This is a genomic window from Ruegeria sp. BA12 (assembly GCF_056539625.1).
This window is the reverse complement of record NZ_JBQFVF010000005.1, coordinates 225,505-273,513: the sequence shown is the minus strand read 5'-3', so window position 1 is coordinate 273,513 and position 48,009 is coordinate 225,505. Positions and strand designations below refer to the sequence as shown.

Below are 48,009 nucleotides of genomic sequence, written 5' to 3'. Positions count from 1 at the left end.
CTGCGGTCAGCGTGGTTTTACCGTGGTCAACGTGCCCAATCGTGCCGATGTTGACGTGCGGTTTTGTACGCTCAAACTTTTCCTTTGCCATTCCTCAGGCGCCCTTTTGCGATTTGGGGGACCCTTGGTCCCGTGGTTACATCTGCGCGCGCGAGATATTTGGTTCAAAGGGGAAAATCAAGCACATCCTGCGTAAAAAGCAGGTTAAGATGCCGGATTTTGCGTAACAACACCGGATTCGAGCGGTTGGATCAGGTCTGGACGACGATCAAACCAGCCATTGTCTTTGTGTTCCTCGGCCAACCATTCCTCGACACGGTCCGCGACCTTCAATGCAAGCCCGCTCATCTGCTCTTCTTTGGTCCGTTCGTGGCCAGAGCCCTTCAAAGCACTGCCGCCGGTCGTGTCCTCGAGAACCTGGAACTGCTTGCCCTTGGCAAGGAACTCTTTTTTGTTCACGTCATAGACGTTGACCAGGACAATGGCCGTGCTTTTCGGATTATAGATGACCGGGATACCCGGAGGCGCAAGCATATAGCCTTCGAGGCTGATACCGATGTCGTATTCCTGTACGCCTTCATAGCGACCCAGCCGAATATCAACTGCGTTCTGAATAGCAGCGGTCCATTCATCCGGTGTGGCATCGCGGCTGACCGGCCCCTGCACCGCCTTGTCAGCAAAGGCATAATTGACCCGCAACTTGAATTCGCCCAGCGATTCCGGCTCTTCATAAAGCTGCGTTTGCGTGCAGGCGCCCATAAGGGCCAATCCGGTGATCAAAGTCAGAATGCGCAGCATAGGTTCATCTCGATAGGCCTGTTTTTCTTTGGTCTAGCGCACCGATACGGCCTGTGCCAAGCCGTATCAGCGAAATTCTACCTGCGCCCAGCGCATATTCACGAGAATTTATAGTCACGCGGGAAACCATAGGGTGGCTTTTTCCCAACACTGGCGCGCTTGGCGAGCCATTGGGACATATCCGCCTCGTGCCGGGTTTTATCCCCACCCATCGACCACTTGAGACCCTCTTCCCAGTTGAAGGTGGTCAGGTCGGACAAGCCGCCATCCAACTCAAGTGTGCCCTGCCGTCCACGCGCCATGTTGTATTTCTGCAGACGCACGCCTTTGCCGCGGGTCATCTCGGGCAATTCATCGGTTGGGAAGACCAGGAACTTACCGTTCTGAGACACCACCGCCACGTGATCGCCATCGATGGGCTTACAGATCATTGCGGTTTCTTCGCCTTTGACGTTCAGCACCTGTTTACCGTTGCGGGTCTGGGCCAGCACCTCATCCTCGGGCACCATGAACCCGTTACCCGCATCCGAGGCCACAAGCAGCTTGCGCCCGGGTTTATGGATCAGGATGTCGATGATCTGCGCCTCGTTCGGTAGATCGACCATCAGACGCAGCGGCTCGCCCATGCCTCGCCCGCCGGGCAGGTTGGCGGCGCTGACCGTGTAAAACCGCCCGTTCGAGGCAAACACCAGCAGCCTATCCGTCGTTTCCGCGTGGAAGATGAAACGCGGGCCGTCGCCATCCTTGAATTTCAACTCTCGCTTCAGGTCGATATGCCCGGTCATGGCGCGAATCCAGCCCATCTGAGAGCAGACGACCGTGATCGGTTCCTTATCGATCATCGCCTCAAGGGGAACCTCTTCAACCTGTCCGGCTTCGGCAAACTGGGTACGGCGCGCGCCGCCTTCGTAATCTTTGCCAAAGGTCTTTCTGGTCTCTCTCAACTGCTCGGCGATCTTGGCCCATTGCAAGGCCGGATCGGCCAGCAAGTCCTCAAGATTGGCGCGCTCCATCATCAACGCGTCGCGCTCGCGCACCAGTTCCATCTCTTCCAGACGGCGCAAGCTGCGCAGGCGCATGTTGAGGATCGCGTCGACCTGAACCTCGGACAGCTCGCCCTCACCCGGTTTGGGTGAGACATAGTCGGCCTCACTTGTGGCACGGACATGATCGATCCCCCAGTCCTCGCGCATCAGCGCGGCTTTGGGGTCGTCGTCGTAGCGGATAATGTCGATCACACGGTCGAGGTTCAGGAAGGCGACGATAAAGCCTTCCAACACCTCAAGGCGGTGGTCGATCTTGGCCATACGGTGACGCGAACGTCGCAGCAGCACCTCTTGCCGATGATCGAGGAAGGCGCGCAGGACTTCCTTCATCGAGCAGACCTTGGGCGTGACCCCGTCGATCAGCACGTTCATGTTCAGGCTGAACCGCACCTCAAGGTCCGAGTTGCGATAGAGCATGCCCATCAGCACCTCGGGGTCCACATTCTTGGAACGCGGCTCAAGTATCAGGCGGATGTCATCAGCAGATTCGTCGCGCACATCAGCGAGAATTGGAATTTTCTTGGTCTGGATAAGCTCGGCGATCTTTTCGATCAGCTTGGATTTCTGAACCTGATACGGAATCTCAGTGACAATGATCTGCCACTGGCCACGGCCCAGATCCTCAACCTCGAACTTACAGCGCAGACGGAAGGACCCGCGCCCGGTGCGATAGGCCTGCGCGATATTCTCGGGCGGCTCGACAATGACGCCACCGGTCGGGAAATCGGGGCCGGGCACATAGTTCAGCAGGGTGTCGTCACGCGCGTCTGGTGTTTTGATCAAATGCAGGCAGGCGTCACACAGCTCGGCGATGTTATGCGGCGGAATGTTTGTCGCCATACCGACCGCGATGCCGCTGGAGCCATTGGCCAGCAGGTTCGGAAACTGCGCGGGCAGCACGACCGGTTCGGTCAGCGTGCCGTCATAGTTATCGCGGAAATCGACGGCGTCCTCGTTCAGACCCTCAAGCAGCGCCTCGGCGACGATGGTCATCCGTGCCTCGGTGTATCGCGAGGCCGCCGGGTTATCACCATCGATATTGCCGAAGTTCCCCTGCCCGTCGACCAGCGGGTAACGGACGTTGAAGTCCTGCGCCAGACGCGCCATCGCATCGTAAATCGCGGCGTCGCCGTGCGGGTGATAGTTGCCCATCACGTCGCCGGAAATCTTCGCAGACTTCCGGAAACCACCCGTCGCACTGAGTCGCAACTCGCGCATCGCATACAGGATTCGCCGGTGAACCGGCTTCAGCCCGTCGCGCGCATCAGGCAGCGCCCGGTGCATGATGGTGGACAAAGCATAGGTCAGATAGCGTTCGCCAATCGCGCGGCGTAGCGGTTCGGCTATCTCGCCCCCGTTGTCGGGGGCCTCCATGTTGGGGTCGTCGATCGTATCGGTCATACATGATGTGATACGCCGCAACCGCGCGCTGGTAAAGCGAGCAGCACGCATTTTACTGGGGACAAGTGGCGCTTTTTGCAACAGGGGGAGGCAACCCCCCGATTTCCCCCGTCTTTCGACTTGGACCCTGAAATATGGTACGCTGACTAGATTAGACTGCTGCCTATTTCTTGTATCTTACGATTGACCCTGGGGGATGCGCCATGACGCGCCTTGTTGTTTTTACCTTCGCTGCACTTGGTTGGTGCTTTTACGTAATGAGCGGCGGGCCGGATTTCGAACCGCGTGGCCTGCGTGCCGAGCAACCCGCTCGCATTGCAACCGCCCCGACGCAAACCATTGCTCCTGCCCAGGCCGAAGAGCTTGTGACCAATGTCGCAGTTCGTGCGCCAACTGCACGTGTGCAACCCAAGCCCGCCGTGGAAGAGGTGGTTGAATTTGTGGCCGATGATGCCACGCTGGGGTCTTTCTCAACCATTACGGTTTTCGCGGACCAAGACGCCAACATCACGCTTGCTTCGCTTGAGGACGGTGTCGCCGGGCTGCGCCAGATCACGGATGACGTGCAGGAAGATGTGGCCGAAACACCCGCCATCCCCGAGCCCGAAAAAGACATTCGCGAGATTTCGGGAACCCGCGTGAACATGCGCGACGGGCCGGGTACGATCTATCCGATTGTCGGCAAGGCCACCATCGGTCAGAAGGTCGAAGTACTAAGCGAATCCGGAACCGGCTGGCTGCGCCTGCGCGTGTTGCCTCAGCAACAGGTCGGATGGATTTCGGCCTCGCTGGTGCGAAAAATCGCGAACTGACGCAGCCGTGTCATTGTCCTGACCTGAACCTCGCCATAGCTATAGATCAGGTTCAGATTCAGGAAGACCATGCAAAAGACCATTCTTATCACCGGCTGCTCCTCGGGCATTGGACTAGATGCGGCGCACGGCATGCGCGCCCGAGGTTGGCGGGTGTTTGCCTCCTGCCGTCAGCAGCGAGATTGCGACCGGCTGCGGGCTCAAGGGTTTGAAAGCCCGCATATTGATTACACCGACGCCGACAGCATCACCGCGGGGCTGGCTTCGGTGTTTGAGGCGACGGGTGGCACGCTGGATGCGTTGTTCAACAATGGCGCGCATGGCCTGCCCGGTGCGGTCGAGGATTTGCCGACGGATGGCTTGCGCGCAATTTTCGAGGCCAATTTCTTTGGCTGGCACGAGCTGACCCGGCAGGTGATTCCAGCCATGCGGGCGCAAGGACATGGGCGAATCGTTCAGAACTCGTCCGTGCTGGGCCTGGTTGCCTATCCCTGGCGCGGCGCCTATGTGGCCACAAAATACGCGGTCGAAGGTCTGACGGACACGCTGCGCCTGGAACTGGCAGATACCGACATCAAGGTTATCCTGATCGAGCCCGGCCCGATCACCTCGAAAATCCGCGAAAACTCGATCCCCTTCTTTGAAAAATTCATCAACTGGCAGAACTCGCCCCTGCGAGAGCGGTACGAATCTTCGTTGTTGAAAAGACTGTACGAATCCTCGGGGCCGGATCGGTTCGAACTACCCGCGTCGGCGGTAACCGACAAGCTGGCCCATGCGGTCGAATCAAAACGGCCACGCGCGCGATACTATGTGACGACGCCGACTTACATCGCCGGATACCTGCGCCGCTTTCTGCCGACCCGCACGATTGATCGCATTCTGTCGGACGTCTGAGGCAATATTACCCGTTCGCTTTTCACACCTACGGGGCTAGATGATAGCCCAAGGAAACAAAAAACGCGGACGGTGTACCCATGGACCTAATGATGGTCGTTTTGCTGTTGGCCATGGCGACTGTTGTCGTCGTGCTGGCGATTGGCATCTCAAACTTTGGCAAAAGCGGTAAAGAGGCCGCGATGAAAAGCAACAAGATGATGCGCCTGCGCATCCTGTTTCAGTTCATTGCCGTAGTGCTGATCGTGCTTTACGTCTGGTTGCGTGGACAAGGAGCCCAATAGATGGTCGTTCTCAACAAGATTTACACTCGCACTGGCGATGACGGCAAAACCGCTCTGGGTAATGGTGAGCGCGTTGCAAAGTATTCCGGCCGTGTTGCTGCCTATGGCACTGTTGACGAGTTGAACGCATTTGTTGGCGTGGCCCGCACCGAAGCCGAGGGCGATGTCGAAGCCGCCCTGTCCCGTATCCAGAACGATTTGTTCGACTTGGGCGCCGATTTCTGCCGTCCCGACATGGAAAAGGATGCCGAGGCCGACTATCCCCCGCTGCGCGTCGTGCCAGCCCAGATCAACCGGTTGGAAGCGGAAATCGACGCCATGAACGAAGCATTGGAGCCGCTGCGCAGCTTCATTCTGCCGGGTGGTTCGCGTCTGGCGGCACATCTTCACGTGTGCCGCACTGTTTCACGCCGGGCCGAACGGCTGGCGGTAGAGCTGACCAATATGGAACCGGTGAACACGGTTGCGGTGAAATACCTCAACCGTCTCAGCGACTGGTTCTTCGTCGCCGCACGTTGCGCCAATGAAAACGGCACGCGCGATGTGCTTTGGGTTCCGGGGGCGAACCGCTAAGTCGCGGACCATAACGTCAAAAAGCACGAAACGCGACGTCCCAAACCCATGACGTGACGATTTTGGTCTGTTGCAGGGCGAATTCAGACGTTATTCAGTCGTCCGAGAGCATTGGTGGAGTCGCAACGCGGCTTACCGTTTTTTGTGAGGAGCAAGCGCTAAAATGAAGGTACTCGTGCCTGTCAAACGCGTGATTGACTACAATGTGAAGGTTCGCGTGAAAGCGGACGGTAGCGGAGTTGATCTCGCCAATGTCAAAATGTCGATGAACCCGTTCGACGAGATTGCGGTGGAAGAGGCGATCCGCCTGAAAGAAGCCGGCAAGGCGGAAGAGGTTGTAGCCGTTTCGATTGGCGTCAAGCAGGCGCAAGAAACCCTGCGGACCGCGCTGGCCATGGGCGCCGACCGCGCCATTCTGGTTGTGGCCGCCGATGACGTGCATCAAGACATCGAGCCGCTGGCCGTCGCCAAGATCCTGGCCAAGGTGGTCGAAGAAGAGCAGCCGGGCATCGTGCTGTGCGGCAAGCAGGCGATCGATAATGACATGAACGCCACCGGCCAGATGCTGTCGGCCCTGCTGGGTTGGTCGCAAGGCACCTTCGCGTCCGAGCTGGACATCGAAGGCGACGCCGCCAAGATCACCCGCGAGGTGGACGGCGGCCTGCAGACCATCAGCGTCAAGATGCCGACCATCGTGACCGTTGATCTGCGCCTGAACGAGCCGCGCTATGCGTCGCTGCCCAACATCATGAAGGCGAAGAAGAAGCCGCTGGAGGAGAAGACCGCTGCCGATTACGGCGTAGACGTTTCCCCGCGCCTTGAGATCGTCAAGACCGAAGAGCCGCCGGCGCGTGCTGCGGGCATCATTGTTGGCTCGGTTGATGAGCTGGTTACGAAACTCAAAGATGCGGGGGCTGTGTAATGGCTGTTCTTCTTCTTGCCGAGGTTAACAATGGCGAGCTGGCGCTGGACGCCACCGCCAAGGCCGTCAATGCCGCCAAGGCTCTGGGCGACATTACCGTTCTGGCCGCTGGCGGTTCCGCCGCTGCTGCTGGAGAAGCCGCTGCCAAGATCGACGGTGTGTCCAAGGTTCTGGTTGCCGAAGACGACTCGCTGGGCCACCGCCTGGCGGAATCGACCGCCGCACTGATCGTGTCGCTGGCCGACGGGTATGAGCACATCGTTGCCCCTGCCACCACCGACGCCAAGAACGTGATGCCGCGCGTTGCCGCGCTGCTGGACGTGATGGTGATCTCGGACGCGTCGGGTGTGGTCGACGGCTCGACCTTCGAGCGCCCGATCTATGCGGGCAACGCCATCCAGACTGTGAAATCGAACGACGCCAAAAAGGTTGTCACTCTGCGGACCGCCAGCTTTGACGCGGCGGGCGAAGGCGGATCGGCCGCGGTCGAGACCGTTTCGGTTCCGGGCTCCGAAGGCCTGTCGTCCTGGGTCGAGGACAAGGTCGCCGAAAGCGACCGGCCGGAACTGACTTCGGCTGGGGTCGTTGTCTCGGGCGGACGTGGTGTCGGCTCGGAAGACGATTTCAAACTGATCGAAGGTCTGGCCGACAAGTTGGGCGCGGCGGTTGGTGCCTCGCGCGCGGCGGTCGATTCGGGCTATGCGCCGAACGACTGGCAGATTGGGCAGACCGGTAAGGTTGTTGCCCCGGACCTGTATGTCGCCGTCGGTATCTCGGGTGCGATCCAGCACCTGGCCGGTATGAAGGACAGCAAGGTCATCGTCGCGATCAACAAGGACGAAGAAGCACCGATCTTCCAGGTCGCAGACTTCGGACTGGTTGCCGACCTGTTCCAGGCCGTGCCAGAACTGACCGAAAAGCTTGGCTGATAGCAGGAAAAGATTTTTCGCCGAAAAATCTAGCAAGGCCCGCCACGTGGCGGGCCTTTTTCATTGCAGGTTCCGAATGGGTCCGACCAATGCCTCCGCGATTGACCGATGTGCCGCCGGGCCAATCATGTGCTCGGCCATCGGCTGTTGTAATGTACCGAACAACATATCCTCAAGCTCATCAGATTGCCCGGACACATAAGCCGTGCCTTCGACACAATCGGCGCAGAAAGGCCGCACGGCCTTTAGCATTTCAGGAGTGACTGTGATTGGTGCCCTCTCTTCCTGACTTTCATCATTTTTTTGCGGCAGCACCTTCAGCGCCAGCAGCAGGACCGGTACCTTCAACCTTTGCAGCAGATCGCTGATTTGCCGAACCCAGTTGCGACGCAGCTCTTCTGCCACAACCTCAAAGCGGGCATCCTGACAGTCTTGCAAACGCCGCATCAAGTGGCCCACAAAATGGACATCGGTAAAGTCAACCTCGGGGTAGAGGTCGATCAGATCCTGAGTTTGTGCCAAAACCCGGTCGTTGCGCCGGGGATGGACACGGTAAAAGTGGTTTGACTGGCTCAGAACCCCGGGCGCCTGTAACACACACAGTTCGGCCCCATTCAACAGCGTGAACAGGCCTGCATCGCCGCACAGCGCCTCGACCCCGCAATACAGGCTGCCCAAATTCAGACAGCGCCGGTCCAGCCTGTCCTCTAGAATCGCTGCATAAGGACGGTCAACAAATCGCCCATAGGTCTCATCCCCGCCGACACAGGTCATATAGGCCGTGTCCAAAGACCTCTCTGGTCCCCGAAACCAAAGACGTGATTGACCGTATTGGCATACGGAGTGCCCGGCACCTGCCGAGCCTGTTTGATGATAGCTCACAACACTCACCCATTTTTCACCCGGTTGCCATCTTGCAGCCGCATGTCTTGATAAATTCCTAATGCGCGCAATTTAGACAAATTCGATGGGTCCGATCCCCTTGCCGCCCCTACCGATCTGCCGGTACTGTCCCTTCAATCCCGAGATACAGAGGCATCAGAACATGGACGTAAAATCAGTCGGAGTGATTGGCGCAGGCCAGATGGGCAATGGTATCGCCCACGTCCTGGCCCTTGCGGAATATGACGTTCTGCTGAATGACGTGAACCAGGATGCACTGGAAGCTGCCGTCGCCGCAATCGAAGGCAACATGGCGCGTCAAGCCTCGCGCGGGAAAATTACCGATGAGGCGATGCAAGCCGCCCTTAAACGCGTAAAGACGACACTGGCATTGCCGGAACTGGGGCAAACGGACCTGGTGATCGAGGCCGCCACCGAGCGAGAATCAATCAAGCAGGCGATCTTCGAGGATTTGCAGCCGCACCTGCAACCGCACACGATTCTGACGTCGAACACGTCGTCAATTTCAATCACCCGCCTGGCCAGTCGTACAGACCGGCCTGAACGGTTTATGGGGTTTCACTTTATGAACCCGGTGCCAGTGATGCAGCTGGTCGAATTGATCCGCGGGATCGCTACGGACGAAGAAACCTTCAACACTTGCAAATCCGTGGTGGATCGTCTGGGTAAAACCGCCGCCAGCGCCGAGGATTTCCCCGCCTTCATCGTGAACCGCATTCTGATGCCGATGATCAACGAGGCGGTCTATACCTTGTACGAAGGCGTGGGCAATGTGCAATCCATCGACCAATCCATGAAATTGGGCGCCAATCACCCGATGGGGCCGTTGGAATTGGCCGATTTCATTGGCTTGGACACCTGTTTGGCTATCATGAATGTGCTGCACGAAGGATTAGCCGACACAAAATACCGCCCCTGCCCGTTGCTGACCAAATATGTCGAAGCCGGATGGCTGGGCCGCAAAACCGAACGTGGGTTTTATGACTATCGGGGCGAGGTTCCGATTCCGACCCGCTAAGGCAGAGGGGGTCAGCCCCCTCACCCCCGAGGTATTTTGGCCAGATTAAGAAACGGATCAGTTTTTTTTCGTTTCGGCCAGCGACATTGTGCGTTTTCTGAGCCAAGCCATGAAGCCACGCGGGTCGCGTTCCAGCAATTGCATGTCCTCGTCCGAGATCGGATCGCCGATAACCGGTGATTGCGGTTTGTTGCACGACCGCACGATCTCATGCAGCAGAAGGCCTTGTCGCAGGATCGGGGACAGCTTGTTGGCAATCTGATAGGCGCGAGAGTTTCTGCCCGGAAAGAAGATCGGAACCACTTTGGCACCGGACCGGCGGATCATCTTGGCGGTGAACACGTTCCACTCCCGCTCTTGCGCCGGGCCGAACCAGTCGTCCGAGGACATCACCACGCCTGACGGGAACAAGGCAACGACACCACCTTCTTTCAGGTGGTCCATCGACTTGCTGCGCATTTCCAGCATCTTGGTTTGCGCCTCGGGGTCATGGGGAAATGGCACCGGGATCATGAACGATGTCGCGGCTTCGTCCAGCCCCGTCAGAACAGAACGGGTCAGGATGCGGTAATCGCTGCGCACCTGGCCAATGAGTTCAGCCAAGATCATCCCGTCAACCATACCGTGGGGGTGGTTCGCCACCACAACAACGGGACCCTCTTTAGGTATACGGGCGATTTGTTCCTGAGGGGTGGTCAGGTCGATGCCCATCGTCTTGAGCGCACCACCCCAGAACCGTTGGCCGCGATAATACTCGTTCTTCTTTTCGAACTTGTTGACCATACGCAGAATGGTCAGCTTGCCAGTACACCATTCGATGGCGCGAATGGCCGTCGACGTCCAGACGTCATCAAACGAATTCGCATAGGTCAGGGTTCTACGATCGTAGATCTCACCCTGATCTGTGGTCCCATCCACCACTGGGCCGGTCTTCGTCTCGTGCGTTGTTTCCGCCAATTCCAGGTCTTCCCGTTCTTCGTTGCGCGGCGGATGAAATCAGAAACCTTCCCCGAACTTGTCGTTCACCAGGGTTTCCAAGGCATCAGCCAACGCCTCAGCATCCGGTCCGGACGTCTCGACGTCAATAGTCGTTCCGCGCGAGGCTGCCAACATCAAAAGGCCCATTATACTATCGCCGGATGCAGAAAATCCGTCTTTGGATACTTCGGCCTGTGCGTCAAAGCCCTCGACCACCTCAACCAACTTGGCCGAGGCGCGGGCATGCAAACCTTTTTCATTAATGATTTTCAGGCTTCGATTGGTCATTCTTAATCTGTCCGGTCTTCTTCTAATGTAATGTTTTGCGCATTGATATATTTGCGTCCAGCCTCCATCGCCTGCCGTACTGAATCTGCTATGGGCAGGTGGCGGGTTTTGGCCAGTTTGATCAACATAGGCAGATTTGCACCGTAAAGGATACGGCGATCCTGTGGCGCGCAGGCCCGCAAGCTCAGGTTCGACGGGCTGCCCCCGAACAGATCAGTTACAACAACAACCCCATCCCCGACATCGACGCTGTCAGCAGCCGCACAGATTTCAGCCTGTTTTGCGGCACGGTCGTGGTCAGCCTCGATCGAAATCGCGACTAGGCCGGGCTGCTTTCCGACCACATGTTGCATGGCGGCCAGATACTCTTTGGCCAACCCACCATGTGCTACGAGTACGATCCCGATCAATCCGGCCTCACATTCAACGATCGACGTTCTATTTCGCGGTGCCTAATTGCCACTTGCTGCCCCTCCTCTGCAAGGGCCTTTGCAACCGCTTCGGCCATGGCCACCGATCTGTGTTGCCCTCCGGTACACCCAAAGGCCACGGACAGGTGTGCTTTGCCTTCGGCACGGAAGGTCGGCAACAAGAGTTTTAGCAGATCCACCACCCGGTCGAAAAAAGGTGCGTAGTTCGTGTCCGATTGTACATAGCGCGCGACATCGGGGTTTCGACCATCTTTCGCCCGCAAGTCAGGGCGCCAGTACGGATTGTCCAGAAACCGACAGTCAAACACCATATCCAACCCGCGCGGCAAACCGCGCTTGTACGAGAAAGATTCAATCGAAACAGCCAGATGCCGTCCGCCTTTGGGAGCGAACCAGCGTTCGACCTCTTCGCGCAATTGGTGGACGTTCAGCGGGCTGGAGTCGATCAATGTGTCGGCGATTTCGCGGATCGGAGCCAACAGTTCCTTTTCCTGCCGCACACCGGTTTCCGGGCTGGCATCTGTGGCCACAGGGTGCCTACGCCGGGTTTCCGAGAAACGCCGCAGCAATACCTCGTCGCTGCAATCCAGATAGAGGGTAGTCAAGTCTACCTGCTCCATCCGCCGCAGCCGGACCGCCAGCTCAATAAACCCGATGGTCGAGAAATCGCGGTTGCGTGCGTCGATGCCCAGCGCCATAGGACGATCGCTTTGCGGACCGTCCAGCAGGCGCATCAAAAGACCCATCGGCAGGTTATCGATGGCTTCAAAACCCAGATCTTCAAGAACGCGAATCGCCGTCGAGCGCCCGGCGCCCGAGGGGCCGGTTACCAGAACGATGCGCCGTTGCGAAGTCATGTGCTGGGCCATTCCGGGTCCACGCGTCCCATTTTCAAAAGTTGCATGAGTGCTGCCGCCAAATTGGGGACGCCTGCCGCCCGTAGCAAGGGAACGGATTTCTTTAGAACTAGGGTCTTATCGGGATCGGGCAAGCGGGCGGGTTCGTTTTGATCAAGATCCACCACATAGCGGATCGGCGTTGTCCCCGCCGTGTGCGCCCGAAGCAAACCAATGCCCCGTGCCTCGATCAATCCACGTAGGTTTGGAGCAGTATCAGCCATAGCCGTATCGCCCACCATCGACAGGGCAACTCGGTCGTCAGCCACCAAAGTTGCGCCATGCGCCATCATCTGCAAGGCCAGCGCCGATTTGCCCGAACCCGACTGTCCCAGAATCAATGCGCCTTGCCCGTCGACGGCGACACATGTCGCATGGAGGATGGCCTTGTCTTGATGTTGGATGTCCAAGAGGGTCTTGCCGCTCATGCGCTTATACAGGCAGCCCCACGACAAAGCGCGCGCCTTGTGGGTCTGATGTAACATCTGCCTCGGTTGGGCGGATGTTCTCGGCCCAAATCACGCCGCCATGGGCCTCGACAATCTGTTTCGAGATCGCCAGTCCAAGGCCCGAGTTATTGCCGAAATGCTCGTCGGGACGCTGTGAATAGAACCGTTTGAAGATTTTGGTCAGCGCCTGTTCCGGGATGCCCGGGCCGGTATCCTCGACCACGATCAATACCCGGTTTTCGCGACGCCGCACCCAGACGCGAATGGCATCGCTGTCTTCGCAGAAAGAAATCGCATTGGTGATCAGATTGACGAATACCTGCGCCAGCCGCGCTTCGAGCCCGTTCACGATAATCGGCTGAGACGGCAGGTCAGTGATATAGTCGATGCCTTTGGTACGGGCCTCTTCGCCCAGATATTGACCGATATTGCCCAGCAATTTCAGCAGATCAAAGGGTTGTTCCTCTTCTTTGACCAGTTCGGCATCCAGACGCGATGCGTTCGAAATATCGCTGACCAGACGATCCAGCCGCCGCACATCATGTTCGATCACGCCCAGCAACTTGTCGCGTTGGTCGTCGCGTTTGACCACGCGCAGAGTTCCCACCGCGGATTGCAGGCTGGCCAACGGGTTCTTGATCTCATGCGCCACATCGGCGGCAAACTGTTCGTTCGCATCGATACGATTATAGAGCGCTGTTACCATCCCGCGCAGGGCGCGGCTGAGGCGTCCGATTTCATCCGGCCGCGCACTGAGGTCCGGGATGCGGATACGGCCGGGATTTACTCCGGCACCGCGATCCTTGCCCATCTCGGCCGCAGCGGCCAGATCGGCCAACGGGTTGGCGATGGTCGAGGCCAAAACAAGGCTGAGACCGATGGACACCAGCAATGCCACAACAAACATCTGCAAAATGCGTTCCTGCGCGCGCCGGGCCAGCGCGTCAATCTGTCCAGCAGGACCAGCCATTGCGACGGCGCCAACCGGCTCGCCGCTTTGCAGGATCGGAGCCGCTGCAACGATGACCGTCTGACCAGCGTCATCCTTTACCGCCTCAATCTGCTTCTGCCCCTGAATCGACAATGGAATGATTTCCTGCACGCGCTGCGCCAGCGTTGGTGCTTCGTCGGGGTCGGAACGGGTGAACACCCGGGACAGCCCGGTCCACACAGCGTTCAGTGCGTCACTGATCAGAGTACTTCCGGTCTGCACTTCGGCTTCGGTTTTCAGCAATGCATAGGTCTGCGTTGAGGTCGAAACCCCGCGCGTCCAGCCGATCAGCGTTCCATCCATGTCATAGACAAAGACCTCGCCGCCGTCAGGTAGGCTAAGCCCCGCCAGTGTATCCTTAACGTCCAACGCCGCCGCATCCTGTGCAGTTCCGGATTGGTTTTGACGCAGCTGGGCTTCGAACACATTGCTGACTAGCTGCGCGTCCCCGATCAGGTTGCGCGCAGTCTGCTGGACCTGCTCTTCGCGAGAATCGTCGAGATACAGCAACCCGGTGACCAGGATCACAAGGGCAATCAGATTGAAGGTAATAATCCGACGCGCAAGGGGCGACCCGCGCAGCGAGAACATGTTGCGACGTCGGCGCGAGGCCCGGAGTTCAGCCGAATCCGGGTCTTGTGGGATGACCCAATCATCCCCCAGAACGACGTCACCGTCGCGCAACTCGTTTGCTTGTTCCGTATCGCGCACGAGACCCGGTTACCCCTTCTCAGTGGCCACACTTATTCTTCGTTGTACCTGTATCCGATACCATACAGCGTTTCGATGGCCGAAAACTCAGGGTCTGCGGTGCGCATTTTCTTGCGCAGGCGCTTGATGTGGCTATCGATGGTCCGGTCGTCGACATAGACTTGGTCATCATATGCAACATCCATCAGCTGATCACGGCTTTTGACAAAGCCCGGTCGCTGCGCCAACGCTTGAAGCAGCAAGAACTCGGTCACCGTCAACGAGACATCCGCACCCTTCCAACTGACCGCATGGCGCAACGGGTCCATCCGCAGTTCACCACGTTCCATCACCTTGGTTTCGCCGGTATTGGCGTTGGTCGCATCACCCGCCGTCGCCTCTTGTCGACGCAGCAATGCGCGGATGCGTTCGACCAGCAAACGTTGGGAAAAGGGCTTTTTTACATAGTCGTCCGCGCCCATGCGCAGGCCCAAAACCTCATCGATCTCATCATCTTTCGAGGTCAGAAAGATCACCGGCATCTGGGTTTTCTGTCGCAGCCGTTGCAACAGATCCATACCGTCCATACGCGGCATCTTTATATCCAGCACGGCCATATCGGGCAGTTTCTTGTTGAAAGCATCCAGAGCCGCCTGCCCATCATTATAGGTTTCGACTTCGAATCCTTCAGCTTCGAGCGTCATGGACACGGACGTCAGAATGTTTCTGTCGTCGTCCACCAGTGCAATCTTTGACATCGGGTTCACCCCTATTCCTGCTCACCTACGCAATAATACGCTTTTTTGTAAGTCATTGTTGGCGGTTTTGACGCGCCGAATCAATCCGTAACTGCGAATCATGCCATTCTTGCGGCAGCTATGCGGCAAAAATGCCTTGCAGCCCGCAAAATACTGCCCAGATTTCCATCAGGAAATTCTTGGTGGCGCTAAACTTGAGCTTGGTGGCGCTAACTGCGCCAAACCGTCCTGTTCATGCCCTAAACGACCGTGATAAGAGGCGCTTGACCGCCGGGTTTTTCCGGCAAATGCCCCAAGAGCGCATCCAGGCCAATCGCCAATGCGCCGCCACAGGAGAAGACACACATGACATCTGGACGGGTTAACCCGCAATTCCGCCTCGAAGATCAGGGCATCGAGGGATTGGGCAATGTCTATTACAACTTCATGGAACCGGCGCTGATTGAAGAGGCGTTGAAGCGTGGCGAGGGTACACTTGGCAACGGCGGGGCATTTCTGGTCACTACCGGCAAGTTTACCGGTCGCTCACCCAAGGACAAACATGTTGTCAAAACTGAAAGCGTCCTTGACTCTATCTGGTGGGAAAACAACGCCGAGATGAGCCCCAAAGGCTTTGACGCGCTTTATGATGATATGCTGGCTCACATGAAGGGCCGGGATTACTTCGTGCAGGACCTCGTTGGCGGAGCAGACCCAGCCTATTCGATCAACGTTCGGATGGTCACCGAGCTGGCCTGGCACAACCTGTTCATCCGCCACCTGTTGCGCCGTCCGGATCGCGAGGATTTGGATGAATTCATCGCGGATTTCACCATCATCAACTGCCCCAGCTTCCAGGCCGACCCGAAAAAGCACGGCTGCCAGTCTGAGACGGTGATTGCACTGAACTTCGATCGCAAGCTGATCCTGATCGGCGGCACGGAATACGCAGGTGAAAACAAAAAGTCCGTATTCACCCTCTTGAACTACATGCTGCCGGAAAAAGGTGTGATGCCGATGCATTGCTCGGCCAACCACGCGGTTGGCAATCCAGTCGACACCGCTGTTTTCTTTGGCCTGTCCGGCACGGGTAAGACTACCCTGTCGGCCGACCCGTCGCGTACGTTGATCGGTGACGACGAGCATGGCTGGTCGGATCGCGGCACCTTCAACTTTGAAGGCGGCTGCTATGCCAAGACCATCAATCTGAATGCCGAGGCCGAGCCGGAAATCTATGCGACAACCAGCAAATTCGGCACGGTCATCGAAAACATGGTTTTCGACCCCGAAACCAAGGAATTGGATTTCGACGACGACTCGCTGACCGCAAACATGCGCTGCGCTTATCCGCTCGAGTATATCTCGAATGCGTCCAGCAGCGCACTGGGTGGTCACCCTAAGAACATCATCATGCTGACCTGCGATGCGTTCGGCGTTCTGCCTCCGATCGCGCGGCTAACCCCGGCGCAGGCGATGTATCACTTCCTGTCGGGCTTCACATCCAAAGTGGCCGGAACCGAGCGTGGCGTCACCGAACCCCAGCCGACCTTCTCGACTTGTTTCGGCGCGCCGTTCATGCCGCGCCGTCCGGAAGTTTACGGCAACCTGCTGCGTGAAAAAATCGCTCAGCACGGCGCGACCTGCTGGCTGGTGAATACCGGCTGGACCGGCGGTGCCTACGGCGTTGGCTCGCGGATGCCGATCAGAGCCACCCGTGCGCTGCTGACTGCGGCACTGGACGGTTCGCTGCGTGATGCCGAATTCCGCAAGGACGCAAATTTCGGCTTTGACGTGCCGGTGACCGTACCCGGCGTAGCCGAGGTTCTGCTGGACCCGCGCCGCACTTGGGACGATCAAGCGGCATTCGACAAACAAGCCGAGAAACTGGTGAAGATGTTCGCCGAGAACTTTGAGCAGTACCTGCCGTTCATCGACGACGACATCAAAGCCGTTGCAATCGGGTAATTGGACAAGGGGGCGCTGACGCCCCCTTTTTCCTTGGTGGGTATCGCAAAAGAGCTCTCGCTAAAGTTGCATAATACAGACTTCACGTACAAATGCGTTGCCCGGCATGCCTGCCTGAGGTAATTTCGACGCTATTGAAATGAATAAGCCCGGCGCTTACGCACCGGGCGGAAAGTGAAAAGACCTTTGGGTGGCTCGGGCGAACTCTCACATCAGCACGATGAGCAACCTGAAAACGTGACTAGTGTAAGCTAAAGGGGATGAGTGTCAATATGAGACTTACTGATATTGTTTAAGAAATCGGTAAATCGCATTTTGTCGCCGAGCAGCGGCATCGACACGAAGAGCGACAGGTAGAATATGACAGAAATCTCAAAACTGACCGAACTGCGTAAACTGATGCAGAGCATGGAACGGACGCTGGGCCTGGAACAGCTGTCTCCGGTTGAGCGTGACATTTATTACGCCGCCGAAGAGCTGTCCAAATCCGATGACGAAGTGCGCACATTCGGCTTGATTGAACACACGCTGGTTCAAAGCGTCTCGCGCCCGACATTCTTTCGTGCGCTGAAATCTTTGGTACAGAAAGGGTATCTGTCGCAAAGCGGTACCGCCAACCGGGGCCGGTATATCGTTCATGCGCCCAAGTAATGCCTTCTTCCTGCGTACAGGTGGCTGATCAACGTGCGCAGGTGGGCTACTGACACGCTCTTTGCCTCATCGGCTTATGTCGCCGCATCGTACCTCACTTTTGAGGTCCTAATGCCGCTTCAGAACGTGTTTTTTCCGGAATACCCCAGTCGGGCCAGTCTTTTGTTTCTTCCGCACGGGGTGCGGGTTCTATCGGCGTGGCTGTTAGGTTGGCGGGCGATATTCGCCTTGTTGCCCGGCGTTTTCCTGGTTTTTGCCGTTCTCGGCGGCAGCGACGTGTTTCTGCCAAGCCGACTGATGGCGATATTCATTGCCGTCACCACCGTTCCTGCGGTGTTCTATCTATTTAAGTGGGCAGGTTGGGATCTGTTTCCCCACGCTGATCGCAAACCTTGCTGGTCATGCGTCATGGGGGTTGGGATCGTCACCTCTTTCCTTGTCTCGGGGTTGACCAATCTGGCTTTTGGCAGCGCGCGCGTCGAATATGTCGCCTTTCTGATCGGTGATATCTCAGGTCTGTTTTTCCTGATGCTGGGGCTATATTTTGCCTTTCGGCTTGCGGACAGGCGCCACTAACCGATTAGCGCACGACGAAGCAGATTCACCCCTGCGACCAGCAAAACCAGCAACGTTACCTTTCGAAACAACGCCTGATCGATTCGTGATTGCAACTGCAAGCCAGCCCACATACCAAACAGTGCCGGCAGGACCAAAGCAACCGAGAACGGTGCCGTCTCGACTCGCAAAATGCCCGACGCTATGTGCGCCAGCAACAATGCCACTGATCCCAGTCCGTATATCACGCCTTGCACGCGCATCTGCACTGCCTTCGGTGTGTTCAGTGCAGTCAGATAGGCGACGGTTGGCGGCCCCCAGATGCCGGACATCCCTCCGATAAACCCGGCAATCGCGCCTATGCCCACCTCGACACGTGCCGATGGTTTGCTCAGGGTCAACTGCATTCCCAGCACTTGAAACAGCGCGAAAACCGTAACCGGAAGGCCAATCATCAACAGAAACGTGGACGCGGGCACGGCGCTGACAACCTGGGCCCCCAACAGCAGGAACACAAAACCTACCATCAAGAAGGTACGGAACTGCTTGATCGCGGACACGGCGGCGGGCACCCCCTCGCGCAGGGCCTGAAACACGTTGGTTACCAGCGTTGGTAAGATCAACCCGGCGATCGCCAGATCGGGCGGCAAGAACATACTCAGCCCCGACACCAGAACCATCGGCATGGCAAATCCAACCATGCCCTTAACCCACCCCGCAACAAAAGCAAGGGCGGCGGCCAGCATCAAGTCATGCGGACTGAGTAAGGAAAACAATGTCATGCGCCCGTGATAACACTCTTGGCGCGCGCTGCATCGCAAAATCGACAAAGCAATTTTCGAACTTTTTCACTGCTTAATTCGCATTTTTGTTGCGCTGCACGTGCAGCATGGTATGACCAGACGACTCTAAAGAAGGACGTGATTCATGGCCCATGACGGACAGGATATGACCCATATGACGACATCCGCGATTTTGCCCGACCTTCTGACGCTGACCCGCGCGGCCCTGCCTGCCGTTGAAGCAGTTTTTGAACGCGCCCGCGAGTCGGTCCGCGGGATAGTCACCGCTGACGGCCGGGTCTCTGGCGCGTTGATTGAAGCCAATCAAACCGCCGCCCACGGCCTTTCGTGGCTGGCGACGTACAACCAATCACTACAACAGATGCAACGCTGGGCCGAAGCCCTGGATGCAGATGGCAAATTTGGCGAAATGGAACAGCTGTTGCATCAGATCGCCTTTGGTGAGTACCTGCATCAGGTCGCAGGTGGCATCCCGATGAACCAGGGTGAGGTCGTGCGTCTGCAAGATATGGGCCTTGGCTGGGACGCCCTGTCCGGTTTCCAATGCACCGAAGTCCAGACGCTGATGGCTCAGGCCAACACACAGGCCGCCCGCACACAACTGGTTGGTCTGATGGGTGATCAGGCCGGTTCCACCATGTTCGGCGCCTCGGGTCTGGATGAAGAACTGGAAATGATCCGCGACCAATTCCGCCGCTATGCACAGGAAAAGGTCGAACCGAACGCCCATGACTGGCACCTCAAGGACGAGCTGATCCCGATCGAAATCATCGAAGAACTGGCAGAAATGGGCGTCTTCGGCCTGACCATCCCCGAGGAATTCGGCGGCTTCGGCTTGTCCAAAGCCTCGATGTGCGTGGTGTCTGAGGAACTGTCGCGCGGGTACATCGGTGTGGGTTCACTGGGCACCCGGTCCGAGATCGCGGCCGAACTGATCATCGCGGGTGGCACCGACGAGCAAAAAGCCAACTGGCTGCCGAAACTGGCCAGCGCCGAAATTTTGCCGACGGCTGTATTCACGGAACCCAATACCGGTTCCGACTTGGGCAGCCTGCGCACGCGTGCCGTCAAAAACGCGGATGGTGACTATGAGATCACCGGCAACAAGACCTGGATTACCCACGCGGCCCGAACCCATGTGATGACCCTGCTGGCGCGGACCAATCCGGACACTACCGATCACCGCGGCCTGTCCATGTTCCTGGCTGAAAAAACACCCGGCACGGACGAGAACCCCTTCCCCACCCCCGGCATGACCGGCGGCGAGATCGAAGTGCTGGGCTATCGCGGCATGAAGGAATATGAGCTGGGTTTTGACGGTTTCCATGTGAAAGGTGAAAACCTTCTGGGTGGCGAAGAGGGCAAAGGCTTCAAACAGCTGATGGAAACCTTCGAGTCGGCCCGTATCCAGACCGCCGCCCGCGCCATCGGCGTGGCACAAAGTGCGCTGGATATCGCCATGCAATACGCGCAGGACCGCAAGCAATTCGGCAAATCGCTGATCAACTTCCCCCGTGTCTCGGGCAAGCTGGCGATGATGGCGGTTGAGATCATGATCGCGCGGCAACTGACCTATTTCTCGGCCTGGGAAAAGGATCACGGCCAGCGCTGCGATCTTGAGGCAGGTATGGCCAAACTGTTGGGCGCGCGTGTGGCCTGGGCGGCTGCGGACAACGGTCTGCAAATCCATGGCGGCAACGGCTTTGCGCTGGAATACAAGATCAGCCGCGTTCTGTGCGACGCACGTATTCTGAATATTTTCGAAGGGGCTGCTGAAATTCAGGCTCAGGTTATCGCAAGACGACTGCTGAGCTGACGGTTTTCGGTATTCCCGTTTCCCCAACTGACCCGGCCCTGGCGCCGGGTCTTTTTCTGTTCGGGGCAGGTTGTGATCCGCTGATGGCGAACTTCCCCTTTGATCTCAGGTACGAACCTGGTTAGAGCATCCTGCGCTCAAGAAAGAATGGCACGAAAAATGACCAGACGACTTTTCGCACTGTGTGCGGTTCTAGCGGCAATAGTCCTTGGCGGATGCGCGACCAAGCAACCGACCGTCGGCCAAAGCGATATTGACGATCTGGCGATGGCCATCCAGGCCCTTGGCCCCGAGGTCGATCCGGCCGAGGCAAACAAAGCCGCCACGATTGCCTACTCTTATTCCCAGCAATTGAAGCAGGAATGGAACGTCACCGACTCGGCCATCATCCACAACGCCAAGGTCATCAACGGCTTTCGCGAGTTTGGGCTGTGCAATGATTGGGCCCAAGCCATGACCACACGTCTGAAGCAAGAGAATTTCCGCACGCTGGACCTGCACTGGGCGACTTCCCCGCCGACGACGTTTCGGATCATCCACCACTCGGCTCTGATCAGTGCCAAGGGGGATTCGATGTATGACGGGATCATTCTTGACCCCTGGCGGGCCAGCGGCGCACTGACATGGGCGCCTGTCCGGGAAGATACCAAGTATAACTGGCGCCCTCGTCTGGAGGTCCGGGAAGAATTGATTAGCGGCGAGATCCCCTACTGACGTCGGTTCCGTCCGCTCAAAGGTTGCGCTAAGACCATCCCATGACCCGCCTGATCCTGACCCTACCCCTGCTGGCCCTTTTCCAATGCGACAAAGACGAAACCGTCGCTGCCTACGGCGCGGCTGATCAAACATGGGCGTTGCAGGAAATCGATGGACAACCCTTTGAGACCAGCGCCCTGTTGCGCTTTCCCAAGGAAGGCAAGATAGCAGGAAATGCCCCTTGCAACAGCTACAGCGGTACTCTGAACGCGCCATATCCGTGGTTTGAGATTGCAGACCTGACTGCGACCCGCGCCGCCTGTGCCGGGCTTGAGGCTGAAGGGTTCTACTTCGCAGCCCTTATGGCCATGACCCAATCCGAGGTCTCTGGTGATGTATTGATCCTGCGAAATGAAGACGGGCACGAGATGGTGTTTACAGCCGTCGAGTAAACTGATCCACAAATCGTGCCCGCGCCTCTGGCAACGGGTGGTGCCCCAGCGACGGGGCCACGCGGTGTTCCAGAAAATACCCGGTCGTTTGCAAACCCGCTGCGATCTCTGCGTCCGGCGCAGCGCCTTCTCCGCGCAGGCAAGGCGGCAGAGGTAACAGCTTATCCGCCCATTCCCCTGCCGCTTCGCCGCTGACCGCCCGGCCGGATTTGGGCGAGACATAAACAAGCCCCTCACGTGCGCCCGTCACGGCGCATACGGACAAATCAAGCCCGAACCCAAGCTCTTCCAACATGGCCAGTTCCCACCGTAGATAAGCCAGCGGCCAAATTTCATCCTGGCCCAGCAAATCCATCAGCTGTTCCGTCTGATTGTAGACGGCAGGGTGCGGCTCTCGTTCCGGCAGACAAAAGGACAACAAGGAGACAACAGCGTTTAACCCGGCCAGCGCCAAGCGCCCCGAAAACGCCGCCGCCGCGCGGGATCGCAGGGGTTCAACCTGAAACGTTCCGATATGTTCCTCAAGTCGCGCGCGCCACAGAACGTCCAACTGCGCCCCCGGTTGCAGGATCGGCGCGGTCTTGCGGCTGGCGCCCCCGCGCACAACCCCAGCATGGCGACCGTGGCCTTCGGTAAAAACCTCGATGATCGCCGCCGTTTCGCCGTGGCGGCGCGAGGTCAGAAGGATACCGTGATCACGCCAATCCAAAGTGGGCTCCTGATGGGTATAGAACTTCCCGGCCACAAGACCGCAACAACCGATCATGCGCAAGATATATGCCGGTTCCGCTGCAATTCTGTAAAAGTCCCCAGACCTTCCGACAAATGCTATGATCAACGGCACCGGCGCGCTGCTGGGGCAGGTTCATTGATTGATTTGAACGGGATACGCCCCGAGAACAGACAGGAGTACACCATGAAAACACCTTTTTTCAGCTCACCTTCCGACTACCCTGAACCCCTGAACGTTCTTGGCGACAAAATCACTGTGCTAGCACGTCTTGAACAGATCGGGGATTATGCAGTCACGCTCAATTACGGTCACGAAGGCAATGGCCCACCGCCCCACACGCACCCTTGGGATGAGACCTTTTTTGTGGTGAAAGGCGAGGTCGAATTTGTCATGGACGGGGAAACCCGAAGCGCCCCCGCCGGTACGCTGGTTCATTTCCCGGCCGGGACAGTACACAGTTTCAAGTTTGGCCCCGGGGGCGCACATCTGCTTGAGATAAGCGGCAGGGGTTCGCGCGCCATCGAGATGTTTACAGACCTAGACCGCGAAGCACCGGGCCCCGTTCAGGACGGTGCAAAAATTGCCGAGGTATTGCGCAAAACCGGGGTGGAACTGGCTGGATAAGAGTGGTTTCTTTGCGCGTCAATCGACAATTGTCTGTGAGGTATCAATACCTCCGATTTTGACGCGACAATTAGATTCAGAAGTATGCCGTGATCGCACTAGGCCAATCCTGGTCCCCCATGGCTCCAGGTTTTCGGAGGATAGTCGCAGGTCGGGTAGTCTAGAGGGAAAAAAACTGAACCAGAAGGGCAATTAGAACCTTACTCTGAATGCAAAGCCGACCAATGGTGCCGTTTCGTAATTCTGGCGACTGAGTTCCGAACCATTTGCATCGTCCAACGTCAAACGGCCATCCAACTCAGCCCCTGCAAAGACATTCAACGAAACGCCAGGATTGGGACTGTAACCTAATGCCAGCACAACAGGGATGCTTTTGTCTTCACCCACCCCATCCGGAGCCAAGCCATCTCCATCCAATCGAAACCGTATTCTCTCGGAGCGAGCCGAAAGCGACAGGTTCATTTCGTTATTTAGCGCGTAGCTGAGCGTGAGTCCTGGACCTTGCGTAGCACCAATCCCTGAGCCTGTGTTCAAGTTCCAGCGGTCGTTTATATCCCAATCCACCAACAAGGCTGGGAAGAAATCGATATCGTCATCCTCCAACTGCGAAAACACGCCAAATGCAGGGCCGATGGTAAGACGCTCACTTAGCTTCCATGCAATACCCGCAAAAGCTCCATAGGTACGTCCGTCCGAGGCAGTAACGCCGCTTTGATAGTCCCATCTGATCTGTGGCGATATAAAGGCGGTGGCTGTATTTCCAACTCGAAACCGCACTGGCAAGGAAACGCGAATGTCTCGGATATCTTCCCAAGGCTGGTTATTTGCTTCGCTAAAGTTGTAATCGAACCTACCGAAGCTAGCCGACACCCCAACGGAGTTCCCTCCGTCCATGCTATAAAGCGCGGTGGTTCGCACAAAAGCACGGCTTGCCGAGAACTCTCCACCTCCACTCAAACTCGCATCGCCCTGAAAAGCAGCAAGCCCGTCAAGTTGATAGATCCAACCCAATCTGGGCTGCGCCGCTGCGGAAGTCGCTGTGCAAACCAAGAGCAAAAAGGGAAGACGGCAGGCTAACAAGAAGGTTTTCATAAATTCCAAACTCTTAGGAAGGGGGCACAATTCCAGATAGTATTTCAGTGTGCAGGGTGTAACCCAAAATAGAAATAGATTGTTAGACTTTGTCCGCCAGACCAAGCTGCAGTTAATCCAGCCCTTCTTCTCCAAGAAGATGCCGCCCCTGCTGGTCTTCTACCTCAATCACCCAAAGGTCTGGGTCAAAGCTGCGCTGGCGTCGGATGGCTTCATCCACATCCATTTCCGCACCGCTGGAGAGTTCAACCCATTTGCGCTCGCCGCTCATCAGATCAAAGCTGCGTTGGAAGGCCACGGCCCGCCCGTCCAGTGTGTTCAGCTTGACCAGCACCGCGCCAGCCGTATCGTCCCCGTGGGCCACTACGTAGGCCGGGATGTCCTGAAACCGCAGCCTTGCCAGATAGGCGTGGACCCAGAAATCAGCCGTCAGACGCGTCATGCGTTGCCGTCTTTGAAATCCAGACCCATTTCCGAATATCGCTCGGATTCTTCCAGCCAGTTCGGGCGCACCTTGACCTGCAGGAACAGATGAACCTTGCGGTCGAGGAACTCTTCCAACTCGGCCCGCGCTGCCTGGCTGACGGCCTTGATGGTCTCGCCGCGTTTGCCCAGAACAATACCTTTGTGACCGTCGCGCGTGACATAGATGACCTGATCGATCTTGGCGGACCCGTCCTTGCGTTCCTCCCAGTTCTCGGTCTCGACGGTCAACTGGTAGGGCAGTTCCTGATGCAGGCGCAGGGTCAGTTTCTCGCGCGTCATCTCGGCGGCGATCATGCGCATCGGAAGATCGGCAATCTGATCTTCGGGATACAGCCACGGCCCTTCGGGCAGTTCTGCGGCCAGCCACTTACGCAGATCGTCCACACCATAGCCGCGCTCGGCCGAGATCATGAAAGTTTCGGCAAAAGGATAGCGCGCGTTCAGATCGCTGGTCAGCGCCAGCAGTTTCTCGGACGGAACCTTGTCAATCTTGTTGATGGCCAGCGCGATGGTACGGCCCTGCCCGATCTCTTCCAAACCTTCCAGGATGCGTTCGACCCCTTCGGTGATGCCGCGATGCGCCTCGACCATCAGCACGACGACATCGGCGTCGGCGGCGCCACCCCATGCGGCGGCGACCATGGCGCGATCCAGACGACGTCGGGGTTTAAACAGGCCGGGCGTGTCAACGAAAACCAGTTGCGCATCCCCTTCCATCGCCACACCACGAATGCGGGCGCGGGTGGTTTGCACCTTATGCGTCACGATCGAGACCTTAGCCCCGACCATGCGGTTCAGAAGGGTGGATTTGCCTGCGTTGGGCTCTCCGATCAGGGCGATAAATCCGGCGCGTGTGGTCATGTGTGTTGCGATCCTGTTTGCAAGTGCGCACCCCTATAGCAGAAAGCCCCCGCGGGCCAGAGGCATTTGTCGCATTGCGGCCATGCGGTCGGGATGGCATCACCGGATCACGCCACGCCAATAACAGCCAGGCAATCCTTCTTTTCATGAGGCTGAAATGAACCGTCGCGAGTTTCTTTTAGGCAGTGGTGCCACCGCCGGGGCGTTAGGACTGGGATGCATAGGTTTAGCGGCAGGTGCGCAAGAGCTGGTCGTCCAACCCGCCAGCTTTGCCCTGCGCGATCAGGTCACCACCGGTATGGTCAGCCTGTCGCCCGACGCGCCGCCTCCGGTTTTACATGGCAAACAGGGTGAGGTGATGCGCCTGCCGGTGCGCAATACCCTGCCTGATTATACGGCGATGCATTGGCACGGGCTGCGTATTCCGAATGACATGGACGGGGTGCCTTATCTGACCCAAATGCCGATTGGACCGGGTGAGGTGTTTGACTATGAATTCACGCCTCCGGATGCGGGCACCTATTGGTATCACCCTCATTGCATGACGATGGAACAGATGGCCCATGGTCTGACCGGAGTGCTGGTGATCGCCGAGGCCGAAGATCCCGGTTTTGACAGCGAGCAGGTGATCAACCTGCGTGATTTCCGCCTGAATGATGACGGGTCGTTCCTGACTGCCTACACTGCGCGCGGGGCCGCAAGGGCAGGAACCTTTGGTAATGTGCAAACGGCGAACTGGCTGGATGGGCCGGTTTATGATCACGTCGCAGGCAGCCTTGTGCGTTTGCGCGTGGTAAACACGGACACAACCCGCATCTACAAGGTGCATCTGAACGGTGCCGAGGCCCGAATTATCGCATGGGACGGTCACCCGGTCGAAGTTGACCTTCCATTGCCCATTGCCGATGACCCCTTGCTGATTGGACCCGGACAGCGTGTGGATTTTGCTTTGAAAATGCCACTAGGCGAGGGTCAGACTGTCGATCTAATGGCCAAGTTTCCTGGACAGCCGCATCGTTCCATGACCCGCTTGCGTGCAGTGGGTGCGCCCGTCTCGCGCGATCTGCGCGAGCTACGCCCCCTACCCGTGAACCCCACAACAAAACCGGATCTGGCGAATGCCGAATTGCACGAATTTGTCTTTGGCTGGACACCCGAAGGAGGCGAACCGACCAATGGGTTTTGTGGCTCTCTGGGGTATAACTTCTGGTCGATCAACCGAAGGCCTTGGCCGGGGGATGCGGCGAAAGGGGTTGGTCCGTTGGCCACGCTGCAACGAGGTAAAAGTTATGTTTTGCGATTGCGTAACGAGTCACCGAACCTGCATCCGATCCACCTGCATGGGTTGGCTTTTGTACCGATAAAATCGAACCTTCGCCCGTTACCACCATTGCTGACCGACACGATGTTGCTGTTGAAAGATGAGGTGGTCGAGATCGCGTTGGTCGCCGACAACCCGGGCGACTGGGCGTTTCATTGCCACGTGATCGAACATCAAAAAACCGGGCTAACCGGATATATTCGGGTGGATTGAGGTTCAGTTTGACCACACCAATACGGGCGAAAGGGGGCTTGCCCCCTGCCCAAGACCGCAATCTACTTAGGTAGGTTTTCCAACAGCGATTTGGCTGCGGCCTGTTCTGCCTGACGTTTTGAACCTGCGGTTGCCTGAGCCTCGGTGCCGTCTTGCAGTCGAGCGGCAATCGTGAAGACGGGGGCGTGATCCGGGCCGCTGCGCTTGATCTCGACATAAGACGGCGGCTTTTGGCCCCGCGCCTGCGCCCATTCCTGCAACGAGGTTTTGGCGTCCCGCGCATCAGCTTCGACCGTGTGGATACGATCGCCCCAAAGCGCCAGAATTACATCCCGCGCCGCTTCGAACCCGGCATCGCGATAGATCGCGGCAATGACCGCCTCCATCGCGTCGCCCAGCAGGGCCTGTTTACGACGGCCGCCAGACATCATTTCAGACCGGCCCAGTTTCAACACCGCGCCCAGATCGATCTGACGGGCCACGTCAGCGCACGCCTCCTTGCGGACCAGCGCATTGAAGCGGGGGGCAAGTTGGCCTTCGGATGCCTTCTTGTCGGCCTCAAGCAGAGCCGTCGCCATGACCAAGCCCAGAACGCGGTCGCCCAGGAACTCCAGCCGCTGGTTATCAGGCCGGGTCGCCGAAGAGACCGATCCATGAGTCAACGCGCGCACCAGCAGTTCGGGGTCTGCGAACTCATACCCCAATCGCTGCTCAAACGCTTTTATCTCGGCGGAAAGCTTCAATTGATCGCCTTGAAGAAGCGGTCACCACGCCAGGTCCAGAAGAACAGCATCGACCGACCCGCGGACGAGAACATGATCCGATCAGCACGACCAATCAGGTTTTCATAAGGAACATACCCCACGCCTCCGGCGGACTGTGGCAAGCGGCTGTCGCTGGAATTGTCGCGGTTGTCACCCATGAAGAAATAGTGGCCTTCGGGCACAGTATAAATGCCGGTATTGTCCGAACCCTGATCGGTGATGTTCAGCACGTCGTAAGAGACCCCGTTGGGCAAGGTTTCGATCAGACGGCTCTTTTCGCAGACACCGCCAATGCCGACAGGCCCGTTCTCGCAGCGCGGGCGCAGGCCTTGCGGGCCTTGAGGTTCGGCGGTTTCGGTAAAGACGCCGTCGGGTTGTTGCGGCACTGGTGTACCGTTCAAGATGATCTGCCCCTCACGGACCTGAACGCGATCCCCCGGCAGGCCGATCAGCCGCTTGATATAGTCGCGCCCGGTGACGGGATGACGGAAAACGATGACGTCGCCGCGCTCGGGCTCACCACCCCAAATGCGCGTGTTGTCACCTTTCATCCAACCGCAAATATCTTCCGCATCGACGTTCAAGCCGACGCTGGGAATAATCAGGCTTGGGCACGAGGCATAAGAATAGCCATAGGCCATTTTATTGACGAACAGGAAGTCCCCGATCAGCAACGTCTGTTTCATCGAGCCGGAGGGAATCCAGAACGGCTGAAAGAACAGGGTACGGAAAACACCCGCGATCAATAGGGCATAGACGATGGTTTTGATCGTCTCCCACACGGGATTTCCGGTTTTGACGTCCTCGGCCATACTGCTCTCCGGTCCTTTGGTTGTTGGGGTGCTACATGCGGGGCCGACGGGGGCAAGTCAAGGCTGCGTGGCGTTATCTTGAAGTGGTCGGGCCTCGATCACCACGAAGGCCTGTGCCCAAGGGTGGTCGTCTGTCAGAGTGACATGGATGATGGCTTCATGGCCCTCAGGCGTCATCTCTTTCAGACGTTCGGCGGCCCAACCGGTGACATGCATGACAGGTTGGCCTGTACGCAGGTTAGTGACCGCCATATCCTTCCACGCGATACCCATGCGCAGGCCGGTGCCCAGCGCCTTGGAACATGCCTCTTTCGCGGCCCAGCGTTTGGCATAGGTCCCGGCCGTATCGGCGCGGCGCTCGGCCTTGGTCTGTTCAGTATCGGTGAAAACACGATTGCGGAACCGGTCGCCAAACCGGTCGAGCGTACCCTGAATGCGTTCGATATTTGCGAGGTCTGTGCCGATGCCAAGGATCATAGTTTGTGGTTTTCCTTCTTTAGAAAAGCCGAGTATCCCTTGTTCACTCCCAAAATGAAGGCGTACCGACAAAAAACAAACGAAATCAGCATACAAAGCGTGAGTTCTATGATCCGCGAGACATTCACAAATAACCTGGGAACCTCTCCGAGCAGATAGAAAATTGAGAGGATCACGAGGAAGAAAAACGTCACAGTCAGCACCATCTGCCTTGCGATGATCCAACTCTTAAAGGTAGGGCCCAAGGATTTACCTCTAATACCTTTTGCCATGCCGTACAGTGACGCAGAAAAAACCATTGCAATGGACAGCGGCAGTGTTTGGAAGGGCCATTCGAAGTCTAACCATCTTTGTATCAATCCAAGGGTGACTAAGGTCGAGAAAAAGAAGGCTAAATAGCCTAACCGATCCAGCCCGACCTTTTGGTTTGAATCAAACCGCAACGTCACAGCTACCAACGCTCCTGTAGCTTTGGCGGAAAAGATTCAGCGTTTTCTTCCGGAAACATCACACCTCCAACACCACAGTACCCAGCTTTTGCCCGGTCTCGACCTTTGCATGGGCAGCAGCGGCATTCGTGAGGTCGCCCGCCGGAACCACCGCGTGGCTCAACACTTTTTGCTCCAGCCATTCCGTTAGCTGCGCCTCCCCCCTGCGCCGTGCAACAGCATCCAGTTGATAAACAATCAACATATGCAAGCGGATGTTCTTGAACATGAAACCGTAGAAATCGAGCTCTGGTCGCATTTGCGACACGGAAGAATAACTTGCGATGGTACCACCCGGCCGGATTAGTGCCAGAGACGCATCCTGATTTGCCGCAAAGTCCACTTCGACAATACGATCAACGCCCGCGCCGTCTGTCATATCCAATACAGTCTCAGCCACGTTTTGGGTGCGGTAATTCACAAATTCCTTTGCACCAGAGTGCGTTGCTTTTTCCTGCGAACTGACCGTGGTGATAACCCGAGCCCCGCCAAGAGCGGCCATTTGGCAGGCGTAACGCCCCACAGTCCCCGCCCCGCCGGTCACCAGGATAGTTTTGTCAGCGATCGGCCCGTCAGCATACAAGGCATACCATGCGGTCATTGCCGGAATCCCAAAACACGCACCTTCGGCGAAACTGGTAGTGTCAGGAAGAGTAACGGCCTGCTCTGACGGTAAAGCGATATACTCAGCAGCGGTTCCGAACGCGCGTTGCCACTGGCCATTCCAGATCCAGACCCTTTCACCAACCCGGGACGGATCGACACCTGAGCCAACGGACACAATTACTCCGGCACCATCCGAATGTGGAATGACAAGCGGGTGCTGCATGACAGCGCCTGGCCGCGCGCCACCCCGCAACTTAACATCTGATGGATTGATTCCGGTGGCTTTGATCTGAACCACAACTTCACCCAGCCCAGCCACCGGATCGGGCATATCAATCAGTTCAAGCACGTCCTCTGCTGGACCAAAATTACGATATGAAATTGCTTTCATTGCATTACCCCATCTTCCGACAATGGTGATATGAAGCGGTCAGCCCCGCGCTTCATCCATCAGCCGACGCATCTCGGCAATGGCAGGGGTGAGGCCGCGGAAGATCGACTCGCCGACCAGAAAGTGACCGATGTTCAGTTCGCGCACCTCGGGGAACGCGGCGATGGGTTGCACCGTGTCATAAGTCAGACCGTGACCTGCGTGAACTTCCAACCCCAGCGAGTGGGCAAAGGCGGACATCTCGCGCAGTGATTCTAGTTCGCGTGCGGCTTCGTCCAACCGACCCTCGGCGTGGGCGTCGCAATAGGCGCCGGTATGCAGTTCGATCACTTCGGCACCGATGCGGTGGGCCGCTTCGATCTGGCGCTGGTCGGCTGCAATAAAGATCGACACGCGACACCCCGCCTTGCGCAAAGGGGCGATGTAATGGGCTAGCTTGTTTTCCTCGCGCGCAACCTCAAGCCCGCCTTCGGTGGTTCGCTCTTCGCGTTTTTCGGGAACGATGCAAACCGCGTGCGGTTTGTGGCGCAGGGCGATCTGCTGCATTTCGGGCGTGGCGGCCATTTCAAAATTTAACGGCACCGACAGAACCTCCATCAGCCCATCGATATCAGCGTCCGAGATATGGCGGCGATCTTCGCGCAGATGCGCAGTGATGCCGTCGGCACCGGCCTCTTCGGCCAACTTGGCTGCACGCAAAGGGTCGGGATAAGCCCCACCACGCGCGTTCCGCACGGTGGCCACGTGGTCGATATTCACGCCCAGACGCAGGTGTTTGTCAGACATCGCTTGATTCCTTTCCCGAATTCCGGCCCGAGCCTAGAGGGTTTGCCACCGGAACGGCAGCCTTGGTTTCGGCCAAACGTTTGATTTCATCGAATTTCGCCTTGATCCGGGCGCGGCGGCGCTGCTGATAGGTGCGTACCACCGGCAGGCTGAGATAATAGCAGATATACCCGGCAATCAGCCCAGGAAAGATGCCGCCGATCAGATAAGGAAAGAACACCTCATCATAAAACACACTTAGCCCGCGCCAATCGGCATCGCGGCCCGTGAACATCGCCATGAAGTTGTTCTTCAGGTCACTCAACGCCTTGAAGAAGCTATCCATCAGGCCGTGGGTTTCTTCCTCTTCAAAGTCGTCACCCAAAAGGAAATGGCCCGTTTGCAGGCAGACGACCCCGATGGGCACATAAGTCAGAGGGTTGCCAAAGAAGGTACCGCTGAGCGATGCCAGCAAATTGCCATTGAAAATCCGGCTAAGCAGGGCCGCGATAAAGAAGTGGAACCCATAAAACGGCGTGAACGCCGTGAACACGCCCACTCCGACACCACGCGCGATACGCTCAGGTGAATCGGGCAGCCGCCGGATGCGGTGTTTGACGTAATGAAAGGCACGGGTCCAGCCGCCGCGCGGATAGATGAATTCCGAAGCGATCTGAATGGGCGAGCGTCGGTCTCGGCGCTTGAAAACCACTCCTGATCACCCCTTCTCAGCCTGCCGCAACTGCGGTTTTTTCCCGATTCCGATGCCGCTCGACCGCGGCAACGTCGCTTTCAGCCTCAAGCATCAACATCAGCGAATGCAACTGTTCAAGGTCACGCAGTTCGACAGAGATCAAAAGACGGTAAAAATCCGGTTTGCGGTCAACGAATTCCAGGTTCGAGATATTGGCCTTTTTCTCACCTATCAACGTACAGATACGCCCCAACACCCCAGCGTCATTGCCGATGGTCAGGTCCAGCGTCACCCCATAAACTGCCGGGTGTGTGCCCGAATGCCAGTGCAAGTCGACCCATCGATCCGGTTCGCTTTCATAGTCGGACAAGCGGTCGCAATCGATGGCATGAACCACCACGCCCTTGCCGCGAAAAGTGATGCCGACGATGCGTTCGCCCGGCAACGGCTGGCAACAGGGCGCGCGGTCGAATTTCTGCCCAGGCTCCAGACCAATCACAGCACGACGAGGGGAAATGGCGTCGCCATCGTCTTGGGTCAGCTCCGGGTAAACGGCGCTGACCACATCATGTGCCGTAAGCTCAGCACTGCCGAGGCGGGCCAGCAGCTCGTGCCGGTCTTTCAGACGCAGGTGCTTGGCTGCGGTGTCCAGCGCCTTGTCGGTGGCCTTGCGCCCGACATGATCAAACCCTGAACGTGCGAGTTCTTTGCCCAGTTTGATGAACCGTTCACGATCCACCTCGCGCAGGGCGCGACGGATGGCCGTGCGGGCCTTGCCGGTAACTGCGATTTCAAGCCATGTGACCTGTGGGGTTTGCCCATCCGCAGTAATCACGTCCACCGATTGCCCGTTCTTGATCCGGGTCCACAGCGGCACACGGATACCGTCCACCTTAGCCCCGACGCACGCATGGCCGATCCTTGTGTGGATGGCATAAGCAAAATCAATCGGCGTCGCGCCGCGCGGCAGTTTCACCACATCACCCTTGGGCGTGAAGCAGAACACCTGGTCCGAATACATCTCAAGCTTGACGGCTTCGAGGAAATCTTCGTGATCATCCTCGCTGTCGAACTGTTCGGTCAGATTGGCAATCCACTTGGCGGGATCGACTGCAAACGGGTTTTCCGACCGCACACCATCGCGATACGACCAGTGCGCCGCAACACCGGTTTCGGCCACGTCATGCATCTGACGGGTGCGAATCTGAACCTCGACCCGTTTGCCATCACGCCCTGACACCGTCGTGTGAATCGAGCGATATCCGTTCGATTTCGGCTGGCTGATGTAATCCTTGAACCTTCCCGGCACCGCGCGCCAGCGCTGGTGGATAGCGCCAAGGGTACGGTAACAGTCTTCTTCGGTCTGGGTGATGATGCGGAAGCCATAGATGTCGGACAGGCGTGAAAACCCCTGATCCTTTTCCTGCATCTTGCGCCAGATCGAATAAGGTTTTTTGGCACGGCCAAACACTTCTGCCTCGATCCCGGCCTTTTCAAGCTCGTGCCGCATATCGCCGGTGATGCGGTGGATCACATCGCCAGTTTCCCGTTGCAGAGTAATAAAGCGGCGGATGATAGATTGGCGACCTTCGGGGTTCAACACTCGGAAGGCGAGGTCTTCCAGTTCCTCGCGCATCCACTGCATACCCATCCGTCCCGCAAGTGGCGCGTAGATATCCATCGTCTCGCGCGCCTTGACCACCTGCTTTTCCGGACGCATCGCTTTGATGGTGCGCATGTTGTGCAAACGGTCGGCAAGCTTGACCAGAATAACCCGCAGGTCCTTGGACATGGCCATGAACAGTTTGCGGAAATTCTCGGCCTGTTTGGTCTCGCGGCTGGACAGCTGCAGATTGGTCAGCTTGGTGACGCCATCGACCAGCTTGGCGACCTCATCCCCAAACAACTCGGACACTTTGCCATAGCTGGCCTTGGTATCCTCGATCGTGTCGTGCAGCAGCGCTGTGATAATTGTCGCATCATCAAGACGCTGTTCGGTCAAGATGGCGGCAACGGCAACGGGATGGGTGAAATAGGGTTCGCCGGAATGGCGGAACTGACCGTCATGCATCTGCATCCCGAACTCATAAGCCCGGGCGATGCGGTCGGCATTGGTTTTGGGATTATAGTTGCGGACCAGCGCAATCAGGTCTTCAGCAGAAATCATCCGGTCCGCACCTTCGTGTTTGGGGGTTACCCCTGGCCTTGAGCCTCCATCAGAGCGCGCAGCAGCTTCTCTTCCGACATGTCATCCTCGACCGGTTTGTCCGATTCCGCACCCATCAGCAGAGCCATCTGATCTTCTTCTGGCTCATCCACCTCGATCTGGGTCTGGTTGGCTTCGATCAGACGCTCGCGCAGCTCGTCGGCACCTTGGGTTTCGTCCGCGATCTCGCGCAGCGACACAACAGGGTTCTTGTCGTTGTCACGGTCGACGGTGATCGATGCACCAGCGGAAATCTCGCGCGCACGATGGGCGGCAAGCATCACCAGTTCAAACCGGTTTGGAACCTTGTCTACGCAATCTTCAACCGTCACGCGGGCCATGGGGCGCTCTCCGTTACTGAATCCATGTCAGGAAGACGTTTATCTAAGGGCGAATCCCCGCCTTGACAAGCAGGAAATGGTGTCAATTGCACCATTCACAGAGGGGTTACAGCCTCGACATCCTCGGTAGGCAGACTTGCGACCATCTCGGTGACGGTCCGACCAAGCACCGGGTGCCGCCAATCAGGGGCTACATCCGCCATCGGAACCAACACGAATGCCCGGTCCTGCAGGCGCGGATGTGGCAAGATCAATTGCTCGGGCGCCTGCTGTTTCTGCGCCTCGGGCGGCAGGTTAAGCCAATGGTCGTATTCAGCACGATCCGGCAGTATAAGATCGTCATAAGAGACCAGATCCAGATCCAATGTCCGCATGCCCCACCGTTGCACCCGCTCGCGGCCAAATTCGTGTTCGATCTCATGCAGTAATTGCAGAACCTCGGCCGGGGTCTTTTCAGTCTCGATCAATGCAGCCGCATTGACGTAATCCGGCCCAGCTCCGGCAGGGAAACAAGGGGTCTCGAAAAAGCGGCTGACGGCGCGAATCACCACCCCCTGACGCAAAATCGCGTCAATAGCCCTTTGAAGTGTCACGTTGGGCCCAGATGATCTCAAATTGAGATTCGCACCCAGTGCAATCACTGATTCTGACAAAGATTTGCTCCTACTACTCGCTATATTCGGTGAATTGCATGGTTGCGATACATGATAAAAGCCCTAATTATAGGCATATCAGCGCGCCGCCTATTTTCTAGCTCACTCACCTAATCATCCGGCGTTCTGGTTAGTACCGGAAGGATCTATTTATGTTTTATAAAGACGAACGGCTAGCGCTGTTCATCGACGGCTCGAATCTTTATGCGGCCGCAAAAGCACTGGGGTTTGACATCGACTATAAATTGCTGCGCCAGGAGTTCATGCGCCGCGGCAAGATGCTTCGTGCTTTCTACTACACAGCGCTATTGGAAAATGACGAGTATTCGCCGATCCGTCCCTTGGTTGACTGGCTGCATTACAACGGCTTCACGATGGTGACCAAACCGGCAAAAGAATACACCGACAGCATGGGGCGTCGGAAAGTCAAAGGGAACATGGACATCGAATTGACCGTTGATGCCATGGAACTTGCACCGCGCGTTGATCATATCGTGCTGTTTTCGGGCGATGGGGATTTCCGCCCGCTGATTGCCAGCCTTCAGCGCCAGGGCGTGCGTGTTTCGGTTGTTTCGACCATCCGCAGCCAGCCGCCGATGATTTCGGACGAGCTGCGTCGCCAGGCCGACAATTTCATCGAACTGGAAGACTTGCGCGATGTGATCGGGCGGCCTCCGCGCGAAATGCCGATGGAGCCACGCAGCGTTGCGGCTGCAGGCGGGCAATAAGCACCGGCCACCTATCAAACCGGGGAAAGTAATCGGCGCGGTCAGTGTCTCAATCCTGACCGCGCCTTTTTTAACAATGAACAGGTGCTGAAACATCTATTGGCTAGCACCGATTCATGTCAGGGAAATGACAAGCTCCTGTCTGGACCAAGGCCGGGAAAAGACTTACCTGTGGCCTAAGGAGACCGTGACATGACTAAGCCACCCCTGACTCTTTACCTTGCTGCCCCGCGCGGATTCTGCGCCGGTGTCGACCGCGCCATCAAGATCGTCGAGATGGCGCTGCAGAAATGGGGCGCGCCGGTCTATGTGCGCCACGAGATCGTGCATAACAAATTCGTCGTCGACGGATTGCGCGCGCAGGGTGCCGTGTTCGTCGAAGAACTGGACGAATGCCCCGACGACCGTCCGGTAATCTTCTCAGCCCACGGTGTGCCAAAATCCGTCCCCGCGACCGCGGCACAGCGCGAGATGATCTATGTCGACGCAACCTGCCCGCTGGTATCCAAGGTCCATGTCGAGGCCCAGCGCCACGCCGAGTCCGGGTTGCAAATGATCATGATCGGTCACAAAGGCCATCCCGAAACCGTCGGCACCATGGGTCAGCTGCCCGAGGGTGAGGTTCTGCTGGTAGAAACCGTCGAGGATGTGGCCACCGTACAGGTGCGCGATCCGGGCAAACTGGCTTTTGTCACCCAGACCACCCTGTCGGTGGATGACACCAAGGACATCATCGCCGCGCTAGAACAACGGTTCCCGGCCATCGTTGGACCGCACAAGGAAGACATCTGCTACGCCACCACCAATCGGCAAGAGGCCGTCAAGGCCGTAGCCCCGAAGTCGGATGCCTTGCTGGTTGTCGGCGCGCCGAATTCCTCGAATTCGCGCCGCCTGGTTGAGGTCGCCTCGCGCGCGGGCTGCAATTACGCGCAGCTGGTGCAACGCGCGACCGAGATCGACTGGCGCGCGCTCGAAGGTATCTCGTCGGTTGCGATCACCGCCGGGGCGTCGGCTCCCGAAGTGCTGGTCAACGAAGTGATCGACGCCTTCCGCGCCCACTATGACGTGACCGTCGAGCTGGTCGAAACCGCTACGGAAAACGTCGAGTTCAAAGTGCCCCGCGTGCTGAGAGAACCTGCATGAGGGGCATACCAACGGCCCCGCTTTTTCTTGGACTGGCGGGGCTGATCCCGTTTATCTGGGGCGCGCTGACTTATCTGAACGATGATCTGCATAGTTGGGGTACGCAGATGTTTGGCTCGCGTTTCGTCGGGCCCTATGTACAGCTGTTCTATGGCTCGGTGATCCTGAGCTTTATGTCCGGCGTTTTGTGGGGATTCGCCACCAAAACCTCGGGCGGCAAGGCGGCGACATGTTATGCCCTGTCGGTTCTACCCGCGCTATGGGCGTTCTTTAAAACCGGGGGCGGTCCTGTCAGCACCGGCACCAATCTGATGTACGGTTTTGCCGGGTTGTTGGTACTGGATGCCATCTTTGCCTATTGGCGGCTGACCCCAACCTGGTGGCTGCGGTTGCGAGTCATGTTGACCGCCGTCGTGTTGGTCTGCCTCGCCGTAGGAGTATACCTGTGACCGACGATAAAACGATCAACGCCTATACGACACGGGTGGCGGAGTACCTGCAAATCCCCCTGCCCCCGGAACAGATCGAGGCCCGCCTGGCCTTTACCGAGGCCGTTGGCAGTGGCCACATTCTGGATCTGGGCTCGGGCCCGGGTTCAGACAGCGCCTTTTTCATGCGCGAGGGCATGACCGTCCGCGCACTGGACGCAACCCCTGCCTTCGTCGAACACGCGCGGGAAAATGGTGTCGACGCGCATCTGGGCACGTTTGACGATGTGACCGAGGTGGACGCCTATGACGGCATCTATGCCAGCTTTTCCCTGCTGCACGCCCCCCGAACAGATTTCTCGCGCCACCTGGCGGCCATTCACCGGGCAATGAAGCCCGAGGGCATCTTTTTCCTCGGCCTGAAGCTGGGCACGGGCGAACACCGCGACGATCTGGATCGCTACTACACCTATTTCTCACAGACCGAGATCGAGGCTGCGCTGGAACAAACCGGGTTCACCATCGACCGGATCACCACCGCTATGGGAACGGGTCTGGCCGGGTCTTATGACGGGTTCATTCTGGTGCTGGCCCATGCCTGAACTGTTTGCCTATACCGACGGAGCCTGTTCCGGCAATCCCGGACCCGGCGGCTGGGGCGTGTTGCTGCGCGCAATGGATGGCGACAAAGTCCTGAAAGAGCGCGAGTTGAAGGGCGGAGAGGCCGAGACCACCAACAACCGCATGGAACTGCTAGCCGCGATCAATGCGCTAGAGGCGCTGGATCGCGCCTCGACAATCACCGTCATAACCGACAGTGCCTATGTAAAGAATGGTGTGACGGGGTGGATTTTCGGATGGAAGCGGAACGGCTGGAAGACCTCGAACAAAAAACCGGTCAAGAATGTCGATCTGTGGCAGCGGTTGGATGAGGCCCAGACCCGGCATGATGTGATCTGGGAATGGGTCAAGGGTCACGCGGGCCATCCCGAAAATGAAAAAGCCGATGAGCTAGCCCGCGCCGGCATGGCACCGTTCAAGCCCCAAAAGGCCAAATCGTGAACGGTCTGGCCCTGCTGGACTATGCCTCGGTTCTTGTCTTTGCCCTGACCGGTGCCTTGGTGGCCAGCCGAGCGCAGCTGGATTTGGTGGGCTTTGCCTTCATCGCCTGCCTGACGGCAGTAGGCGGTGGCACTGTGCGCGACGTTCTTTTGAACCGGCATCCGGTATTCTGGATTGGGCAACCCGACTATATCCTGATCGCCGTAGCTGCAGCGGTGCTGGTGTTTTTCACTGCACACCTCGTTGAAAGCCGTTATAACTGGCTGATCTGGCTGGACAGTTTTGCCCTGTCTATTGCGGTCGCGGCTGGAACAGGTGCGGCGCTGTCGTTGGGGCAGTCCGGCACCATTGTGGTTTTGATGGGTGTCTGCACCGGATGCTTGGGCGGGCTGATGCGCGATGTGGTTTGCAACGAGGTACCGCTGGTTTTGAAACAGGGAGAGCTTTACGTTTCATGCGCTTTCGCGGGTGCTGTGACCGCCGTGATCGCACACCGTCTTGGGGTCGACGAGCTTGTGACGCTGGCGACCTGCGCGCTGATCTGCTGGGCCTTGCGGGCGGGGTCATTACTGTTCGGCTGGAGACTGCCCGCTTACAAAAGCCGCCCGCCCCGCCATTAACGCGACAACAACCGCGCGCCAATTTCCTTGACGAATTTTGCCGCCACCATTGCGGTCATTCCGTAGGGATCGCGATGGGGGTTCAACTCGACGATATCCGCACCAACAAGCTGACCTTCGAACCGGTGGATCAGATTGATCACCTCACGCGTACTCAACCCGCCGGGTTCATGATGCGACACACCGGGCGCAAAAGCCGGGTCCAGCGCGTCCAGATCTAACGACAAATAGACCGGGCCGTCAAAACGGATATCCAAATCAGGGCACCAGTTGCGCATGTCGATGACCTCGACCCCGAACTTGTCGGCCTGTTCCTGCTGGTGTTTGTTCATGGTGCGGATGCCCACCTGCACAAGACGATTGATCTGACAGGTTTCCATCACCCGCGCGAACGGGCAACCGTGGCCCAAAGGGCCGATCTGCTGGCTGTCATACAAGTCAGGATGCGAGTCGATATGCAGGATGTTCAGCCCCTCATACCGCTCAGAATGCGCCTTGATCAGCGGATAAGCGACCGAGTGGTCCCCGCCCAGTGACAACAGCCGCGCACCGGTTGCGATGCGGGCGGCAGCGCCCTTTTCGATCCGGTCGATGGGTTCCTGCCCGATCATCTCGAACACCTCCAGGTCGCCGGTATCCTTGAAGCGGTCCGTCGCGCCCAGATCAGTTCCATCCTCGGCTGTCAGATTGGCGGCCCCGGAATGCAACGCTTCGCGGATACGACCCGGTGCAAAGGCAGGTCCTTGCAGAAAAGACGAATGCAAATCCAGCGGCACTCCCATCAGAGCGACGTCACCGGAATTCAGGTTATGTGGCATGAGGCACCTCTTTCAGGTTGGATATTCCGGCGATCTGGCTGGCATCCTGCCCAAACGTCAAGAGGTTAGCGGCGTAGATAGGTCTGCCAGATCCAGATCACCAACAATGCGCCCAGTACCGCGCCCACAAAGCCCGACAGCCAACCTGCCACTGTAATAAAAAAGCGCAATAGGAACCCACCCACCAGCGCACCCATGATTCCGATCAGCATGGTCGTTGGTATGTTTGCCTCAATCCGCATCAACCGGGTGGCCAGAAATCCGGCAGCGGCACCGATGACGATCAGGGCAATGACGGGCACGTTACTTCCTCCAATGCGTTGGCACGATAATCAGCGCACCAATGGACGACAGAACTGCGTTCAGACCGGGCGAGCCAAAACTGATACCGAACATGATGCGGACAAAATAGAACAGAAACGCCCCACCCACGCAAATGATGATCGAGGGCAGGTATCCGTTATGGGTAAACCCGGTCTTCTCGGCCAGATAGCCCACGATACCGGCAATCACGACGGTGCCCATCAAGACCATGAACATTTGTCTTACTCCGTGTTCAGGCGGGTTCCGGCTGCGACCGGCCATCCTCGCAGGAAGGTTTCCGTATCCTGTGCCCCTTTTCCTGCTCGCTGCAAGCGCAACAGGTCAATCGCCCCATCACCGCAGGCCACGCGCAGCGCGTCGTTCAGAACCTCTCCGGGCGCGCCCTGTCCCTCGGCCAGTTTCGAGGCCAGCAGCTTGACCCGATCGCCTCCGATCAGAGTCCACGCACCGGGAAAGGGTGACAGGCCACGTATCTGGCGATCCACCTCGACCGCCGGGCGGGTCCAGTCGACCCGCGCCTCAGCCTTGTCGATCTTCGAGGCATAAGTCGCGCCATCCTCGGGCTGAGGCTCGGGCGTCAGTTCGGGCAGACGGGCCAGAGCCTTTACGATCAGATCAGCCCCCATCGGTGCTAGACGATCATGCAGTTGCGCCGTGGTTTCCTGCGGCCCGATATCAGTGGCCTGCCGCAAAAGGACGGGGCCGGTGTCCAAACCGGCCTCCATCTGCATGATACAGATGCCGGTTTCCGCATCGCCTGACATGATCGCCCGATGGATCGGAGCCGCCCCGCGCCAGCGTGGCAACAGGCTGGCGTGAATATTCAGGCAGCCTTGCGCCGGGGCGTCCAAAATGGGTTGAGGCAACAACAGCCCGTAGGCCACCACTACGGCCACATCAGCGTTCAGTGCGGCAAAGGCATCCTGTTCCTCAGGCGACTTTAGTGAAACCGGATGGCGGACAGTCAGGCCCAACGCCTCGGCCCGGGCATGCACGGGCGTTGGGCGGTCTTTCTTGCCCCGCCCGGCCGGACGCGGAGGTTGGCAATAGACTGCGGCGATCTCATGCCCGGCCTCAACCAGCGCATCCAGAACTGGGACCGAAAAATCGGGCGTGCCCATGAAAATGACGCGCATTACTACCCCTGTTTCTTGGCTTTGCGCAGCAGCATGTCGCGTTTGACCTTGCTGAGACGATCAAAATACATCCGACCGTTCAGATGATCGATTTGATGCTGCACGCTGGTGGCCTCGATCCCGACAAAGTCGCGGCGGTCGATCATACCCTGTTCGTTCAGAAACCGGACCGTCACCGCACGCGGGCGTTTCACCTTGGCCGAGACGCCGGGCAGATTCGGACTGGCCTCTTCGTGTTCTCGCAATTCGATAGAGCTGTGCAGAATTTCGGGATTTGCCAGACGTACTGCACGGCCCCGCTCGGTCGATCCGTCAACGACCGCCAAGCGCAGCATCACACCGATCTGCGGGGCGGCGAGGCCAACGCCAGGCATGGCCTCCATCGTGTCGATCATGTCATCCCAGATAGCACGAATTTCGTCGGTTACTTCAGACACATCCTCGGCCTTGGTCCGCAGACGTTTGTCCGGCCAGGGCAGGCAGGTGTGGACGGTCACGCGCGGGCCTGTTCGCGTTTGAGTTTCTGCATCTTACGAGTGATCATCTGACGTTTCAGCGGCTTGAGATAATCAATGAACAGCTTACCGTTCAGATGATCGATCTCGTGCTGCACACAGGTTGCCCAGAGCCCATCGAACGTCTCTTTCTGCAAGTTCCCGTCGCGATCCATCCACGTCACCTCCACCACTTTCGGGCGCGTCACCTCGGCGAACTGCTCAGGGATCGACAGGCACCCTTCTTCATAGACGTTAGTCTCGTCTGACGAAGCGATGACCTCAGGGTTGAACATGATCAGAGGGCGTGGCGTCTCGCCTTCTTCCTTGATGCAGTCCATCACGATCAGCCTGTCCAGCACGCCGATCTGCGGTGCGGCCAGCCCGATGCCGGGCGCATCATACATCGTCTCAAGCATGTCGTCGGCCAGTTTGCGTAGTTCGTCCGACAGGTCGGTCACCGGGGCGCAGACCTTTTTCAGACGGGGGTCGGGATGGATCAAAATATTTCGCTTCATGGGGTTGATTTAGGCCATCCCGCCCCCCGCCGCAACGCCCCCCTTGCACCTGCGGGAATTGTAGCTAGCTTTCCTGCGGACAGATGGAGCAGACATGACTTTCAACGACCTGATCGACCGCCGGGGCACCAACAGCTCAAAATGGGACAAGATGGAAAAGCTGTACGGTGTCTCGCCACAAGATGGGCTGGCCATGTGGACCGCCGATTCCGATTATGCCACCGCGCCTTGCGTAATCGAGGCTGTCCGGGATGCCGCCGATCACGGGGCCTTTGGCTATACCTGGGAACACCCGCAATATCTGGCCGCTGTACAGTGGTGGATGCAGAACCGTCACGATTGGGCGATTGACACCGATTGGGTGCTGACCTCGCAAGGGTTGGGCAATGCAATTGCCCTGTGCCTGGATGTCTGGACCCAGCCGGAGGATGGTGTTGTCATCTTTACCCCGGTCTATCACGAGTTTGCTCATAAGATTAACACCGCTGGGCGGCGCGTGGTGGAATGCCCGCTGGCGCGGCAAGGCGACAGCTATGGCATTGATCTTGAGGATGCACAGTCACGGCTGGACGGGTCTGAAAAACTGTTGATGTGGTGCTCACCGCAAAACCCGTCGGGTCGGGTCTGGAGCCCCGAGGAGCTGCGGGCCGTCGCCGCCTTTGCCGAGCGCAACGGGTTGATCCTTGTGTCGGATGAAATTCACCAGGATTTGGTCTATTCCGGTCATACCTTCGTGCCGATGGACAAGGCCGCGCCCGAGGCACGCCCCTGGACCGTGACGCTGACTGCGGCGTCAAAGACGTTCAACATCGCAGGGCAGCGGACCGGCAACATGATCATCCCCGATGACAAGCTGCGCGCCACTATGCGGCATCGGCTGAAAACGTTGGACTATGCGCCCAGCGCCTTAGGCGTGGCCATGATCACTGCGGCCTATTCACCGGAAGGCGCGGCCTGGGCGGATACGCAGGTGGCGCATCTGGACGGCAACCGCAAACTATTTGACGCCGCCATCGCCGAAATACCGGGTCTGTGGTCAATGCCCCTGCAGGCCACCTATCTGGCCTGGGTCGATTTCTCGGGCACCGGGATGGATCACGACGAGTTTGTTCGACGTCTGCGCGAGGACGCCCGGATTGCCACCTCCTCCGGCCCCGGATTCGGCGCTGGCGGAGAGACTTTCGAACGGTTCAATCTGGCCACCCAGCGCAGCCGCGTCGAGGAAGCCTGCGCGCGCCTGAAACGCGCGTTTGGCGACCTTCAATAGCGTCGCGCAAGATTGAGCTATTGATCCTGCTTGTCGTACTGGCTGCTGCGGCGTGGATTAGCTGGCACAGATTAGACCTGCGCACGCCCGCGCCGCATTGGTGCCGCAAGCAACCAAACCGATTACATCCTGTTCGAAAAATCCGTCCCTAGTCTTTGTGCCCTAGCAAAGCAATCGGCGCGTCGGGTGCGCGGTAGAAATCCAGCGGGGCCTTGTCGGCCGCGGCCGTACTACGCTTAAAATCATACCGCATCTCACCGGCCTCTTCATCATCGGCGATGATCAGGCATTGATACAAATGGCGCGCACCGTCGTAGATATCGACCAATCCACGCAATTGCGGTGTCGTAGCGGCCTCAACCGTAAAGCCATCCTTCCACAATCTGAGTATTTTGAACGTATTGTCGTCAACTTCGACACGAAGGCGGCTGGTTTTCTTCAACCCCGCGATTCGCGCCGCGTCCAATTCTGCGCTTATTTCCTTTGAAACATAGGTACTCATAACAACTATTCCCCCGGCAATGGATTCCATTGTGACGGCTCAACTGTAAAAATCCAGTGAAGGCCGTCACATAGCGCCATGCGCTGACGATCTGTTGCTGGGAAATCATCGCATGCCCTGTGCGCAGACGCAGAGCCAGTGCGCGACCCTTCACGTGTCAAGGCTGTGTTCAACACCCTATGTTTGTCGAAACGCACAAGCGGAGGATACGCAATGGGCCTGTTGGTCGACGGCAAATGGCACGACACATGGTATGACACCGAATCTACTGGCGGCGCCTTCAAACGCAGCGCCGCGCAGTTTCGCAATTGGCTGACCGCAGATGGCAGCGCAGGGCCGTCCGGCAAGGACGGTTTCAAGGCGGAACCGGATCGCTATCACCTCTATGTCAGCCACGCCTGCCCCTGGGCACACCGCACACTGATCTTTCGCGAACTAAAAGGGCTGAGCGATCTGGTTTCCGTCTCGGTGGTGCATCCAGACATGCTGGACAAGGGATGGACCTTTGAAACTGACGACCACGGTGCAACCGGTGACACCCTTTATGGATTCGATTACGCCCATCAAATCTATACCAAGGCTGATCCAGCTTATTCGGGACGTGTCACTGTGCCGATCCTGTGGGACAAGCAACAACAGACCATCGTTTCGAACGAAAGTTCGGAAATCATCCGTATGTTCAATACGGCCTTTGACGGCATTACCGGCAACACCGATAACTACTGGCCCGAGGCGATGCGGGACGAGATCGAAGAGGTCAACGCCCGCATCTATTCCGACATCAACAATGGGGTCTACAAATCCGGTTTTGCCACCACGCAACAGGCCTATGACGCCGCCGTGCATCCCCTGTTCGACACACTGGACTGGCTTGAAGATCGCCTTGCCCGAAACCGGTACCTGATGGGCGATCAGGTGACTGAAGCAGATTGGCGGCTGTTCACCACCCTGATCCGGTTTGATCCGGTCTATCATCTGCATTTCAAATGCAACAAGCGGCGGCTGATCGACTATCCGAACCTGTGGGCCTACACACGCGAGCTATATCAATGGCCCGGTGTCGCACAGACGGTAAATATGAACCATATCGTGCGCCACTATCACTACAGCCACGAAACAATCAATCCGAGCCGGATCATCCCAGTGAACCCATCCTTGGATTATCTGCACCCCCACGGGCGCGGTCAGCGACCCGCCGCGTAATGCTCGACCATCGCCGCCAGATCCTCTGGCGGCGTTGCGCTTTGCACATAGGCGCAGGCATTCGGGCTGTGGGCAAAGATCGAACCGTCCGAGAAAAAGGTGGTGTTTGTGACAAAGATCACCCGCGCCTCGGGGCGGCGATAGCTGGCAAAATCGGCCACGGCCAGCGCGCTGCCGGTTTCAAGCACCAGATCCAGCACGATGATATCGAACTCCTGACCATACAGCGCCAGAATCGCTGTCTCCTGCCCGGCCACCAGCGTCACTTCGGTGCCGTGCCGTTCAAGATGCCTTTTCCAGACCCGACCAAGGTCGGGGTTACTCTCAACAATCAAAACATTCATTTGCGACAACCTCGGCCCAAAAAAGAGTGAATGGTGCCGACCCCCCGTGAATTGTGATCACGCTTATTCCTTAACAAAGCGTTAACGACGTTGCCGCAAGGCCCGGAACTTGCGGATTCGCTTGTGTAAACGGCAAAAATCCGCTTGAAACGGGCAGAAACAGGCGATTCCAGCGAGAAACCCCATGGCAAGCCCTACCGAGAATTTGAACCCGCGCGCCGCACGCGACCATGGCGGAGGGCTGGACGGGGCCATCGCATCTTATGGCGGCACGCGTACCGATTGGGTGGACCTGTCCACCGGGATAAATCCTCACCCCTATCAGGTGTCTGGATTGATCCCTTCAGACTGGGCTGAGTTGCCGGATCATGGTGCCTTCGAGCGCCTGACTGAGGCCGCCCGCCAGTTCTGGGCAGTGCCCAATGGGGCCGCAATCCTGCCCGCGCCCGGCGCATCGGCGGTGATCTCCCGCATTCCGGCGCTCGCCGCCCGTGGTCGGGTTCAGATCACAACGCCCACTTACAACGAACATGCCGCCGCCTTCGCCGCGCAAGGCTGGACCGTTCAATCCAACGGCCCAGCCGACGCCCGTGTCATCGTGCATCCCAACAATCCCGATGGCCGGATTTGGTCCGAGGCGGATGCAAACGCCCCGCTGACCGTGATCGACGAGAGCTTTTGCGATGTCAGCCCCGGTGTTTCACTGATCCATCTGGCCGCGCGCCCCGGTGTGATCGTGCTGAAAAGCTTTGGCAAGTTCTGGGGGCTCGCCGGGCTGCGGCTGGGGTTTGCCATCGGTCATCCTGACCTGATCGCCCGGCTGAACGACCTGACGGGGCCTTGGTCCGTGTCCGGCCCTGCCCTGCGGATCGGAGAGCAGGCTTTGCGGGACGTTGACTGGGCCAGTTCCACCCGTCAACACCTGACCGCCGAGTCTGACCGGCTGGATCGATTACTGATCAATAAAGGAGCCACCCTGGTCGGGGGCACCACGCTGTTTCGCCTCTACACCGTCGAAAACGCAGCCCAATGGCAGGACCGTCTGGCCCGCGCCCATATCTGGAGCCGCGTCTTCCCCTATTCCCAGACCTTCTTGCGGGTTGGCCTGCCCCCAGCGGATGGATGGAGCAGGTTAGAGGCCGCACTGTGAGCATCACTTTCATGCTGGTCTGCGCCATGTGTCTGGACGCGGCATTGGGTGAGCCGAACTGGCTCTGGTCGCGCGTTCGCCACCCGGCAGTCGTGATGGGCAACATCGTCGGGTGGTTGGACAAGCACCTGAACCACGGCGCGCAGCGGCGGATGAAAGGCGTCGCAGTAGTGATATTGCTGGTCGTTGGCGCATTGATCCTTGGGCGTTTGCTGGCACTGCTAGGACCAGTCGCTGAGATCATACTCTGTGCCATCCTGCTGGCGCAGAAATCGCTGGTGTCGCATGTACGCGATGTGGGCGAAGGGCTGCGCGTCTCCTTGGCCGAGGGCCGTGCCAAGGTGGCGATGATCGTGTCCCGCGACACTCGCGACATGACCGAGGCGCAGGTTGCCCGCTCTGCGATCGAAAGCGCGGCTGAGAACCTCAGCGACGGGGTCATCGCACCTGCTTTCTGGTTCCTGCTCGCCGGGTTGCCGGGGTTGCTGATTTACAAGGCTATCAACACCGCCGACAGTATGATCGGCTACCGCACCGAAAAGTACTGCGACTTTGGCTGGGCCGCCGCCCGACTGGACGACATGCTGAACCTGATCCCCGCGCGCCTGACTTGCCTGATGATCGTGGCACTGTCCGGCCAATGGGCACGCTGGCCTGACATGGTGGCGGATGCGCGCCGCCATATCTCTCCCAATGCAGGATGGCCCGAGGCCGCCATGGCGCGCGCCCTGAACGTGGCCCTTGCGGGCCCGCGCAGTTATGAC

General features: G+C 58.0%; 59 protein-coding genes (1 of these 59 only partly in view). 25 read left to right on the top strand and 34 right to left on the bottom strand.

The genetic code is table 11. The features are described from left to right. From ACR0B0_RS12600 to ACR0B0_RS12590, 3 genes are all read right to left on the bottom strand, one after another. Positions 1-91, bottom strand: a 91-nt coding sequence (locus ACR0B0_RS12600) for a GTP-binding protein (RefSeq protein ID WP_215675807.1), incomplete at its 3' end; no start/stop codon positions are given. Positions 92-204: 113 nt separating this feature from the next. After that, entirely contained in the window at positions 205-798 is a 594-nt protein-coding gene (locus ACR0B0_RS12595; protein WP_170360073.1) for a hypothetical protein, read from the bottom strand. Positions 799-896: 98 nt separating this feature from the next. Then, on the bottom strand, positions 897-3,245 hold the full coding sequence (locus tag ACR0B0_RS12590) for a DNA topoisomerase IV subunit A (RefSeq protein WP_480648032.1): 2,349 nt from the start codon (positions 3,243-3,245) through the stop codon (positions 897-899). Positions 3,246-3,448: 203 nt separating this feature from the next. Here ACR0B0_RS12590 and ACR0B0_RS12585 point away from each other — a divergent pair, with 203 nt between their 5' ends. From ACR0B0_RS12585 to ACR0B0_RS12560, 6 genes are all read left to right on the top strand, one after another. Beyond that, the gene (locus ACR0B0_RS12585) at positions 3,449-4,057 is read left to right on the top strand and encodes an SH3 domain-containing protein (RefSeq protein WP_254428538.1); all 609 of its coding nucleotides are present in this window, start codon (positions 3,449-3,451) and stop codon (positions 4,055-4,057) included. Positions 4,058-4,126: 69 nt separating this feature from the next. Further along, positions 4,127-4,954 carry an SDR family NAD(P)-dependent oxidoreductase gene (locus tag ACR0B0_RS12580; protein WP_170350407.1) on the top strand — a complete coding sequence of 276 codons (828 nt, stop codon included), beginning with the start codon at positions 4,127-4,129 and terminating at the stop codon, positions 4,952-4,954. 80 nt (positions 4,955-5,034) lie between these two features. Continuing rightward, positions 5,035-5,238, top strand: a complete 204-nt coding sequence (locus ACR0B0_RS12575; protein ID WP_480648030.1) for a twin transmembrane helix small protein — start codon at positions 5,035-5,037, stop codon at positions 5,236-5,238. Further along, a complete protein-coding gene (locus ACR0B0_RS12570; RefSeq protein WP_480648028.1) occupies positions 5,239-5,811 on the top strand; it encodes a cob(I)yrinic acid a,c-diamide adenosyltransferase in 573 nt (190 codons plus the stop codon). 163 nt (positions 5,812-5,974) lie between these two features. Next, positions 5,975-6,733 carry an electron transfer flavoprotein subunit beta/FixA family protein gene (locus tag ACR0B0_RS12565; RefSeq protein WP_170350401.1) on the top strand — a complete coding sequence of 253 codons (759 nt, stop codon included), beginning with the start codon at positions 5,975-5,977 and terminating at the stop codon, positions 6,731-6,733. Then, positions 6,733-7,662: an electron transfer flavoprotein subunit alpha/FixB family protein gene (locus tag ACR0B0_RS12560; RefSeq protein WP_170350399.1), complete on the top strand. Its 930-nt coding sequence runs from the start codon at positions 6,733-6,735 to the stop codon at positions 7,660-7,662. The genes ACR0B0_RS12565 and ACR0B0_RS12560 overlap by 1 nt, the downstream gene beginning before the upstream one ends. Before the next feature lie 60 nt (positions 7,663-7,722). On the opposite strand, the gene ACR0B0_RS12555 is transcribed toward ACR0B0_RS12560, so the two are convergent. Beyond that, positions 7,723-8,544: a DUF6473 family protein gene (locus ACR0B0_RS12555; RefSeq protein ID WP_480648026.1), complete on the bottom strand. Its 822-nt coding sequence runs from the start codon at positions 8,542-8,544 to the stop codon at positions 7,723-7,725. Between the two features lie 163 nt (positions 8,545-8,707). On the opposite strand from ACR0B0_RS12555, the gene ACR0B0_RS12550 reads away from it, so the two are divergent. Next, on the top strand, positions 8,708-9,583 hold the full coding sequence (locus ACR0B0_RS12550) for a 3-hydroxybutyryl-CoA dehydrogenase (protein WP_170350396.1): 876 nt from the start codon (positions 8,708-8,710) through the stop codon (positions 9,581-9,583). 57 nt (positions 9,584-9,640) lie between these two features. Here the strand turns inward: ACR0B0_RS12550 and ACR0B0_RS12545 are convergent, their stop codons facing one another. Genes ACR0B0_RS12545 through ACR0B0_RS12515 form a run of 7 tightly spaced genes read right to left on the bottom strand, consistent with a single transcriptional unit; the run spans position 9,641 to position 15,064 of the window. Next, the gene (locus ACR0B0_RS12545; protein ID WP_170578275.1) at positions 9,641-10,540 is read right to left on the bottom strand and encodes a lysophospholipid acyltransferase family protein; all 900 of its coding nucleotides are present in this window, start codon (positions 10,538-10,540) and stop codon (positions 9,641-9,643) included. Positions 10,541-10,579: 39 nt separating this feature from the next. Further along, a complete protein-coding gene (locus ACR0B0_RS12540; protein WP_170328297.1) occupies positions 10,580-10,849 on the bottom strand; it encodes an HPr family phosphocarrier protein in 270 nt (89 codons plus the stop codon). 2 nt (positions 10,850-10,851) lie between these two features. Continuing rightward, positions 10,852-11,259 (bottom strand): PTS sugar transporter subunit IIA, encoded by a 408-nt coding sequence (locus ACR0B0_RS12535; protein WP_170350392.1) that lies wholly within the window; start codon positions 11,257-11,259, stop codon positions 10,852-10,854. Beyond that, positions 11,256-12,149, bottom strand: a complete 894-nt coding sequence (gene rapZ, locus ACR0B0_RS12530) for an RNase adapter RapZ (RefSeq protein WP_254428536.1) — start codon at positions 12,147-12,149, stop codon at positions 11,256-11,258. Before rapZ ends, ACR0B0_RS12535 begins: the two co-directional genes overlap by 4 nt. After that, positions 12,134-12,604, bottom strand: coding sequence for an HPr kinase/phosphorylase (locus ACR0B0_RS12525; protein ID WP_425081472.1), 471 nt, complete (start codon positions 12,602-12,604; stop codon positions 12,134-12,136). The genes rapZ and ACR0B0_RS12525 overlap by 16 nt, the downstream gene beginning before the upstream one ends. 4 nt (positions 12,605-12,608) lie before the next feature. Continuing rightward, positions 12,609-14,327 carry an ATP-binding protein gene (locus tag ACR0B0_RS12520; RefSeq protein WP_480648024.1) on the bottom strand — a complete coding sequence of 573 codons (1,719 nt, stop codon included), beginning with the start codon at positions 14,325-14,327 and terminating at the stop codon, positions 12,609-12,611. A gap of 32 nt (positions 14,328-14,359) precedes the next feature. Then, entirely contained in the window at positions 14,360-15,064 is a 705-nt protein-coding gene (locus tag ACR0B0_RS12515; protein WP_170350387.1) for a response regulator transcription factor, read from the bottom strand. A 345-nt stretch (positions 15,065-15,409) separates the two neighbouring features. Here ACR0B0_RS12515 and ACR0B0_RS12510 point away from each other — a divergent pair, with 345 nt between their 5' ends. From ACR0B0_RS12510 to ACR0B0_RS12500, 3 genes are all read left to right on the top strand, one after another. Further along, a complete protein-coding gene (locus ACR0B0_RS12510; RefSeq protein ID WP_170350385.1) occupies positions 15,410-17,008 on the top strand; it encodes a phosphoenolpyruvate carboxykinase in 1,599 nt (532 codons plus the stop codon). A gap of 360 nt (positions 17,009-17,368) precedes the next feature. Next, positions 17,369-17,659 carry a hypothetical protein gene (locus ACR0B0_RS12505; RefSeq protein ID WP_170350384.1) on the top strand — a complete coding sequence of 97 codons (291 nt, stop codon included), beginning with the start codon at positions 17,369-17,371 and terminating at the stop codon, positions 17,657-17,659. Positions 17,660-17,770: 111 nt separating this feature from the next. Beyond that, positions 17,771-18,235 (top strand): hypothetical protein, encoded by a 465-nt coding sequence (locus tag ACR0B0_RS12500; RefSeq protein ID WP_480648022.1) that lies wholly within the window; start codon positions 17,771-17,773, stop codon positions 18,233-18,235. Here the strand turns inward: ACR0B0_RS12500 and ACR0B0_RS12495 are convergent. Further along, a complete protein-coding gene (locus tag ACR0B0_RS12495; protein WP_170377528.1) occupies positions 18,232-18,996 on the bottom strand; it encodes a sulfite exporter TauE/SafE family protein in 765 nt (254 codons plus the stop codon). The genes ACR0B0_RS12500 and ACR0B0_RS12495 overlap by 4 nt on opposite strands. 145 nt (positions 18,997-19,141) lie before the next feature. On the opposite strand from ACR0B0_RS12495, the gene ACR0B0_RS12490 reads away from it, so the two are divergent. The 3 genes from ACR0B0_RS12490 to ACR0B0_RS12480 all read left to right on the top strand — a co-directional run bounded on the left by ACR0B0_RS12490 (position 19,142) and on the right by ACR0B0_RS12480 (position 21,981). After that, entirely contained in the window at positions 19,142-20,833 is a 1,692-nt protein-coding gene (locus tag ACR0B0_RS12490; protein ID WP_170377526.1) for an acyl-CoA dehydrogenase family protein, read from the top strand. Positions 20,834-20,992: 159 nt separating this feature from the next. Continuing rightward, positions 20,993-21,547 carry a hypothetical protein gene (locus tag ACR0B0_RS12485; RefSeq protein ID WP_480648020.1) on the top strand — a complete coding sequence of 185 codons (555 nt, stop codon included), beginning with the start codon at positions 20,993-20,995 and terminating at the stop codon, positions 21,545-21,547. Positions 21,548-21,588: 41 nt separating this feature from the next. Continuing rightward, entirely contained in the window at positions 21,589-21,981 is a 393-nt protein-coding gene (locus tag ACR0B0_RS12480) for an META domain-containing protein (protein ID WP_480648018.1), read from the top strand. Here the strand turns inward: ACR0B0_RS12480 and recO are convergent. Then, positions 21,965-22,690, bottom strand: coding sequence for a DNA repair protein RecO (gene recO / locus ACR0B0_RS12475; RefSeq protein ID WP_170411319.1), 726 nt, complete (start codon positions 22,688-22,690; stop codon positions 21,965-21,967). The genes ACR0B0_RS12480 and recO overlap by 17 nt on opposite strands. A gap of 207 nt (positions 22,691-22,897) precedes the next feature. On the opposite strand from recO, the gene ACR0B0_RS12470 reads away from it, so the two are divergent. Then, positions 22,898-23,338 (top strand): cupin domain-containing protein, encoded by a 441-nt coding sequence (locus ACR0B0_RS12470; protein WP_480648016.1) that lies wholly within the window; start codon positions 22,898-22,900, stop codon positions 23,336-23,338. A 192-nt stretch (positions 23,339-23,530) separates the two neighbouring features. Here the strand turns inward: ACR0B0_RS12470 and ACR0B0_RS12465 are convergent, their stop codons facing one another. The 3 genes from ACR0B0_RS12465 to era all read right to left on the bottom strand — a co-directional run bounded on the left by ACR0B0_RS12465 (position 23,531) and on the right by era (position 25,777). Beyond that, positions 23,531-24,430 (bottom strand): hypothetical protein, encoded by a 900-nt coding sequence (locus tag ACR0B0_RS12465; protein ID WP_480648014.1) that lies wholly within the window; start codon positions 24,428-24,430, stop codon positions 23,531-23,533. A gap of 112 nt (positions 24,431-24,542) precedes the next feature. Then, complete coding sequence (locus ACR0B0_RS12460) at positions 24,543-24,872, bottom strand: DUF1491 family protein (RefSeq protein WP_480648012.1); 330 nt, start codon at positions 24,870-24,872, stop codon at positions 24,543-24,545. Beyond that, on the bottom strand, positions 24,869-25,777 hold the full coding sequence (gene era / locus ACR0B0_RS12455; protein ID WP_480648010.1) for a GTPase Era: 909 nt from the start codon (positions 25,775-25,777) through the stop codon (positions 24,869-24,871). Before era ends, ACR0B0_RS12460 begins: the two co-directional genes overlap by 4 nt. 157 nt (positions 25,778-25,934) lie before the next feature. Between era and ACR0B0_RS12450 the strand changes: the two genes are divergently transcribed. Further along, entirely contained in the window at positions 25,935-27,311 is a 1,377-nt protein-coding gene (locus tag ACR0B0_RS12450; RefSeq protein WP_480648008.1) for a multicopper oxidase domain-containing protein, read from the top strand. 62 nt (positions 27,312-27,373) lie between these two features. Here the strand turns inward: ACR0B0_RS12450 and rnc are convergent, their stop codons facing one another. The 10 genes from rnc to folK form a co-directional block, all read right to left on the bottom strand. Next, entirely contained in the window at positions 27,374-28,054 is a 681-nt protein-coding gene (gene rnc, locus ACR0B0_RS12445) for a ribonuclease III (protein WP_170350372.1), read from the bottom strand. Further along, positions 28,051-28,887, bottom strand: a complete 837-nt coding sequence (gene lepB / locus ACR0B0_RS12440; protein WP_170350371.1) for a signal peptidase I — start codon at positions 28,885-28,887, stop codon at positions 28,051-28,053. Before lepB ends, rnc begins: the two co-directional genes overlap by 4 nt. A gap of 57 nt (positions 28,888-28,944) precedes the next feature. Then, the gene (acpS, locus tag ACR0B0_RS12435) at positions 28,945-29,364 is read right to left on the bottom strand and encodes a holo-ACP synthase (RefSeq protein ID WP_170350370.1); all 420 of its coding nucleotides are present in this window, start codon (positions 29,362-29,364) and stop codon (positions 28,945-28,947) included. Continuing rightward, a complete protein-coding gene (locus ACR0B0_RS12430; RefSeq protein WP_480648006.1) occupies positions 29,361-29,813 on the bottom strand; it encodes a hypothetical protein in 453 nt (150 codons plus the stop codon). Before ACR0B0_RS12430 ends, acpS begins: the two co-directional genes overlap by 4 nt. Before the next feature lie 58 nt (positions 29,814-29,871). Continuing rightward, a complete protein-coding gene (locus tag ACR0B0_RS12425; protein ID WP_170398677.1) occupies positions 29,872-30,849 on the bottom strand; it encodes an NADPH:quinone reductase in 978 nt (325 codons plus the stop codon). Positions 30,850-30,888: 39 nt separating this feature from the next. Further along, positions 30,889-31,635, bottom strand: a complete 747-nt coding sequence (locus ACR0B0_RS12420) for a pyridoxine 5'-phosphate synthase (protein WP_480648004.1) — start codon at positions 31,633-31,635, stop codon at positions 30,889-30,891. Beyond that, positions 31,628-32,326 carry a DUF2062 domain-containing protein gene (locus ACR0B0_RS12415; RefSeq protein WP_170360028.1) on the bottom strand — a complete coding sequence of 233 codons (699 nt, stop codon included), beginning with the start codon at positions 32,324-32,326 and terminating at the stop codon, positions 31,628-31,630. Before ACR0B0_RS12415 ends, ACR0B0_RS12420 begins: the two co-directional genes overlap by 8 nt. Before the next feature lie 16 nt (positions 32,327-32,342). Further along, positions 32,343-34,475, bottom strand: a complete 2,133-nt coding sequence (locus ACR0B0_RS12410; protein ID WP_170360026.1) for a RelA/SpoT family protein — start codon at positions 34,473-34,475, stop codon at positions 32,343-32,345. Between the two features lie 26 nt (positions 34,476-34,501). Continuing rightward, positions 34,502-34,855, bottom strand: a complete 354-nt coding sequence (gene rpoZ / locus ACR0B0_RS12405) for a DNA-directed RNA polymerase subunit omega (protein ID WP_170350365.1) — start codon at positions 34,853-34,855, stop codon at positions 34,502-34,504. Between the two features lie 95 nt (positions 34,856-34,950). Continuing rightward, positions 34,951-35,532, bottom strand: coding sequence for a 2-amino-4-hydroxy-6-hydroxymethyldihydropteridine diphosphokinase (gene folK, locus ACR0B0_RS12400; RefSeq protein WP_480648038.1), 582 nt, complete (start codon positions 35,530-35,532; stop codon positions 34,951-34,953). Between the two features lie 128 nt (positions 35,533-35,660). On the opposite strand from folK, the gene ACR0B0_RS12395 reads away from it, so the two are divergent. From ACR0B0_RS12395 to ACR0B0_RS12370, 6 genes are all read left to right on the top strand, one after another. Then, a complete protein-coding gene (locus ACR0B0_RS12395; RefSeq protein ID WP_058283597.1) occupies positions 35,661-36,236 on the top strand; it encodes a LabA-like NYN domain-containing protein in 576 nt (191 codons plus the stop codon). A gap of 192 nt (positions 36,237-36,428) precedes the next feature. Continuing rightward, positions 36,429-37,379, top strand: a complete 951-nt coding sequence (gene ispH / locus ACR0B0_RS12390) for a 4-hydroxy-3-methylbut-2-enyl diphosphate reductase (RefSeq protein ID WP_170350364.1) — start codon at positions 36,429-36,431, stop codon at positions 37,377-37,379. Beyond that, the gene (locus ACR0B0_RS12385) at positions 37,376-37,828 is read left to right on the top strand and encodes a DUF3429 domain-containing protein (protein ID WP_170350363.1); all 453 of its coding nucleotides are present in this window, start codon (positions 37,376-37,378) and stop codon (positions 37,826-37,828) included. Before ispH ends, ACR0B0_RS12385 begins: the two co-directional genes overlap by 4 nt. Next, positions 37,825-38,409 carry a class I SAM-dependent DNA methyltransferase gene (locus ACR0B0_RS12380; protein WP_480648002.1) on the top strand — a complete coding sequence of 195 codons (585 nt, stop codon included), beginning with the start codon at positions 37,825-37,827 and terminating at the stop codon, positions 38,407-38,409. The genes ACR0B0_RS12385 and ACR0B0_RS12380 overlap by 4 nt, the downstream gene beginning before the upstream one ends. Further along, positions 38,402-38,869 carry a ribonuclease HI gene (gene rnhA, locus ACR0B0_RS12375; protein WP_170350361.1) on the top strand — a complete coding sequence of 156 codons (468 nt, stop codon included), beginning with the start codon at positions 38,402-38,404 and terminating at the stop codon, positions 38,867-38,869. Before ACR0B0_RS12380 ends, rnhA begins: the two co-directional genes overlap by 8 nt. Beyond that, positions 38,866-39,489: a trimeric intracellular cation channel family protein gene (locus ACR0B0_RS12370; RefSeq protein ID WP_170350360.1), complete on the top strand. Its 624-nt coding sequence runs from the start codon at positions 38,866-38,868 to the stop codon at positions 39,487-39,489. Before rnhA ends, ACR0B0_RS12370 begins: the two co-directional genes overlap by 4 nt. Here ACR0B0_RS12370 and speB read toward each other — a convergent pair. The 6 genes from speB to def (ACR0B0_RS12340) all read right to left on the bottom strand — a co-directional run bounded on the left by speB (position 39,486) and on the right by def (ACR0B0_RS12340) (position 42,779). Further along, positions 39,486-40,307, bottom strand: coding sequence for an agmatinase (gene speB / locus ACR0B0_RS12365; RefSeq protein WP_480648000.1), 822 nt, complete (start codon positions 40,305-40,307; stop codon positions 39,486-39,488). The two genes, ACR0B0_RS12370 and speB, sit on opposite strands and share 4 nt — an antisense overlap. A gap of 65 nt (positions 40,308-40,372) precedes the next feature. Beyond that, positions 40,373-40,609 carry a GlsB/YeaQ/YmgE family stress response membrane protein gene (locus ACR0B0_RS12360; RefSeq protein ID WP_170398659.1) on the bottom strand — a complete coding sequence of 79 codons (237 nt, stop codon included), beginning with the start codon at positions 40,607-40,609 and terminating at the stop codon, positions 40,373-40,375. Between the two features lies 1 nt (position 40,610). Then, positions 40,611-40,847, bottom strand: coding sequence for a hypothetical protein (locus ACR0B0_RS12355; RefSeq protein WP_170350357.1), 237 nt, complete (start codon positions 40,845-40,847; stop codon positions 40,611-40,613). Positions 40,848-40,852: 5 nt separating this feature from the next. Further along, a complete protein-coding gene (fmt, locus tag ACR0B0_RS12350; RefSeq protein ID WP_480647998.1) occupies positions 40,853-41,767 on the bottom strand; it encodes a methionyl-tRNA formyltransferase in 915 nt (304 codons plus the stop codon). A gap of 2 nt (positions 41,768-41,769) precedes the next feature. Then, the gene (gene def, locus ACR0B0_RS12345) at positions 41,770-42,264 is read right to left on the bottom strand and encodes a peptide deformylase (protein WP_170360011.1); all 495 of its coding nucleotides are present in this window, start codon (positions 42,262-42,264) and stop codon (positions 41,770-41,772) included. Next, positions 42,261-42,779, bottom strand: coding sequence for a peptide deformylase (def, locus tag ACR0B0_RS12340; RefSeq protein ID WP_480647996.1), 519 nt, complete (start codon positions 42,777-42,779; stop codon positions 42,261-42,263). Before def (ACR0B0_RS12340) ends, def (ACR0B0_RS12345) begins: the two co-directional genes overlap by 4 nt. 94 nt (positions 42,780-42,873) lie before the next feature. Between def (ACR0B0_RS12340) and ACR0B0_RS12335 the strand changes: the two genes are divergently transcribed. Next, a complete protein-coding gene (locus ACR0B0_RS12335; protein WP_170350353.1) occupies positions 42,874-44,046 on the top strand; it encodes a MalY/PatB family protein in 1,173 nt (390 codons plus the stop codon). 148 nt (positions 44,047-44,194) lie between these two features. On the opposite strand, the gene ACR0B0_RS12330 is transcribed toward ACR0B0_RS12335, so the two are convergent. After that, complete coding sequence (locus tag ACR0B0_RS12330; protein WP_170350352.1) at positions 44,195-44,548, bottom strand: hypothetical protein; 354 nt, start codon at positions 44,546-44,548, stop codon at positions 44,195-44,197. A gap of 213 nt (positions 44,549-44,761) precedes the next feature. On the opposite strand from ACR0B0_RS12330, the gene ACR0B0_RS12325 reads away from it, so the two are divergent. Beyond that, positions 44,762-45,751: a glutathione S-transferase family protein gene (locus ACR0B0_RS12325; protein WP_480647994.1), complete on the top strand. Its 990-nt coding sequence runs from the start codon at positions 44,762-44,764 to the stop codon at positions 45,749-45,751. Here the strand turns inward: ACR0B0_RS12325 and ACR0B0_RS12320 are convergent. Next, positions 45,733-46,095 carry a response regulator transcription factor gene (locus ACR0B0_RS12320; RefSeq protein WP_480647992.1) on the bottom strand — a complete coding sequence of 121 codons (363 nt, stop codon included), beginning with the start codon at positions 46,093-46,095 and terminating at the stop codon, positions 45,733-45,735. The genes ACR0B0_RS12325 and ACR0B0_RS12320 overlap by 19 nt on opposite strands. Positions 46,096-46,279: 184 nt before the next feature. Between ACR0B0_RS12320 and ACR0B0_RS12315 the strand changes: the two genes are divergently transcribed. Beyond that, entirely contained in the window at positions 46,280-47,245 is a 966-nt protein-coding gene (locus ACR0B0_RS12315) for a threonine-phosphate decarboxylase (RefSeq protein ID WP_425081487.1), read from the top strand. After that, positions 47,242-48,009, top strand: partial view of an adenosylcobinamide-phosphate synthase CbiB gene (cbiB, locus tag ACR0B0_RS12310; protein ID WP_480647989.1) — the 5' portion only. The gene runs 153 nt beyond the window's last position; the window shows 768 of its 921 coding nt (coding positions 1-768); it begins with the start codon at positions 47,242-47,244; its stop codon lies beyond the right edge, outside the window. The genes ACR0B0_RS12315 and cbiB overlap by 4 nt, the downstream gene beginning before the upstream one ends.

Coding starts and splice junctions, on each gene's coding strand:
- ACR0B0_RS12595 (WP_170360073.1), bottom strand. CDS start 798: ATGCTGCGCATTCTGACTTTGATCACCGGATTGGCCCTTATGGGCGCC.
- ACR0B0_RS12590 (WP_480648032.1), bottom strand. CDS start 3,245: ATGACCGATACGATCGACGACCCCAACATGGAGGCCCCCGACAACGGG.
- ACR0B0_RS12585 (WP_254428538.1), top strand. CDS start 3,449: ATGACGCGCCTTGTTGTTTTTACCTTCGCTGCACTTGGTTGGTGCTTT.
- ACR0B0_RS12580 (WP_170350407.1), top strand. CDS start 4,127: ATGCAAAAGACCATTCTTATCACCGGCTGCTCCTCGGGCATTGGACTA.
- ACR0B0_RS12575 (WP_480648030.1), top strand. CDS start 5,035: ATGGACCTAATGATGGTCGTTTTGCTGTTGGCCATGGCGACTGTTGTC.
- ACR0B0_RS12570 (WP_480648028.1), top strand. CDS start 5,239: ATGGTCGTTCTCAACAAGATTTACACTCGCACTGGCGATGACGGCAAA.
- ACR0B0_RS12565 (WP_170350401.1), top strand. CDS start 5,975: ATGAAGGTACTCGTGCCTGTCAAACGCGTGATTGACTACAATGTGAAG.
- ACR0B0_RS12560 (WP_170350399.1), top strand. CDS start 6,733: ATGGCTGTTCTTCTTCTTGCCGAGGTTAACAATGGCGAGCTGGCGCTG.
- ACR0B0_RS12550 (WP_170350396.1), top strand. CDS start 8,708: ATGGACGTAAAATCAGTCGGAGTGATTGGCGCAGGCCAGATGGGCAAT.
- ACR0B0_RS12540 (WP_170328297.1), bottom strand. CDS start 10,849: ATGACCAATCGAAGCCTGAAAATCATTAATGAAAAAGGTTTGCATGCC.
- rapZ (WP_254428536.1), bottom strand. CDS start 12,149: ATGGCCCAGCACATGACTTCGCAACGGCGCATCGTTCTGGTAACCGGC.
- ACR0B0_RS12525 (WP_425081472.1), bottom strand. CDS start 12,604: ATGAGCGGCAAGACCCTCTTGGACATCCAACATCAAGACAAGGCCATC.
- ACR0B0_RS12515 (WP_170350387.1), bottom strand. CDS start 15,064: ATGTCAAAGATTGCACTGGTGGACGACGACAGAAACATTCTGACGTCC.
- ACR0B0_RS12510 (WP_170350385.1), top strand. CDS start 15,410: ATGACATCTGGACGGGTTAACCCGCAATTCCGCCTCGAAGATCAGGGC.
- ACR0B0_RS12505 (WP_170350384.1), top strand. CDS start 17,369: ATGACAGAAATCTCAAAACTGACCGAACTGCGTAAACTGATGCAGAGC.
- ACR0B0_RS12500 (WP_480648022.1), top strand. CDS start 17,771: ATGCCGCTTCAGAACGTGTTTTTTCCGGAATACCCCAGTCGGGCCAGT.
- ACR0B0_RS12495 (WP_170377528.1), bottom strand. CDS start 18,996: ATGACATTGTTTTCCTTACTCAGTCCGCATGACTTGATGCTGGCCGCC.
- ACR0B0_RS12490 (WP_170377526.1), top strand. CDS start 19,142: ATGGCCCATGACGGACAGGATATGACCCATATGACGACATCCGCGATT.
- ACR0B0_RS12485 (WP_480648020.1), top strand. CDS start 20,993: ATGACCAGACGACTTTTCGCACTGTGTGCGGTTCTAGCGGCAATAGTC.
- ACR0B0_RS12480 (WP_480648018.1), top strand. CDS start 21,589: ATGACCCGCCTGATCCTGACCCTACCCCTGCTGGCCCTTTTCCAATGC.
- ACR0B0_RS12470 (WP_480648016.1), top strand. CDS start 22,898: ATGAAAACACCTTTTTTCAGCTCACCTTCCGACTACCCTGAACCCCTG.
- ACR0B0_RS12465 (WP_480648014.1), bottom strand. CDS start 24,430: ATGAAAACCTTCTTGTTAGCCTGCCGTCTTCCCTTTTTGCTCTTGGTT.
- ACR0B0_RS12460 (WP_480648012.1), bottom strand. CDS start 24,872: ATGACGCGTCTGACGGCTGATTTCTGGGTCCACGCCTATCTGGCAAGG.
- era (WP_480648010.1), bottom strand. CDS start 25,777: ATGACCACACGCGCCGGATTTATCGCCCTGATCGGAGAGCCCAACGCA.
- ACR0B0_RS12450 (WP_480648008.1), top strand. CDS start 25,935: ATGAACCGTCGCGAGTTTCTTTTAGGCAGTGGTGCCACCGCCGGGGCG.
- lepB (WP_170350371.1), bottom strand. CDS start 28,887: ATGGCCGAGGACGTCAAAACCGGAAATCCCGTGTGGGAGACGATCAAA.
- acpS (WP_170350370.1), bottom strand. CDS start 29,364: ATGATCCTTGGCATCGGCACAGACCTCGCAAATATCGAACGCATTCAG.
- ACR0B0_RS12425 (WP_170398677.1), bottom strand. CDS start 30,849: ATGAAAGCAATTTCATATCGTAATTTTGGTCCAGCAGAGGACGTGCTT.
- ACR0B0_RS12420 (WP_480648004.1), bottom strand. CDS start 31,635: ATGTCTGACAAACACCTGCGTCTGGGCGTGAATATCGACCACGTGGCC.
- ACR0B0_RS12410 (WP_170360026.1), bottom strand. CDS start 34,475: ATGATTTCTGCTGAAGACCTGATTGCGCTGGTCCGCAACTATAATCCC.
- rpoZ (WP_170350365.1), bottom strand. CDS start 34,855: ATGGCCCGCGTGACGGTTGAAGATTGCGTAGACAAGGTTCCAAACCGG.
- ACR0B0_RS12395 (WP_058283597.1), top strand. CDS start 35,661: ATGTTTTATAAAGACGAACGGCTAGCGCTGTTCATCGACGGCTCGAAT.
- ispH (WP_170350364.1), top strand. CDS start 36,429: ATGACTAAGCCACCCCTGACTCTTTACCTTGCTGCCCCGCGCGGATTC.
- ACR0B0_RS12385 (WP_170350363.1), top strand. CDS start 37,376: ATGAGGGGCATACCAACGGCCCCGCTTTTTCTTGGACTGGCGGGGCTG.
- rnhA (WP_170350361.1), top strand. CDS start 38,402: ATGCCTGAACTGTTTGCCTATACCGACGGAGCCTGTTCCGGCAATCCC.
- speB (WP_480648000.1), bottom strand. CDS start 40,307: ATGCCACATAACCTGAATTCCGGTGACGTCGCTCTGATGGGAGTGCCG.
- ACR0B0_RS12355 (WP_170350357.1), bottom strand. CDS start 40,847: ATGTTCATGGTCTTGATGGGCACCGTCGTGATTGCCGGTATCGTGGGC.
- fmt (WP_480647998.1), bottom strand. CDS start 41,767: ATGCGCGTCATTTTCATGGGCACGCCCGATTTTTCGGTCCCAGTTCTG.
- def (WP_480647996.1), bottom strand. CDS start 42,779: ATGAAGCGAAATATTTTGATCCATCCCGACCCCCGTCTGAAAAAGGTC.
- ACR0B0_RS12335 (WP_170350353.1), top strand. CDS start 42,874: ATGACTTTCAACGACCTGATCGACCGCCGGGGCACCAACAGCTCAAAA.
- ACR0B0_RS12330 (WP_170350352.1), bottom strand. CDS start 44,548: ATGAGTACCTATGTTTCAAAGGAAATAAGCGCAGAATTGGACGCGGCG.
- ACR0B0_RS12325 (WP_480647994.1), top strand. CDS start 44,762: ATGGGCCTGTTGGTCGACGGCAAATGGCACGACACATGGTATGACACC.
- ACR0B0_RS12320 (WP_480647992.1), bottom strand. CDS start 46,095: ATGAATGTTTTGATTGTTGAGAGTAACCCCGACCTTGGTCGGGTCTGG.
- ACR0B0_RS12315 (WP_425081487.1), top strand. CDS start 46,280: ATGGCAAGCCCTACCGAGAATTTGAACCCGCGCGCCGCACGCGACCAT.